Source organism: Plectonema cf. radiosum LEGE 06105, assembly GCF_015207665.1.
Classification (GTDB): Bacteria; Cyanobacteriota; Cyanobacteriia; order Cyanobacteriales; family Nostocaceae; genus Rivularia; species Rivularia radiosa_A.
On the sequence record NZ_JADEWL010000032.1, the window covers coordinates 1 to 53277 of the forward strand.

The window sequence follows — 53277 nt, forward strand, 5'->3', positions numbered from 1 at the left end:
GGATGGGGGGATGGGGGGATGGGGAGAAATAAATATCAACCAACAACCATCAACTAACAACTGTCAACTGTCAACTCACTCCCTTTTCACACAAAAATACATGAACAATAGTAGCCATAAAAAATTACCATGGTGTTGTATAGTTTTAAATTTTTGATTTTACTACATGAGCTACTATATTTCTCCGCGTTTTGAAGATAAACTTGCCGTTCACATTACTAAAAATTATCTTGACCTTCCGAATGTACGAGTACCTTTGATTTTGGGTATTCACGGACGTAAGGGTGAAGGAAAATCTTTTCAATGTGAATTAGTTTTTGAAAAAATGGGTGTTGAGGTTACTCATATTTCTGGTGGTGAATTAGAAAGTCCGGATGCAGGAGATCCAGCACGTTTGATTCGGTTGCGCTATCGGGAAACTGCGGAATTAATCAAGGTGCGCGGTAAAATGTGTGTGTTGATGATTAACGATTTGGATGCGGGTGCTGGACGTTTTGATGAAGGTACTCAGTACACGGTCAATACTCAATTGGTTAATGCTACCTTGATGAATATTGCTGATAATCCTACCGATGTACAGTTACCCGGTAGTTATGATTCTACTCCTTTGCATCGCGTTCCCATTATTGTTACAGGGAACGATTTTTCTACTTTATATGCCCCATTGATTCGTGATGGAAGGATGGATAAGTTTTATTGGGAACCCAATAGAGATGACAAAATTGGGATTGTGGGGGGAATTTTTAGCGAAGATGGTTTATCACAGCGAGATGTAGAACAACTGGTAGATAATTTCCCCTTTGCTGCTGTTGATTTTTATAGTGCATTGCGATCGCGAATTTACGATCAACAAATTCAGCAGTTTATCCACAATGCTGGAATAGACAAGGTATCTTCACGGGTAGTGAACAGCAACGATGTTCCATCATTCAAAAAACCCAATTTCGGTTTATCAGATTTGATGGAAATGGCTAATTTAATGGTTAACGAACAAAAATGGGTCGATGATTCGCGGTTGGTTGAAGAATATAATCGCGGTGCATTAAGGCATCAAAAGCATTTTATCCCAACTGCTGCACAAACACCCGTCTATGAAGCCAGACCAACTGCAAATTTTGATGGGGAACCAATATCTACTTATCATGCCAGACCGACTGCTAATTTTGATGGGGAACCAATCCCAACTTATCAAGCCAGAGTAAGTTATCAAGCACAAGCAGAAGCAGTTAAAATTCCCCAACTTCCATCTTCTCATCAATCTGTAAATCAAGGTACAAACCCTATGATTAAAGATACATCAACTGCAACAACCCATGTTGGACCTGAAATACTCAGTTATATGCAGAAAATTTTGGCATCGGGTAACCATTTGAGCATAGAATATGCAGATAAAGACAGCTTTAGCAAGGGTGATTGGCAAAGATTTTCAAATCACGAAATAGATGATATGGCTGATGCGATTGGAGATTTGGAACGATGTCTAGTTAGTCATAATGAAGATTATGTAAGGGTTGCTGGAATCGACTACAAAACCAAGCTGCCAGTCATGGAAACCATAATTCAAAATCCTAATGAAAAAAATAGCGGTTCGACTTTCCGTTATCCACCTACTCAACATCAGAAACAATTAAGTAGCGATTCCACTTTCCGTTATCCATCTACAACTCAACATCAACAGCAATTAAGTAGCGATTCGAGCTTCCATTATCCACCTACAACTACTCAACACGAGAGCAAACAAAGTAGCGATTCAACTTTTCGTTATCCAGCTACAACTCAACATCAACAGCAATTAAGTAGCGATTCGAGTTTCCATTATCCACCTACAACTACTCAACACGAGAGTAAACAAAGTAGCGATTCCACTTTCCGTTATCCAGCTACAACTCAACATCAACAGCAATTAAGTAGCGATTCGAGTTTCCATTATCCACCTACAACTACTCAACACGAGAGTAAACAAAGTAGCGATTCCACTTTCCGTTATCCACCTACTACTACAGTGTCTCCCTTCCCTGCTCCCCATACAGCTTTCCAATCTGGAGAAAACCGTACCTTAAAAGATGCGAATCAATATAATCCAGGGATATCTACAGCCCATGTAGAGCTAGAAATTTTAGAACAAATGCGGGAAATTTTGGCATCAGGAAACCATATTGGTATAGAATACGTAGACCAACGTCGATTCTACACAGGTTCATGGAAGAGTTTTGCCGGACATCAAATAGAAGATATGGCAGACGCGATCGCAACATTGGAAGCTTGTTTAGTCGAACATAACAATGATTATGTGCGTATTTTCGGAATTGAACCCCAAGCCAAGCGACGGTTAAGAGAAATCATCGTTCAGCGTCCAAATGGTAAACTTGTTCACAAGTAGTCAAATAACAACAATGTAGAGACGTAGCAGTGCTACGTCTCCAAAATGTGTGTAGAATTCCTACAACAAACCACTATTGGGGATTTGATCAACTTTTGTATAAACTATTAATTAAACCAATCCAAAAACGTTGTTAAGAACAATTTGTTCGGGTGAATAGTCAAAGGTAAGTATTCCAGACAAATTATCCCAAGTTTTACGACCTACAATTCCATCAGCCGTAATCTTTTCATAATTTTGATATTTAACCACAGCAGCTTTTGTTTTTGCTCCAAAATCACCATCAATTGCACCAATATCTAACTTTATTGGCTTTTCTAATTGCGGTGAAATTTCTTCAGTTTTTTGTAATAAACTCTGTAATCTTTTAACTTCTTCACCTTTGGAACCTTGTTTTAAAATAGGTCTTTGTGATACCCAGATACCCCGTTGTATAGCTGATTCTGTTTCCATTCCGACAACACCATCAACAGCAACAGCATTGTTCTTTTGAAAAGCAATTACAGCAGCTTCAGTTTTTGCACCAAAATCACCATCAATGCTAGCAGAATAATAACCGAGAGTTTTTAAGCGTTGTTGTAATCTGGTAACAGCAGCACCTTTGGAGCCTTTTTTTAGTGTTACGAAATTAGAATTTGTCATGATATTTACCTATTTTTGATAGTTGATAGTTGATAGTTGTTGGTTGTTGGTTGATATTTATTTCTCCCCATCACCCCATCACTCAACCCTACTTTTGGGAAAAATTAATCGGGTAACTTAATCTTTCCCGGGCCAGTTTCTTCGGAAACCCTTTCAATATTAAAATTCTCAATATTGCTTTCAAAGCGATTGAAAACAACTCTAATTTCGCTATAACCAATTGCACTCGAAGCACCTCTAGGAGTTTTACATTTCACCCGCATTAAAGTTTGAAAACCACCATAAGGTTCGTTAATATAAAAGCTGCGATTACAATCAAAACCAATAAAACCTTCTAATGCTAACTGGTTGAGAGCAGCTACACCCATACGACTATCAATCAGCGATTTTATTTGATCGATTTCGTCTTTTTGACTCATTCGCAGCCATTTATCTTTTGGTTGTCTATTCTGAGAATAAGTAGATTCGGGAATCGTGTTTTTGGGGGTTGCCAAGACTTGATTATTCAACAACCATAATAATGGAGTTGCTATCACAATCGATGCAATCGCTAACTTTTTCATAGAATGATTCATAGTACTTTTTTCATAAAATAGGACTCAATATTGAAAATTGAAATTTTGCAGTACACTTAATTATTCCCTACTCCCTAAGTAGTTAGGCGTAATTAAATGTAAGATCAAACCTCAGCCCTTCCCCTCTCCTTGCCAAGGGGGGGTGAGGTTTTATATTTAATTTCACCTACTTACTTATTCCCTATTCCCTACTTTCTACTCCCTTGATTAGAGAAAAGTTTTTCCTATTAACAACCAACTATCGATTCTACCTTTAATTGATAGGTAGTATTACCGCGAGTTGCACTTACATTAATAGAATATTTACCAGCTTCCAGGAAAACCTGAGAATTGCTAGCTTCAGTTAGATAAACTTTACCATCTCCAACTCGAATTAATTCAAATACTGCATTACTTTCTACAGAAGTAATTATAATAAGAAAATTTTGTTCTGGTTCTACTTCAAGTCTGTGAATAACTGTTTCACCTCTTATGGCTGCATCTTCTACAACTTCAAATTCTTTGCCTTGAGTAAAATTCAATAATTTACCATAACGGTAACTTAAAAGTTCATCTATTAACTGCTGATTTAAACCTTGAGAAATCATAACTTGATAAGTTTTCATTCCCACAACTCCATCAATCACTAAACCTTGACGTTGCTGAAAGTTTTTGACAGTTTGTTCAGTTGCTTGTCCGAAATTGCCATCTTCTAAAATACCACTTGTACTACCAGAAACATAATTGAGGAATTTTTGTAAAATTAAAACATCTCGTCCTTCATCACCCTTTTTCAGTGGTAACTTAATCAATATTTCTGTTTCTAACTCACCAAAAAAAGCTTTGATTCTATCTTCGTCAGGTATATCATGCCGAGCTAAAGTATATAAAGAACTCCAAGTTTTTTGTCCGACAATACCATCAGCTTTAAGTGCTCTGGCTTTTTGAAAATCGATTACAGTTGTTTTGGTTTTCGCACCAAAAACACCATCTACAATCAGCGAGCCAAAATTACTATACTCCAACATACCTTGTAATAACTCAACTTCATCACCTCTAGAACCTTCTCGGAGAGTTTCTCTTTGTGATAACCATACAGCTTCATCCAACTGTAAAATAGTTTCTGCATCAACAATTCCATTATTAGGAAGATGACTGTAAAGCTGTTGAAACTTAATTACTGCTGCTTTTGTTTTACCACCAAAAATGCCATCAATTGCACCCAAATATAAATTGAGTTGTTTTAAAGCTTGTTGTAACTTTGTTACTTTTAATCCAGTTACACCTGATTCGAGAACAATAAAGCTAGTAGTCATGGTATTCTCCACTGTTGTATCTTTTTTGCTCCTATAACTACATATCTCCTTTGAAAGTTCCGGAAATATACATTGCTTTAAAATACATAGGGAACACAGAAGAATCAAATCTTACTCCCAACACCCTCTACAATTACGATTCACCCGTAGTGTGCGGTTCATTTCTATGAAAGCTCTTTCCAAGCAGCTTCTTTGTGTCTAATAGTCTATCTCATTAAATTTAAATATTTCTAGTAAATGTTTGTAGTTGGGATGCACGCCCTTGTTTTGAGCGATAAAAGCTGCTACGCAGCCGCTTCGCTAACGCAACTGGGAACACATCAAAATTAATCACATGAACCATCAGTGATTATCTAATTATGTTATTTAAAAGACGAAATCAAACTCTTTCCTTACATTCCATCTTTGATTTTCATGCCTTAACAACGTTAAATTTCTCGCAGTAAACTCAAAATGCAATTCCCGGTTTTTAAAATCCATCCAAGCTGTTTTAAAATGTTTTAACTTTAAATCTTTAAAAGCGACTGTCATGTGAGGAGTAAAACCGCGAGATTTACCAATTTTGTTAACTATCCCCAAATGCTTCTCCAAATAAGTCATTAAATCGACTTGTAAATTTATTAATTCTGGAGTTTGAACAACATCAATATATATTACGCGAGGAACAAACGCATTATAACCCTCAAGAGTAACTGATATCGAATTTCTTCCCATAACAAACTGCTGTAAACATTCTTCTAAATCAGTTAATTTATCGCCATCCCATTCAAAAGGAGGTTGTAAAGTAATGTGTGGTGGCGATTTTTGAGCGTGCTTGCTGTCGTAGTTATCCGCAAAATACTGCTTCACTTTGTTAGCGTAATCTTGAATTGATTGCGGTGGTAATAAAGCAATGAAGTAAAGGCTCATGAAATGAAGAAATAGAGGAGACTGAATTTAATATTTTCTTTATCTTGTCATTTCTGTGTCACATTTATTTGTCATACTCTACACTGAATATCGCTGATTATATGTACAATTTGCCCAAGTTGTACTGGTATTAGTTAGAGTCAAAAATGACTTGAAAATTCTTCAAAAAAAATTGCGAAGTTAAGGTCAAAGGTTAAAGGTTAAAGGTCAAAGTAATTATTTTGTAATTAAAAACTCTTTCTTTCCTCATTCCCTCTCCGCGTACTTTGCGTAAACCTCCGCGTACCTTTGCGTTTCAAAACATCGAGAGATAAAGCGCTTCAGGATATGAATGATTATTAATCCCCAATGCCCTATTCCCAATAATTAATTATGAGTTTAATCAAAACAGCCGTCCGTTGGCGACATGGAACTTTTGTATTATTTTGTATTCTGGCTTTATTCGGTGTTTTATCATTATTAAGTTTACCTTTGGAATTGCGACCGGGGGGAGATAGACCGGAAATTACAATTAGTACTACTTATTCTGGTGCTAGTCCTTCGGAAGTTGAGGAATTAATTACTCGTCCGATTGAGGAAAGATTGGAGGAAGTTCAGGGAATCCAGGAAGTTACTAGTAGCAGTGCTTCTGGTATCAGTACTATAAATTTAGAATTTAACTGGGATAGCGATATAGATCGACGGTTGGTGGATGTTTTAAATAAACTCCAGCAGGTAGAAGCATTACCACCGGAAGCAGGGGAATCTAATGTAGAAATTGTCAGCGGTAGCAGCAGTCCGATGATGTGGACAATACTGGTTGCTAAGGAAGGATTTACACCCGATGACGAACAACCCGAAATCATGCGGAGTCTTTTAGGAGCATTAATAGACCAAACACAACAGCAAATTATCGCACCGCTACGGCAAACATTACCAACAGGTTTCCGCGTAGAATTAGCTGGCTCTGCCGATGTGCTATCGGAAACATTATTACAATTGGCTTCAAGTTTCGTTTTATCTTTAATAATTACCTATTTACTCTTAGTTGCTTTATATCGTTCCTTCTCCTTCCCTCTATTAATCATGGCAACAGTACCAATGGGAATATCGGGAGCATTATTAAGCTTAATTCTGGCAAATTCAATTCCCGGTGTATTGGTTCCCCTGGATATGATTACCGGATTAGGATTTGTAATTTTAACCGGAGTAGTAGTTAATAACGCAATTTTACTTGTAGATCGGTCGCTACAACTACAAAACGAAGGTAAAAGCTACGACGATTCCCTTTATTTAGCAGTAAAAGATAGATTGCGTCCCATATTCATGTCAGCAGGAACCAGCGTCTTAGGTATGCTACCTTTAGCAGTAATTCCGGGAAAAGGAGCGGAATTATATCAAGGATTGGGGATTGTTTTGACCGGAGGTTTAGCATTTTCTACAATTCTTACACCAACTGTAGTCCCTGCATTAATGGGATTATTGCAGGATTATTCTGGTAAGAACAACGTTGAAACAAAACAATTACAACAAATCGATAAAATACCCACAGCAAGGACATGAAAATCTAAGCTATATGTAAATAAATATCATAAAGTAACTGACAAATTCTCAACTATCAAGCCGTTTTTTTATCTTCTATTTTGATCAAAATTAATAGGTAAAAAGCTTTGTAGTCAAGCACTCAGCGTTCTACACACTCGACGATGCTATCAATTCTCCGCTCTGTCTTGTAGTCCGCAATCTTTCTGAGCATTAACTGTCAATGTCTAACTTAATTACTATTGTAACTGAAGGAATCTTCAGAAATTTTACGCAGCGTTAGGGCTATAACCGCCGCAAAAGATTGATTTATCCCCAAAAATATCGAGTCGAATCCTCTACTACATACTTCTTCCTAACAGCTCTTAACCGTGAGAATACTGCTGAACAACAGACTCAAAGAACTTGCAGTAAAGATTGAGGGAGTAGTCTTTTCAATTCATATTCGGGTTGTTTAGAGTGTGTACATAAGAGAAAAACACGCCGCTGAGTTTAGAAACAAACATCGATAAGCGGTTAAGACAAAAGTATTTTAAAGGGAATTAAAAAAATGAAGTTTAAAGAGATTGGTTTGGTTTTGACTTCCTTAACAGTCACCATGATTGGAATGGGTATCAACAGTTCTTCTGCTCAAGCAGCCTCATTTTTTGGTGAAGACCTTCAGCATTTCAACGTCAAAACGGTTACAGACGCACCTGACCTTTCAACATTACAAAATAGCTACGCTGCTGAGCAGTTATTTTTGAAAGCCCTTGTTGGCAGAACGGTTGGAAGTGTTAATTTTGAGCACTCAGAAGGCTTTACCCAACTCAACCAAACAAACAAAGCATTCAATTATAACTATGACCTGAAAAAAGCTGACGGCAATATTGTCACGATGAATATTTCCGACCCTAACAAAAAAAACAATCAAGGGTTGTACACAACAATACAAAGAACCGGCGGAACTAGCGGCGGCAGTAATACAAACGTTGCTGGTGGTCGTTACGGCATCAGCGATGCTGGTTTAACCAAGCAAGAGCGTTTGGATAACCAATTCCTCAATACCAATGCAGGAAAAGATAGCAATCTGGTATTTAGCTTCTCTGAAGCAATATCTGCCTTTGGTTTTTATGGTACAGACTTTGAACGTGGTGCTTTGATGGGTGTTGAGTTTACTCGCGTCGATGGCAGCACAAAGTACGTCAATCTGAATCTGACCGATGCTCAAGCTTATAAGGATAGAGGAGAAACTATTCGAGGAACAGCTTTTTATTCCGGTTATGTAGCTGATTCTAAAGAAGATTATTTCACCAAAGTTCGGTTCGATATCAAGGATGCTCAAAAGGGAACCAATGATATAGTTGCCTTCGACCGCATGACTTTTGCCTCTGCACCAATGACGAATCGTTTCTCTCAAGCTCAGGCAGTACCCGAACCTAGCCTAGGATTTCTTGCTCTAGGTGCTGTTGTATCCGGTGCTGCTTTCAAGCGACGCAAAAAAGCTTAATTGAATTACTGCTGACAAGCAAAGTTGTTTGTCAGCAAATTCAATATTTACCGATTGTCTCCGATAAGTTACTATCAAAATGGTCTATGGTGCGTGACGCTATAAGTCCTATTACTACGTTCAAATTATCTCTAAACTACACACCCTACAGTCTCAACTACAAATAAGTTTTTATTTTTTATATTTATTTTTTATCTCAACTGGTAATCGAAGAATTGAAAAAAGGTTCGAGTCTGAAAAAATTGCTGATTTAATCAAAAATTAAGTCAAAAAAACTAAAATAAGTCCAAACAGATTATATCTAAATTTTATTTTACACTAAAATGTGACCTATATCACGTCCAACAAACAACGTAATTTCGTTATGTAAATGATTCTATTCTCAATAATCATAAAATTGTTCTTAGAATAAGCGATTTTTGTATATTTTTATCACAAAATCCTGGAAAAAGATGTATTTGAGTATAGATATTTTGATTTTTGTTAAGCCAAACAATTATTTTTTACAGTTTTATAATTGCAAAAACAGTATTTAGACGTATATAAATTTATTTTATATAAAAAATATAGATTGATAGATTGTGAAATTAATAGTAGATAAAAGTATTTAATATCACGATAAAAAACAGAAAGCCGTATTTTAACTGAGAAAAAGCGGGTGTTATATAAACGTTGCTAGTAAAAATGGCAACAAACAGCATATAAATTGGGTTTAATGCAGCAAAACCCCAGAATATAATTGATATCAGAGTCGTGAAAGTATTTAATTGCTGTAGGAAATTGAAGTCTAATTGAATCTCCCTGCTTAAAATCCAATAATTAAATTAGAGATAGGAGGAAATAGAAATAAATGCCGTGGTTTGTAAAGATAGAAGAAGGTAAAGTCGATAAATCTATTTTTGATCAATATGTCCCCGCTCATAAAGCTTATGTGAAAGAGTTGAAAAACAAAGGACATCAAGCAAAAACAGGTTATTGGGCGCAATTCGGTGGCGGAATGTTGCTGTTTGAAGCCGCTTCCATGGATGAAGCACAAACCATTGTCGATCGCGACCCTTTGGTTGAAAATGGGTGTGTGAACTATAAGTTATATGAATGGCGAATTGTGGTTGAATAGTTAAAAAATCCCAATTGCCCATTACGCATTTAAACAATTTAGTGCTATCCTATGAATGGACTCGGATCTATGCAACTGCAACGCCCAAACCTTGTCAGGACCGGAAGGTAGCAGCAATACGGGATGCTTACAGTAGGCGTAGTCTCCGGGTCTGCCCTGTTTTTAGGAGTATCCCCGCGTAATGCCTGGCTTTGGAGATATTGTAAAAAAAGCTTTTTACCTCGGTGTTGGGTTAGCTTCTTACGCTAGCGAAAGAGCAGGTGGAACTTTATCCGAATTGCGATCGCAAGTGCAAAAACTGGCAGATGAAATGGTCGCAAAGGGCGAAATGACAACTGATGAAGCCCGTCGGTTTGTAGAAGATATGATGAATCAAGCCCAATCCCAAGCGAGCGATGCAAGCGGTGAAGCCACAGTTCGGACAGAACCCCGTCGCATAGAAATTTTAAGCGATGATGAGCAACCAACTTCTAAAGATTCTCCACCTGAAGATGTTGATCAATTACGCGACCAAGTTAGACGGATGCAAGAGGAATTGCGTCGCTTACAGCGCGATCAATAGTTAACGAGTCTTTCGAGGTAATGCCTAGAAGTTGTTAACAAATATTCACATATGATTTTTATCAAATATCCTAAAGGGGTGTAATTTTAGTATTTGAAACCATTTAGCATCAAGTATTCACTGAAATGCTTGCTCTAAAGCTAAATTGTTGCGATGGTTAATTGCCACCCTCCGGAATACGCAGTCAAAGCGTTGAAATAAATGTCCTATTATTGAGAAAGTGAGGACTATTTTTTATGGATGAGTGGCAAAAAGATTTTTCGGATGCAATAAAATCAGTATCAGAAGAAGTAGAACGCTTTTTTATCGGTATGACAGAAGTAGTAGATACTTTTATCGAACTGACTGAAGAAATTAGCGAACAAGTTCAAAGTACGTTACTTTCTGAAGTTGACCAGTATTTGCAAGATTTAGCTGAACCATTTTTGGAAGTTTACTGGGATTTTGAGGATGTTTTGGGAGATGATTTAAATAGTCATTTTCCTTATCCTGTTGAACCAACAGCACAAACAAATCCTGCTTGCATCGGTTGTCGTAACTACCACGGACAAGTTTACAACGGTAATTTATTAGTTTGCGGGATACATCCTCATGGATGGGAAGATGAAAGCTGTCCTGATTGGGAACAAGAGTGAGGAGTTAAGAGTTAAGAGTTAAGAGTTAAGAGTTAAGAATTAGATATTGTCAATCAATATCCAATTACCTATTACCTATTACCTATTACCTATTAATAAATGACTAACAATAATACTGAAATTAAATATGGCGAGCGCGAGATAACGGAAGGAAACTTAATTACTTTTCCTAATCCGCGTATAGGAAGAAAATATAATATTAATATTACGTTGCCGGAATTTACCTGTAAGTGTCCGTTTTCTGGTTATCCTGACTTCGCGACAATTTATGTAACTTATGTTCCCGATGAGAAGGTTGTAGAACTCAAGGCAATCAAGCTGTACATTAATAGCTATAGGGATAGATATATTTCCCATGAAGAATCAGCCAATCAAATTTTAGACGATATCGTTGCAGCTTGCGACCCTTTAGAAATTACCGTCAAAGCTGACTTTACACCACGGGGTAACGTACATACCGTTGTTGAAGTGAAGCATCAGAAGTAAAGTTAATATTATCGCTCTGCAACGTTTCGCTCGCAATGACGTACCTTGATTTTTCTACGCTAAGCTACTTAATAACTTTGAAACGCAGAGGAATGCGGAGGTAAGCGCAAAGTTACGCTGAGGTAAAAGTATAGCTGTTAGCCGTTTTCTGTATACCTAAATCTTGATATTATAAATTCTGCCAAACGACTCAAAAAATTTCTAGGGAAAATGGCAAGATATAGTGATTATGCAATTAATATTCCCTGAGATACCAGCCTTTCCTGTATAAAAATATCGCGGTTTTGCACAGAGGTTGGACAATGTATTATATCTTCTCCCCTTGCTTTGGAATTATTAAATACAAAAGTAAAAAAACTCTGCGCTCCTCTGCGCTTAACCTTGCGCTCCTCTGCGTTCTAAAATATATAATCCCGATACCAACGGATTTGATATTACTCAAAATTTTCTAATGCAGAAAAAATTGTCCTAACTCAATTTGTAAAGTGCTATGTTTTCCCTGTGGCATAGGTTTTTGGTAGATTCTCCCATCAATATATTCACTTGCTGGTTTTGTTTCTGGTAATTCTAAAAACTCTTTTAGGGTGAGTACTGAAGGCTGAATAGATAATGTCATAAGCTATATTTCCTTAAAGATTTGGGTTCTTTTGCATTATAAAATCAGCATCAAAAATAGTTTACCAATCCCCCATGTCCAACTTACAAACTCGAAACCAAAGACTTCGTAGCTTCACCCGTCGATTGAGAATTTATCTGCTCAAATATCTCGATCATTTCTCCTTCAAAAGCAACTTGAGCGCGATTGGTTTTACCACCAATGTACAAATTACCTTCCTCCTGCAATACCCATACTTGGGAGTGAGAAAAATAACTCATGACTACTGCTATCATTAATATGGCAAAACCTGTGTAAACTACTGGTATACCTGGGTCTGCTTTGATTTGTAAACCAGTAGAACCAACTACTTGCAAAATCTTTAAGGTAACGCCGTTAACCTCTGCGGACATTCCTTCGCGGACAGTATTTACTAATTTACCTTGAGCATCGTAAATGATTACGGTTCCTTGTAAATCTTTAGCTAGTAAAGAAACTCCTTCACTTAAATCTGGTTTGGTGGGAATCCAAGTTCCCCACAGTCGTCCTTTTCCTTTCGTGTCAAGTTGAGCCATGGGTAGTTTAAAAATCGGGCTTTTGTTGACTCGAACTTTTACTGCTGCAATTCCCCAATCTGTTTGATAAAGGGTAACTCCTTTGTGTCGTAAGGGATGGTTGACGTAAATCGTGTCTTTGTCTATTTCTTTGCCTTCTTGATCTAATACCGACATATCCGAGTAAAATTGGTCGATATCCCCACTTGATGTGTAGTCAATCCAGAAACGATTTACTTTTACAGCCCAATCTTTAGTCACTTGCGGCGTTGCCCAAGGTCCAGCATCTATGATATTTTTAATTTGGAATGTTTCGCCGCTGGGAACCATTTCTTGAGCCGTAAATCCCGTCATTGCACCCAAAATTGAGCCAAGTAAAATAACTACGATACCGATGTGAACTATTATCGGACCAATTCTACCAATAATTCCTTTACGAGCGTAGAGTTTGTTGGTATCTTCTTGAAAAACTTTGTAACGACGCTGTTGGAGAATTTGGGTAAGATTTTCAATAGAGGTTAAATTGTCTGCTTGAACATCAAATTCTGCACTTAAGGCTAACTTTTGAAATCGCTGGGGTTTATCGTAGAATTTCCAACGACGTGCAGCTTTGAGCGCTGGAAGTTGTCGGGTGAAGGTACAAGCGATTAAACTAGTTCCGAAAAATATTAGTAAAGCTAGAAACCACCAAGTACGATAAACATGGTCTAAACCCAAAATTATTATAACTTTCCAGGTAAGAAAGCCGAATAAAGCCGGACTTTCGGGATAATTTTCTTGATAGAAAGCAATAGATTGCCCTTGTTCAATCACCGTACCAGCGATACTAAATAAGGCGATCGCCAACAGCAGAATAATCGCTAACCTTAAATCTGTGAGTACGGGTAGAAATTCTTTACGGATAAAACCCGTAAATGCTGTTAATGGTGTTTTTAATGATTTTTCTAAAGCCATTAGATTTTAGATTTTAGATTTTAGATTTTAGATTTTGGATTAACCCCATATCTCAAGGTAAGGGTTTGAAATAATCATACAACTTTGTATTTTTGTATCTACGATAAATTCTGGGATTTATATCCAGCTTATTTTGAGTAATTTTTTAGAAGTTTCCCAAGGGAATCCGAGAAATCAATGAAAATACCCCAAATCCGACTAATAAAGCACCACTTACCGGGTTAACCCAGCCAGAAAACCGCCGTATTTCGATTATCTTTTTAATTGAAGCAGTAAAAGTACCGGCTAAAATTAACGGTGTAACGTAACCAGCGGTGTAGGAAAGCAGCAAAGCAGCACCTAAGATTAAATCTTTGGTATTGGCTACCCATCCCAGTAAACTTGCTAAAACAGGAGTACTGCAAGGAGAAGCTACCAAACCGAAACTTAAACCTATACAATATGCTCTCACACCTTGGGGTAGCTCTTGAGAAATCCATTCTGTACCACCCCAAGAAGGAAGTTGTAATGGTAAAGCTTCAAGTAGATTTAATCCCATCAAAATTGCGATGATGCTGACAATAATCGGTAAACCTATACCAATTTGACCGTAGACTTTTCCTACCGTTGCTGCTATAATACCAAATCCTGCCAAAGTAGTCGCTAATCCGAAAGCAAACCAAGTAGATTGTGCAGCAGCTTGGATACGACTTTTGGTTTCATAACCGCCAATATAACCAATAGTAATGGGTAGCATGGAAAGCATACAAGGAGTAAGACTAGTTAGCAATCCAGCCAGAAAAATAATGCCGATGCTTAGTAAACTGAGGTGAGTTAATTGGTTAGAAACAAGCGTGTTAGCGAATTGCTCTAATTGATAAAGTTGAGTTTGCAGGGTTTCGAGCATGATTCAGATAAAAAGTAAGACGGGGAATGCTTGCACTGCTTCAATTTTAACGCAACAACAGGTATCAGTTATCAGTTAACAGTTATCAGTTATCAGTTAACAGTTATCAACTATCCACCATCAACCATCAACTAACCACTATCAACTAACAACTAACAACCATCCACTGTCCACCATCAACTGATTTTCGATAAGGTTATAACAACAACTCCAATAATCATAATTATTGAACCAGCGATTCTTTCTTTAATACCAAGTTCTTTAAAAATTAACCAACCCCATAATACATTAAATAAAGCGCTGGTACGTTTGACTGCAATTACATAAGATACAAGAGTGAGTTTTAATGCAGTCATTTGACATAATATCGCAAAGGTATTGATTAAACCAATTAAAATTAAGTTTCGACCATTAGATGTAATATTTTGAATATTCGGTTTAGATTTGAGAAATAGTATTGGTAAGCTAAATACAGCTACACTCAAATGTCCGGCAATTGTCCAGATAATCGGAGAGGAATTTTGTACACCGATTTTATCAACATTGGCGGTAATACTCCAGACTAATACCACCAAAAACATTAATCTTGAAGCAGTTTCTTTGAATAATGATTTAAAAGGAACTAGATATCCTCTACTTTTATCTTGAAATTTTAATACATAAGCTCCAATTACAATAATAAATATTCCCAAAATGCCGATGGGGTTGGGAAATTCACCGACAATAAACGGAGATGTAATTAAAAGTAAGAGTGGACTAAATGTAGTGATTGGAGCAACTAGTGATAAATCAGAAGCTCTGATGGCTTTGAAAAAAAGTAAGAAGGCGATGGTGTTGAAAAAACCGATAACAATTACAGCATACCAAAAATTATTTCCTAAACTTGGAATATCGTTAAATAATAATAGCGGTAGGGAAAACAATGCTGTTAATAAGTTTAAAGAAAAAGTAATCAGGTATTCGTCTATCCTGGAAATTGTCTTTTTATTGAAAATATCTCTGACTGATTCTAGAAAAGCTGTAGAAATTGCGAATAAAAACCAAGACATATCAGGGAACAGTTGACAGTTGACAGTGGACAGTTATCGATAAAGATAAATAAAATGTTTGTGCTAGCTACTTTTTACTCTAAAATTTGTTTTTATGTAAAAACCGGGATTCGCGTCGAGTTTTTGTCGGCTGTCTTCGTAATGGAACTACTTCAGCTTCATTACTTTCTCTAGCAACTCGAATTAATAAAGCTGTAGCAACTAATGTAGCTATTATCGAACTTCCACCGTAACTAAAAAATGGTAAAGGTAAACCAGTGGTGGGTAATACTCCAGTGGCAACACCGATATTTATGAATGATTGTCCTGTAAGTAAAGTTGTAATACCAATTGCCGATAATCTGTGTATGCTATTTTTCGCTTTGAGAGCTACCATTAATCCTAAAGTTGCAAATACAGCTAACATTACCAACAGTGCCACACTACCAACAAAGCCAAATTCTTCAGCAAATACAGCAAAAATAAAGTCGCTATCTTGAATTGGTAACCAACCAAGCTTTTGTTGAGAAAATGTAAATCCTGAACCCCAAGTATTACCAGAACCTACTGCTAATAAACTTTGAATTAATTGATAACCTGTAGTTTGAGCTTTATCCTTAGCCCATGGATTCAAAAAAGAGGTAATACGCAAGAGTTGATATTTATTAATCGTAACACTCAACAGCGCTAATACTACCCCAGCAGCAGCAGTTCCTCCCAAATATGTGTAAGGTAAACCACTAGCAAGCGCAATTAACCAAATAGTCATACCACAAAGGGCGGTGGTACTCAAGTTGGGTTGTGCCAGAATTCCTAATAATACGAAACCAAAAACCACTAACCAAGCAATACGAATTCCCCAACTGAGTTTTTCCCAATGTCCAAAAACTCGCGCACTTTGCAATACTAAAAAGGGTTTAATCAGTTCTGAAGGTTGAATGGGGAATCCTCCAATCGATAACCAACGACTTGTACCGTAAACTCCCCTAGTTCCCAAACCTGGAACTAAAGTTATGAAAATGAACCCCAAAAACAATATTAGCAACCAATGGGATACCCCGATTATTTTACGGAATGGTAAATTAACAATGATGTTAAAGAGTATTAAGCCTAAGAATACAGTTATCAGTTGACGTTTGAAAAAGTAAAGCCCATCACCGTACTTCATGTCAGCGGCTGAGTAAGAAGCCGAAAACAACACCGCTAAACCTACAAATAACCAGATTAACGTTAACCAGCGTAACAGACGTGCTTCCAATGCCCAACTGGATACAGTTTCATCGAATAATGGAATTAGATTTTTTAATTTAAATTTCACAGCGATTCGTTAAGTTAATGGTTTTTGTTTTGGAACTTTTTAGTTTATACCCCAACCTTGATAGATTTTAATGGGTAATGAGTAGTTTCGCATAGATGTATCGGCTTCATTTATCTTAAGATTTTGATATCAAATAGACTTGCATGGATAGAAAGGACGCTCAGTAGTTGCTCAAACTGATAATAATTAATAATAGTTAAAAATTCTTGAGTTCCCAATTACCACTCACCGTAAATGGGAGTATCCCAATTACCAATTACCAATTACCAATTACCAATTCCCTATCTTTTGACAGAAGCCAAATCTATCTTGTTAGAGAGGTGAGGATAAATTGAATTGTTCACCATATATGTAAGAGTTCAAAAAAACGATTTTTGTTTTTAGGTAGAGATTATGTTAGGAATATTTTTAACCACCTTAGCAACAGCATTAAGTTTGCTAATTGTAGATATAGTAGTACCAGGTGTGAACATTGCTAATTTTCCATCAGCTTTAATTGCTGGGTTGGTAATTGGTTTAATAAATGGTTCAATAAAACCTGTGATATCTACACTTTCGTTACCAGTAAATTTGGTGACATTGGGAGCTTTTTCCCTTGTAGTTAACGGACTTTGTTTCTGGTTAGCGGCTGTTTTAACTCCTGGATTTGCAGTCAAAGGAATTATTGCTTTCTTCATCGGGCCAGTAATTCTGTCTTTTGCTAATACCTTCATCAGTAACTACTTCGTGGAAAGGAATCTTCTCAAAGGTACTGAAACAAACAGTAAAGCAGAATTACCTTCTAATTAGTAGTTAATCAATCTTTAAATCAAAATCTATCTTTAGATAGAGTCGTAAATTTTGGTTTATCTCGAATCAAATCAATCAATTGTAATTCAAAGAATAACGAAAAATATGAAACTTTTACTTGGTATACTTTTACCTCCCGTTGGTATTTTCTTAACTTATGGAGTTGGTCCCACTTTATTTATTAATATAGGATTGACTTTATTAGGTTGGATTCCCGGAAGCATTCATGCTGTATGGGCAATTTCCAAACGTAACGAAATGAATCGAGAAGGAACTTTATAGTTTGCTGTCTTAAGTGAGTGAACATTTTGTGTTGAAGAAAGGGGGGTGGATGATGTCCACCCTTTGTCCAATTTTTATAGAAGTCGAGTTTTTTTAGAAACCCGACTTGTTAATTATTGCTAGAGCATATTTCATCTTTATGAGGCACATTTGGATGGGGGAGAATGCCTATCTCATAAGAGCTTCATCATATAATGCTGTATATTTGTGGAGAATTGCAAAATATAAAAAACATAAAAAACATAAAAAAACGTAAATTAAAAAGACGTAGCAATGCTACGCCTCTACATTAATATTCATCCTAAAAGAGTAATTAATTTTTTAGCTATTTTTCTTTTAACCATTCAGCAGTTGTTAAAAGTAACTCTCTTAATTTTTGTTTTAGCTGACGTTCTTTCTTAGCAAAGGATGTACCGGCTTCACCAAGTTTAGTTTCCATATCAGAATGCTTTTCTTTGACTTGAGAAACCATCTCTGTTGCTTGGGGACGAGCTTTTTCGTACCAGGTTTTAGCATCATTCAAATAAGTTTGTACATCAACGGAATCTCCACCATATCGTGCAGCTAAATTAGCTTTGACAACAGCGATTTGCGCTTGTAATTGAGCATAACGTTTCTTTAATAAAGAGACTTCTTCGCTATTTTTTATATTCTCAACCGCAGATTGAATTGCACTTTGAGCTTCTGTTGATTTTTCTTGAGTTGTGTCTTGAATTTCTGTCAAAATCCCTTCAACTTCTTGCTGAATTTTATCTTCTTCATCATCCAATTGAGCTTGTAATTGCTTAACTTCTGTCTGAGTTTTATTTAAAGCTTCCCGTCGCTTACTATTAATAGCTTCCACAGCACCTTCAATAGATGCTGTCACTTCTTCTTTAATTTCACTACCTTTACCTTGTACATTTTCAACTACAGCAGAAACAGCATCTTTGACAAGTACCCGAAGTTCAACAGAACCTTCTTTAAATTCCGAAACAACTCCACCAACGGCAAGTCGAACAATTTCTCTAATTCGATCAATTCTTTGTTGTCCAGTTTCTTTGACTTGCTGTAAATCTGTTTTAATTTGCTCTTTGATATTGTTAGCCATATTCTATACCTATGCAAAATAATTTAGAAGTTTTTGTTGACATCATGTCTCTTCTATATAGTGACTTACTATTTTATCTAGTGGTACATCCTTTAGATAGAAAATGGTTGTCAAAATTAAATATTTATTTCATAAAAGATATCTTTAGTAGTTGTAAAGTGGTAATTGATGAATCACACCCTTTGAGTGATAAAGTTAAATATGACTTAAGCTTAAAGTTAATTTTGAGAAAAATGATAACTGCGATCAAGTTTTTATTGTTAACGTATTTATTATTGATAATCGCTTTGCAACAACCAGCTTTCGCGGATACAACTGATGGAGCAAAAATATTTGCAGCAAATTGCGCTGGTTGTCATATTAATGGTGGTAATATTATCCGACGCGGCAAAAATTTGCAAATGAAGGCTTTAAAAAAATATAATATGGATTCTATAGAGGCTATTTCTGATATTGTGACCTACGGTAAAAACAATATGTCAGCCTACAAAGACCGTTTGAGCGAATCAGAAATCCAAACTGTAGCCACCTATGTTTTAAACCAAGCTGAAAATAATTGGCGAAAGTAAGAAGGAATTAGTGGACAGTTGACAGTGGACAGTTAACCTTCGACCTTTGACCTTTGACCTTCGACCTTTGACCTTTGACCTTCGACCTTTGACCTTTGACCTTTAACCTATTTAAATGGCTACTACTGTTAATCTACCAAAATTAAATGTACCCGGACCGGCTGTAAATCCAATTTTAGGTCGTTTACCCCTAGTTTTACGCTTTGGTAAAGATTCTATCGGATATACGCGCCGTTTATTTGAAACTTATGGTTCCATTGTCTCTATGACGGCAGGAGGTGGTACTAATATATACTCACCCCTTGCAGAATGTCCCGGTACGGTTTTTACTTGTGGTGCGGAAAATGTACGTACTGTCACTAGTCAGCACGAAATTTATTATAAATATCCGTTATCTGCAAAAATGTACAGGAAGCGGAATGACTCACCGCGAACAGAACCTTTAAAGCATTTTGGTGTGGGTTTATTCGGTGTAAATGGTGCAACTCATCGCCAACACCGTCAACTTTTAATGCCAGCTTTTCACAAGCAACGTATTGATTCTTACCGCGATGATATGATTGCTATTACTCAATCGGTACTTGAGAAATTAATTATTGATAACCCAATTGATATTGCTCAAGTAATGCGACTTCTTACCCTACGAGTAGCGACTAAAACCTTATTTGGTAGCGATGTTGGTGAACAAGGAGCAAAAAGTGGTGAAATTTTACAACAAGCATTGGGGCTGAATGGAAACTTGGCGATCGCTCTTTTACCTTTTGATATTCCAGGGCTACCTTATCATAAATTACTCAACTTATTCGCGCAACTTGATGAAGAAATGCGTCAGCTAATTCGCCGCAAACGTGCTAATAATAAAGATGATGGAGATGTGATTTCGATGTTAATTCGAGCGCGAGATGCGGAAACAGGATTGACATTAAACGAAGATGAACTTTTAGGACACGCAGGGGTTATATTTGCAGCAGGACATGAAACTAGTGCAAATGCACTGACTTGGACGCTATTTCTTTTATCACAACATCCAAAAATAGCCCAAGATGTAGTTGATGAACTGCAAAGCGTATTAAAAGGAGAAGCCCCAACCGTAGAACAATTACAAAAATTGCCTTTATTAGAAAGAGTGATTAAAGAAAGTATGCGGGTGTTGACACCAGTACCTTGGAATGGTAGGGTTACTTCCCAAACAACAGAACTCGGAGGTTATGAATTACCAAAAGGAACAGAAGTTTTTGTGAGTATTTACCAAACCCATCATATGCCTGAAATTTATTCCCAACCGGAGAAATTTGCTCCCCAAAGATGGGAAAAATTTGAACCAACAATGTTTGAGTATAACCCTTTCAGCGCCGGAAGTCGTATCTGTATAGGGGCAGGTTTTGCCATGATGGAAATCAAAATTGTATTATCAATATTATTGCAAAAATACCGTTTAGAATACATACCCAGTCAAACAATAGACCGTTTTGGAGTAATTGTCATGTCACCTAAAAACGGTCTTCAAATGATTGTTCGCAAACAAGACCGTAATTTTACTCAAGGAGTCGGTGGAGTAAAAGGAAACGTGCGTGAAATGGTGGAAGTTAGTTGACAGTGGACAGTTGACAGTTAACCTTTAACCTTTAACCTTAAACCTTTGACCTTTATTTGACCTTTAACCTAATAATATCCATAAGGCTTAGTCGCTTTATCTCCATTAATCACCATACCCAAAACATTGGTTCGAGCCATTTCTAAATGTTCTATGGCTTGCATCATTGCTGAACGGTCTGTTTGATGTATTCTAGCTACAAGTACAACACCATTCGTATGAGGTGCAAGTAAATTAGCATCAGCTAAACCTACTAAAGGAGGAGTATCATAAATCACTAAATCAAAGGTGGAGTGTAAATCTTCCATGATTTGCTTCATTTTTTGCGAAGAAAGCAATTTGGTGGGGTCAGGAGGAATGGGACCTGCGGTGATTACAGATAATCCACCTAATGAAGATATTTCTCGAATAGCCGTTTCTCTCGGTATATTCCCGGAAATTAAATTACTTAATCCCCAGAGATTGTTTAAATTAGCTAAATCATGAATTTGAGGTCGTCGCATATCTGCATCTACTAATAATACACGTCTTCCCATTGCACAAGCGGTTTGTGCTAAATTAAATGCAACTGTAGACTTACCGTCTCCGGACATCGCAGAACTAATAACTAAAGAATTAATCGCTTCATCGGAACTGAGTAATTGAAGGTTAGTATGCAGAACTCGAAATGCTTCTGAAAATCTGGATGATTCAACATATTGCTGAATAACTGTCTCACGACGGGGAACAATTTTCGCAAAATCCGAGTTGCTTTGAGGAAGTACATTTAGTGTTTTTTCAACAAAATTTTCTTCTGAAGCAAGTTGTTTTTGACTATATGGTAATTGTTTTTCAAAAGGAATATTTGCGAGCAGTGGTAGTCTAATTTTTTCTCTAAAAGCTTCTATGGAATGGTATCGATTATCTAGCTTTTCAATCAATAGTCCGCTACCAATTCCTAAGAGAGTACTCGCAACAAATCCTAAAATTAAATTACGTGGAATGCTCGGAGATATAGGAATTTCTGGCTGAATTGGTGCTTGAATTAATTGCCAAGGAACTTGTGTTTGTGCTGCTTCAATTTGCAGTTTTTCACGAGTAGCTAAAAACCGACTTAAACTATCAGTCGCTGCTTGTAATTCCGTATTTAGTTCAGTATATTTTCGATTAATATAGGGGGATTGCTCAATTTTTTTATTAAGTTGTTGTTCTTTTGCGCTAAGTGCTTGACTTTGCTGTTGTAAATTTTGTAATTCGGAAGCCGCTTGAGCGCGTTTTATATATAAAACTCGTTGTGCTTCTTGATTTAGTAAAGGTAATAATTTTTGCCGTTTCTCTTGTAGATTTTGAATGGGAATGCTTTCCTCACGGAAACGTGTAGATTCATCAGCAATCTGAGTTTCTAATTGACGCAACTGGATAATCAATTGTTGATATACTGGTGCATCATTCAGTACTGCTAATGCTCCTTGTTGAGTTTGTAAGCTATTAAAATATGAGTAGGCTTTTGCTAATTCTTGGTCAGCTACTACTCGTTTTTCTGATAATATTTTAAGTTGGTTAGCAATCTGTTCCGATTGAGTTTCCGGCTGTAAAAAATCGTTTTTTTCTCTAAATATTTGTAATTCTTCCTGAATTTTATTTACACGTTTTTGGATAGGTGGTAATTGAGTTTCTACAAAATTAATACCCTGACGTAAGTTAGTTTGACGGTGTTCTAAACTGTATTTTAAATAAGCTTGAGCTAGTTTATCTAATACAAATTTTATTTTAACTTTGTCGTTATCTTGGTAAACTACTTCTATAATTTTTGTTTCACCCAATCGAATAATACGAAGAGATTCGAGTAAAGTTTTATAGTCAATATCTCCATAAGAGGTTCGTAAATCCTCAACAATTTCTGTCATCAATTCAGGACTTTTAAGTACCTGAATTTGAGTTTCATAATCTAACCCTGGCTTAGTTAAACTTCCTTCAAGAAGTGTAGGAACTTTATTTTCTTCGCTGTTTACAGGTTCGGCTAAAATTTGAAACTTAGCTTCATATTGTGGTTCTTGATTGAGAGTGAAAGTCACAACACCAGCCATTACCAGACAAGAAATCCCAAGGATTGCAAAACTTCGCCGCTTGAGAATAGTGAAGAATTGACGCAAATCCCAATCTTCTCCCTCAGCTTCCATCCAAGGTATAGATTGAGCTTGTAGCAACTGAGGTGCATAGTCTGTATCTCGATTACCAGATGAGGGCTTAAAAGAATATGTCTCCATTGCTTCTTCACACTTACTAAAAATCTAAACCATACATGAGCATAAACACTGCTATTCCAAGTGCTTTAAAGCAAAATATTAACCTTATCTGTAACATAATGACTTCCTTGAATTTACGTAGATTTTTAATTTTTTTATAGTAGGGAATAGAGAGTAGGGAATAGTATCCGGCGGTTCAAACCGCAGCTATACAAACGAAACCCGTCTGCACGGGTTTAAAATTCATTAATGTTTAATAACTTGTTCCAAGACTCTGGCTTGGAATAAAGGATTGGAAGCGGAGCCTCGAAAATTTCTTCCCCAGGCTCTTCCTAGGGATGAGAACAATGCTGATATTTTTTTAACTCTGTTTAACGAAAATTAACGAATATCAAAAATATCAGTTTTTGAACCGTAGAATCTCAGAAAATATTTCTGTTTTTTTTGAAAAATTAGTATATTTACTGAAGTATTATTCATAACCAATCTCTATAAATAGTTAAAGAAAAATCTAATACTTGCGAATTTTTACACAGTTATCTTATCTACTATTTATAAAAGCAATTTGTTTTTACAGTTATTACTCAGGTGTTACGGGATTCTTTAAAATTATGTGAATTTTACAGAAACAAAGATATGTAAACTTTTCGTAATTTTGTGATAAATTATGTTTTTTTGGGCAAATTAAAATTAAGTTCCCAATAATTTTTGGTAAAAAAAATAAGATGACTAAATCTTTTGAAAGATTAAAAACACCTATTCTAAGTAAATATGATCAACTCCAAGATGTCACTCCGGATTTTCTAAAAATTGGACAGTTAATTAAATTATCTGTGATTACCCAGTTTTTTCCACCAGACTACGCTCCAACGGGACAGTTAATTGAGGAGTTAGTGACTCATTTAGGTAAACAGGGTGTAGATATCGAAGTTTTTACCGGACAACCTGGTTATGCTTTCGAGAATAATAATGCTCCTGTTGTTGAAGTTTGTGGAAAAGTCAAAATCAAACGCTCCCGTACCACACAACTTTGGTCTAAAAGAATTCGCGGTAAAGCTGTAAATGGAGTGTTATTTACCCTGCGCTCAGCTTTGTATTTGGTTTCTGCTGCTCGCGATCGCAATACAATTTTGCTAACTACAGCCCCTCCATTTTTGCCTGTTTTAGGTTATTTAGCTCATATCCTATTCGGACTCAGTTATATTTGCATACTTTATGATTTGTATCCAGATATTGCTGTTGCTCTCGATGTAGTACCAAAACAACATTGGTTAACTCAACTATGGAAAGCTGTTAATAGAAGGGTATTGCGAAAAGCGTCCGGAATCATAGTTCTTAGCCCTGCAATGAAACGACAGGTGGTAGCAAATTATCCGGAGGTAGCCGATAAAATATCCGTGATTCACAGTTGGGCAAATACCCAAAAGATTGTACCAATTGCCAAAGAAGATAATTGGTTTGCTCAAAGACACGCACTGGTAAATAAATTTACAGTCCTGTACTCAGGCAACATGGGTCGATGTCATGATATACAAACTATGTTAGAGGCTGCTAAATATTTGCAAGATGAGCCTATTCAGTTTGTATGTATAGGTGGTGGAGCAAAACGCGAACGGCTGATTAAACAGGTAAAACGATTAGGATTAAAAAACTTTTTATTCCTTCCCTATCAACAACGACAGGATTTACCTTACTCGTTGACAGCTTGTGATTTATCCTTAGTAAGCGTGGATGCGGGTATGGAGAGTTTAGTTGCTCCCAGTAAACTTTATCCAGCTTTAGCCACAGGAAGACCAGTAGCAGTTATCTGTCCAGAGCATTCGTACTTAAAACAGTTGATTGCAGATGGAGATTGCGGTGAAACTTTTGAAAATGGAGATAGTCACGGTTTAGCAGAGTATATCCGTCAGTTGAGTCAGGATAGTATTTTAGCACATAAAACTGGAAAAGCTGCGCGTAAATACGTAGAGTCATATTTTACTTCTGAAGTGATTTCTCAGCAATATTATGATGTATTATTGCAAGCGATAACCTGATAGATATTCTGTAAAGGAAAAGTGCATCTGCCATAATAGATACCATTTAGTAGTTGTGATGAATTTAGTTTTAATTGGTTAGTTTCTCTTGCAAAATATATTTATAGTACTCCACCACATCAGTTATGACAGGTTCGTAGTTGCGATTTATCGCTCAAATCAAGGGCGCGCATTCTAACTACAAACATTTAAATTTAATGACACAGACCACTAGTAAGTTTAGTAGTAAATTTAGAGTTTGTTAATCGGAGTTAAATCATGAACAATAAAGGTGTAACAGTTTGGCTGACAGGTTTGAGTGGTGCGGGTAAAACGACAATTGCTAGACGTATCGAAGCAGAACTCAAAGCTCGAAATTATCAAGTTGAGGTTTTAGATGGTGACTTAATCAGAACTTGGTTGTCTCAGGGATTGGGTTTTAGTAAAAAAGACCGCGACATCAATGTGCGTCGGGTAGGATTTGTAGCTAATTTACTTAGTCGTAATGGAGTTGTCGTAATTGCTGCAATGATTAGTCCTTATCAGGAAATTAGAGATGAAATCCGAGCTATTAACAAAGATTTTGTTGAAGTTCACGTGAATGCACCTTTAGAATTGTGTGAAGCGCGAGATGTCAAGGGGTTGTATGCTAAAGCGAGAAGCGGAGAAATCAAGGGTTTTACGGGTATAGATGACCCTTATGAAGTTCCTTTGCATCCAGAGGTTGTTTGTGAGAGTGGGGAGGAAACTGTGGAGGAAAGTGCTAAGAAGGTGATTGGTACTTTGGAAGAGTTGGGTTATGTTCGGGTTGCAGTTGAGTATCAGATATAGGTGGTTAGTTAGGGTTTTCTTTACAGTGGGAGTGTGATGAGTTTAGGTTCAAGATTTTTCAGAAAAAAACACCCCATAGGTTCAGATGATGACAATAGATCGAATTTTTCTAGTTCTCATAAGGGGGGATTGCAAAGATTTCTGATCCGAGGAGCCGGATGGTCGGTATTCGCTCGTATAACAACAACCGGACTCAGCTTTCTGATTAGCATTTTACTCGCTCGACTATTAAGCGTTAAAGATTACGGAGGATATCAATATATTATGGGCTGGAGTGCCTTGTTAAACGTTCCAGCAGGGCTAGGTCTAGCAGAAGTGATTACACGCGAAGTCGCCAGTTCATCTGGAGACAACCGATTAGATCGAGTAGAGGGAATAGTCAGATTCTCTTACATATCGGTTCTTGTTTCTTCATTTACTATTACTGCAATAGTCGCATTAATTATAACAGCATATCCAGGACGAGAATGGGAACTATTTCCCTATTTTCTACTATCGTTATTGTTCCTACCTATTCAATCTTGTTTGGGTGTATCCGGTGCTATTCAAACTGGTCAAAAGAAAATTGTTTTAGGCTCTCTTCCTCTCCTACTCAACTTCTTATTATTTGCTGGTACTTTAGGTACGATTTGGGCTTTCATTCCAGTAAATGATTTGGAAATTGATTCTATTATTAGAATCAAGATTATCTGTGCTATCGTCGCTCTAGCACTAGCATTAGTTTTAGCCTACCGTTCTCTGAGAATGAAGGAGATAACTGGTTACAAACCAACTATTGAAGCGGTAACATGGCTTAAAGGAGGATTATCGCTTGTTTTGATGGCTGAAATGCACACAATCAATAATCAAGCAGATATTTTAATGTTGGGGATTTCGGCAGGTTCAGAGAATGTAGCAATTTATCATGCTGCTACACGCTTAGCCTTTCTTTTGAACTTTGCACTTGGAGCCGTTCTCGTTCCAATGAAACCTTTAATATCTGAATTTTTTGCTTGTGGGCAAATGGAGAGATTGCAGACACTGGTTACGCGCACAACCAGGTTGGTTTTCACAATCACATTGCTAATTGCCCTTGTCTACATTCTTTTCGGCAATAAATTGCTGACTTTACTTTACAATCCACAGTATGCTTCGGGTGCAACGGCTTTAAGTATGCTAACTGTGGCTCAGCTTTTCAATGTCGGTATGGGACCAGTTGCCGCTATTTTAGTAATGACTGGAAATGAAAAGGTCGCAGCCCTTGGAGTCATGATTAGTACAGGAATCAATGTTTCCCTTAATGCATTACTAATTCCTCGATTTGGCATTGAAGGAGCAGCTTTTGCTACGGGTACAAGTTTTGTGATATGGAATACTTTGTTAATGTGGGAGACTCGTCGCCGACTTAAGCTACATCCAACAATTTTTGGAAAGCTGTTTTAGAGATATGGTACAAAAGATTCTCAGCTGTGAAGGCTGATCTAAAAAGGATACTAACGAAATGGTAGAATCATCACTCAATCGAAGTTTGACAAGCTTAAGAATTCGCAAAGCTCTGAGCAATCCCGTATTTGCCTTGCGAAATCTGAAATTTAACTGGGTTCGCAAAACGTCAACAGCTAACCATGTATTTGTGGTTGGTCCTCCCCGCAGTGGTACAACTTTAATGGTTTCTATGTTAAAGGCACATTCTAATCTGGCAGGGATTGACGGAGAAACTTGCTTCTTTTTCAGAAGAAATTTTACAGATATTAAATATCCAGAAATTGATGATCAGACAATGAAGAAGCTTATTGCTTCAGCTACTGATATGGTGGATTTATTTGATATGATTGCGTCTGAAGTCGTTACTGCTCAGAATGCTTCCCGTTTTGTCGAGAAAACCCCTGAACATGCGTTGCGATTAAATTTTTTATTAAAAAGATTCCCGAAAGCAAAAATTGTCTTTATGATTCGTGATGTTAGAGATGGCTATCTATCTGCTCTGCGGAATCCAAAGGTCAAGGTAAATACTGTCTCTCTTTATGGAGAGATTTGGAAGCTATCTGTGAGAGCTTATTTGAAAGCGACTCAAAAAGAGCGTGTGAAACTTATTAGATACGAGGAGTTATGTTCTAATCCTGAAATCGTAATGACAGAAGTTATGTCATTTCTGGATGAATCTCTGCAAATAACTCAACTAGCTTCTAATAGTTACTCAAAAACTAAAATGCGCTCTGTGATTGGACATCAACGGCTTAATGAGAAGATTTCTAATCAAACAGTTGGTCAATGGCGAGAAAAAATGAGTAATCAAGATGTGGAAATTTTCAACACCATAGCAGGTGAAGAATTACAAAAAATGGGCTACTCATTAGTTTAAACATCGTGAAGTTCAATCATATATGAAAATAGCTTATTGCGGAATACCTCACACAGGAGGAACATATACAGTTTATCGCTTACTCCGCAAAGGATTGACCGAACAAGGTATTGACTTGAGATGGGTCGGTTTAGTCCCTCCTGGATATCAATTAAATAATGAATTCCAACCAGAAACTAACTTTGGTGAATTTGTTCAGTCAATCCCAGATTGCTCCCGTCAATCCGCTGAGGATTTCATCAAGCATATAGAAACAAATTATCGAGGAATAATTATCAACGTATTGGCTAATTCTATTCAAACTAATGCTGCAAGATATATATCAAATAAAATTATTAAACTACAAATAGTTCATAGCATTACACCAGCTACATATCGAGCAGCAAAATCTATAAATGATTATGTACACGCTACAGTTTGTCCAACTCCTCGCATTGCTAAGGATTTAGTTCATCGGATGAATTTGTCATCGGACAAAGTTTTTACTATTCCCCACGCAGTTAATCTAAGTACCTTTAAAGAAGTTACTTCGATTTTTTCTAAAGATTCGCCATTAAAACTACTGTATCTCGGTCGTATAGAGGAAAATGCGAAAGGAATATTGTGGTTGCCTGAGATTGTAAGAGAATGCCAAAAAAATGGATTAAATGTTTCACTTACCGTTGTAGGAGACGGTCAAGACTTATCTAAATTAAAGTTGAAAATAAGTCAAATGGGTTTAGAGCAAAACATTCATTTTTATGGAAAAGTAAACCATTCAGAAGTACCTAAATTATTCGCCGAACATCATATATTTGTAATGACATCTCGTTATGAAGGTTTCGGATACACTTTAGTAGAAGCTATGGCAAGCGGATGTGTTCCAGTTTGTTCACGTATTTCTGGCGTTACTGACTTCATCGTTTCCCATGGTAAAGATGGATTTATTTTTGATGTAGGAAACACAAAACAAGCTGCTAACTTTATTAGCCAGTTGGTCAATGAAAATATATGGCAGGAATTTTCAGATAATGCAAAACTTGCAAGCCAATCTCGTTTCGGTTTAAAACAACAAGCAAAATCTTATGGGGATTTGATTAAAGATTTGAGTCAAAATCCGCCCATAATTGCTCCTCCTCTACCTCTTGATAACTGGCAATTGCCACCCGGACTAAAGCCTCGCTTCGCTACCTATTTACCCGATTCAGTCAAGAATATCTTACGAGTTTGGCGGGAACGTTTAGTTGCTATCAATACAACTTTTTAGTATAAAAAAATAATTTTATTAAGCAATTAGTAAGTAAATGTCGCAACCTAAAATTTTAGTAGCACAACTGGGTGCTAGAAGACACTATCAGCAACCTTTGCTTTTTCAAGAATGGGGTATTTTAGATAAGTTTTACACTGACTTCTACGCCGACAATAATCTAATTACTAATGTATTAAGACAACCAATAATTTATAATCAACTACCGAATTTATTCAAAAAAAGTCTGGATAGATATGACCCATTACTTGATAAGCTAAAAATTGTTCACTTTCCTAGATTTGGATATCAATTCATTAAGCTGAGGAAAAAATCACCAATACAAAACCGAGCCAGTATTCTTATTTGGGCTGGAAAAGAGTTTGGCAAGCGGATTATTCAAAATGGTTTGGGAGATGCTAATACTGTTTATGGATTTAATGGTGAATCGTTAGAATTATTTGAATATGCTTCATCACAAGGTATTCGTTGTATTCTTGACCAAACTATTGCTGAAAGGTCATTTTTAAATAAGCTCTTACTAGAAGAAGAAAAAGCTTGGGTAAACTGGTCAAAATCACCTTTTATGGTTCATGATACTGACTTGGAACTATTAGAAAGAGAACAACGAGAGCAAAGCTTAGCTAATCATATTATTTGTGGTTCTAATTTTGTTAAAGACTCTCTAGTAGACAGAGGAATTAATGCATCTCAAATTTCTGTAGTAGCATTAGGTCGTCAAAAAGAAAGTCAATTTAAAACTTCTTTTCCTGAACGCAAAACTCCTCAACAAAGAGGAGATGGACTAAGAATATTATTTGCCGGAACAGTTAATCTCCGCAAAGGAATCCCTTATTTATTAAAAGCTTTACGACAGATACAAGGAGAAATCCCTTTTATTTGTAAAATTGCAGGTTCTATTGAAATTAAATCTCAACGTGTTGCTGAATATAATGATTTATGTGACTTTTTAGGACGAGTTCCTCGCTCTCAAATGGCAGAACTTTATGCTTGGGCAGATGTATTTGTTCTTCCTTCAATTTGTGAAGGTTCCGCAATGGTTACTTATGAAGCCTTGAGTTGGGAATTACCTGTAATTACTACTCCCAATTCAGGTTCGATTGTTAGAAATGGAATCCATGGATTTATTGTGCCAATTAGAGATTCAGAAGCGATTGCAGAGAAGTTAATCAATATATATGAGCAAAAAATTTATCAAAATTATTCTAGAGATTATCAAACGTATCTTAGCGAAATTTTTGATAATTATATAAATACACTAATGAAAGTTATCTGTAATAGAGCGGGAGCTTAAAAATATGTACAATAAATTAATTGATGACTGTCTTTTATATGTTTTAATTATTATGAGTATAGGATTAATAATATGGGGACTTCGTTATAGAAAAAGATTTTGTCAGTACCCATTTTTAATGGGTTTTACATTTATTACTTTTTTATTACCTCAAGCGATTGGATTAATCAATAATCCTGAAGTTGTTCCTCAAAGAGCAGTTCAGCAGACATTGATTATGTCTTGTCTTTGTGCATTGATGTGTTGGTTAGGTTATCAAATTAAAATACCTAAGAAATGCTTACAAAAGCCAAGTTTACAAGTAGATAAAAATAAGCTGAAAATAGGAGCATTTATTTATGCTTGTATTGGTTATATCTTCTGGATACTGGTTTATAGTAGACCTGAAGCAGCTTCCTTAAATCAGTATTGGACAGGGATAATTACTGTTTATGTTTTTTTTGCTAACTTGCTAAACATAGGTTTCACAATTCTTTTACTTGAAACTATCAAACAACCAAAAATATCCAATTTATTACTATTGTTCATTCCTAGCTCTATATTAATGTATCGAGTTATTTTCGCTGGAAGACGAACCACAATGGTATTTATAGCTTTTAGTATTGTCTGTGCTTTCTATTTTATTAAAAACCAAACTACACCCCGTAAAATTATTATTTTAGGTCTATTAATTGGGACATTAATAATTTCTAGCATTCATGATTATCGGATGTTAGTTCGTGTCGGAGAATGGAATAAAATTACAGAGATAAATCCCATTCAAAATTTACAAGCAGTGGTGAAGCAAGAAAATCAAGGTATGACATTAGAACTGCGTAATGCAGCTTTAGTTATAGATACTGTTACCCAAACTGGGCGCTATGAATGGGGAAGCCGATACTGGAATACACTAGTATTCAAATGGATACCAGCTCAGTTTCTCGGTTCAGAATTTAAAAAGCAATTACAATTAAATCTTGATTTAGATTATTTTGATATTTGGCATCAATATTATGGATATAAGCATCCGAAAGGCTCAACTTCAACAGGTATAGGAGATTCTTTTAGTCAGTTTGATTACTTTGGTTGTCTAATATTTGGCATATTTGCATACTTCTTCAAATATCTTTGGTACAGGTCTTGTAATGGAGACTACATATTACAAATTTTATATATTTTACTCATTCCAACAGCCATGACTTCGCTGACTCACAATACCGCCAATTTTTTACCAGAATTACTCTACTACATGATTTTTTCTTCACCTCTAATAATATTTTCAATCAAAAAGAATCATTATATTCTTAATGCTAAAAAATATACGAGTTAGTTGTTTTAAATAATGACATATTAATGAAAACATTACATATTTATCAATATGCTGTATACTTTATTCTCCAAAATTTTCAAATTATTTGATTTTGTAAAAGGCTATTTAATTGCTTATAGTTATTTCTTAATTCCACATATTTGGTTTCGGTCTTTAGGTGGACAATGTTGCTTTCAAAGTTTCCCTCGTTTTGGGTATGCCTTTCGTGATATAAGGATTGGACACAACTGTTCCCTTGGAGTAGGAATATTTTTTAATTGTGGTCCTAATGGATATATACATATTGGAAAACATATTAGTCTAAATGACCATACTTATATTTCTTCTTTATATGGAGTTGAAATTGGAGATAATACAAGAATTGGAGAATTCGTATCTATTCGTGATAACAATCACTGTTTTTCAAACCCAGAAATACCTATTCGCCTCCAAGGATTTTATGGTGATAAGATAAAAATAGGGTCTGATGTTTGGATAGGTAGAGGGGTATTCATTGGTAAAGGTGTTGAAATTGGAAATGGCGCAGTTATTGGAGCAAATAGCGTAGTTACTAAGTCTATCCCCGCTTTTGCTGTTGCAGTTGGTTCACCAGCAAAGGTGATTAAATATCGTACCAATAGAAATCAAAATCACTGTATTCTTTCAAAATGAATATTTTAATAGTTACACCTTATCTCGGTTCTAATTACGGTGGTCCAGCAAAAAGTGTAATAGAGTTAGTACGAGAAACAGGGAATCAAGGAGTTTTTGTTGATGTTGTTACAACAAATGCTAACACTTATGAAAATCTATCCGTTCCTCTAAACGAATGGATTTATGAAAAAAACTATCGGATACGTTATTTTGCTTGTTGGAATAAAAACGACTTAATCATTAGTCAGTCTTTAAATATCTGGTTATTTAATCATGTAATTCAATATGATTTAGTTCATACCAATACAATTTTTGCACCCCTCATTTCATTCACTCACTGGTCATGCCAATTTCATCAGATTCCTTATATAATAACTCCTCGTGGAATGTTGGAACCCTGGGCATTATCTTACAAAGCCCATAAAAAATACTTGTATTACAACCTATTTGAAAAATTAGCTTTGCAACAAGCCAGTGCAATTCAAGTTTTAGCATCTTCAGAAGCAGAACAGGTTAAATCCCTTGGTTTTCAACATTCTATTGTTGTTCCCAATGGGATTCACCGTCATGAATTTGAAGTCTTAACAAACCCAGAGATGTTTTATCAAAAGTTTCCTACAACACGGAATAAAAACTTGATTCTATTTCTTGGTCGCATCGATCCTAAAAAAGGTCTAGACTTACTTGCTACTGCTTTTGCAAAAGTCCACAATCAGTTTCCTCAAACCCATTTAATTGTTGCTGGACCAGATAGTATCGACTTTCTTCCTACAGTTCAAAACTACTTTAAACAAGCAGGATGCTTAAACGCAGTTACTTTCACAGGTATGCTTACAGGCTCAATTAAACAGGCTGCTCTTGCTGCTGCAAGTTTATATGTAGCTCCTTCCTACTCTGAAGGCTTCAGTATGTCTGTTTTGGAAGGTATGGCTTCAGGATTACCCTGTGTAATCACCACAGGTTGTAATTTTCCTGAAGCTTCCACAGCTTCTTCTGCTCATGTCGTAGATATCAATGCTGATGCAATTGCGAATGCTTTGATTAACTGTTTAAAAAATCCTCAAGAAGCCCAAATAATGGGTATGAAGGCTCGTCAATTTATTTTTCAAAATTATACCTGGGAGCAAGCAGCAAAAAAACTGTTAAAGACTTATACGGAACTTACTCACAAAAAATCTATTCAAAATAATGTTAGTCGCGGCATGACCTGACACATATCCTCGCGCTTGCGACTTCATCACCGTATCCAATGCTCGTGCTGAAGAGGTAACAAATGGTTGGCGATGTGCTAATACATCTAGCAAAACATCACTGTCAAATAAAACCTGCTTCAACGATACTTTTGCTCCAAATAATCTACGTAAGTTTCTGTGGAATTTTCTGCTTGCAGCTGAATCACACCCAGCAAACCTTGAGTCCAAGGATCGAGGTCAGTCAAAGGTTCTAAGGTCACACTTGGAGAAAAAGACACCTGTGTTTCTTGCTGAATTGATGTTAGCACAGACTGAACGAGCTGCCAGCGTTCATTAATTGGTAATCCTAGGACTTGTCTGTATATCTCTTGTAACGTCATGAATATTGTCCTTTACAAAACAATATCATAATTAGAAATACCTAAAACTGAATTAACACAGAAGCTGCGATATGTAAAGCAGTTATGTTGAGTTCCTTAGAACTGGGATTTTCCGTGGTGCTAGAAGTCGGGTTTTTACAATGATTGTCTTGTTTTACCGATATTTATGTTAAAAAACCTAAATTCTTTGGAAACTTAGATTTGTGGTTGTAGTCTACTCACACATAAGGGTATTCACCTTATTTTAACTATTTAATTACCAAATTGTTTGACAATCGTAAGCCTTAAAAACATGATCTCGACTGACTAGCACTGCATTTTCACACCGGGATTGAGCGATTAGTAAACGATCAAATGGATCTTTGTGATACCAAGGAAGACTATCTAGTTCCAAAATATGAGTCAGCAAGATAGACAATAAACTCACCCCATTTTCGGCTTGCTGTCGCAAAATAATTTCTGAAAGAGAAGCTTGTAAATCTAACTTCCCAAGGTGAGTTTTGATCTGAATTTCCCAAACGCTAACTAAACTCACAAATATTTGGTTATTTGTTTGCGTCAGCAGAGAAAGTGTCTGTTCAGGAATTTGATTTGGAGAACTATTCCACCACATGAATGTATGAGTATCAAGCAAAAGTTTCATTCTTCACCTAGCCAAAAAGCATCGGGTAATGGCTGGTCAAAATCATCATGAACTACGAAAGCACCAGGATAAAGTCCAGGTTTGCGCTCTTGTACAATTTTAACTCCGGATACCTGTTCATTAGAAATATCTTCTGGGAACCGATTAGGTTCAGATTCTTGAATATCACTCGAAGGTGGACGAAATTGAAATGCCCGATACTGCTTTCTGGCTGATTCTACCAGATACTCTGCAAGCCTTAACTGTTCATCTGGCGAAAGTTGCTCTGCTTGTCGAATTAATTCATCAATGTTCATGATTCCTCCCTAAACAAGCAATTAACAGCTATTTTACAATGATTTTTTTGTTTTACCGATATTTATCCTAAAAACCCGACTTCTTTATTCAAGTAGCACTCCTATTCTGATTGCAATATACCCCATTCACTTCAACAAAACTGGCAATCAAGCGATAACTGATCTACTATCAAAAAAACTTTGCTCTGACAACATTAATGAAATGGCTCTACCCCATCCTTAAATACGGATCGATCGCCCTATTCACATTTCTCCTAATTCTCCTCGCAACAATTCCGATCAAATTAGCCATTGCATCTTACCAAGCACCCAAACCCCAAGCTATTCTCATGCTTGGTGGTGGTTCAGAAAGAGAAAAATTTACCGCGCAATTCGCTCAAAATTACCCAACTCTTGATATTTGGGTTTCTAGCGGTGTTTCCTGCAAGAAAGCAAACAAGATTTTCGGCGCTGCGGGTATTGCGAAAGAACGAATTCACCTCGATTACCGTGCTGTAGATACGGTCACAAATTTTACTTCCTTAGTCAAGGATTTTGAAAGACTTAATATCAAACATTTATATATAATCACATCTGAATTTCATCTGCCCAGAGCAATCGCGATCGCCACTATAGTTTTAGGCAATCACGGCATAACATATACTCCTGTTGCAGTTCCTTCGCAAGTACCAAAAGAATCATTTCTACACATTTCTCGCGACGTATTTCGTTCTATATTTTGGATAATTACAGGTCATACCGGCGCAAGTCTCAATCCCAACCTTCCTTCTAGTGATGGTAGAAAATGCAATAATTAGAAGATAACCTCTTGATAACTGTTAACTCTCACCCATCAAAAACTAATCAAAAGCAATACTACCCTTGCTAGAAACTCCAAAAACCCAATAGATATTAGTTAAGATGATACACAGTCCCCTACGGTTTGCTGTATCTTCTCATATCATAATAAGAACTGCAATAACTAGTTTAAGATAACGCTCCTCAATCAAAAGGTAACTTATGCAAACAAGTACTCTACTTCTTTCCCAAGAACTTCCCAATTTACAATACTCTTCCACAAAAGAGCATTTTGATGAAACTTGGGCAGCACCTTTATCTACTTTATTAGGTTTGGGACGTGCTGCTGGCGCTGATTTTATTGAATTCTTCTTGGAGCGCGTCAGCTATATCAGTTGCTTAGCGGAAGAAGACACTATTACTAGTATTACACCCCGTCTTTCTACAGGTGCGGGAGTGAGAGTATTTCGTGGTAAGGCTGATTGCTACGTCAGCACCAATGATATTTCTTTTACTGGTTTAAAATTAGCTTTGGAAAAAGCTTTGGCGATTGTTGGGTTAGAATTACCCGTACCGAAGGCTTTTATCCCAGAGATTAATCTGGAATTACTCAGAGATTACGCAACAAAAAGAACCAAAGATGCATGGCTGCCTTTGTGTGCTTCCATGCGGGAAATGGGAGAAGTGTTACTTGATAGTACTGCTCAACTAAATAAAAAAGCGAGTCACATTCAATCCCGTCGTGCTTCTTATTTCCGCGATTGGCAAGAAATTTTAGTTGCAGCTAGTGATGGAACTTTTGCTCGTGATATCCGCTTAACTCAATCAGTAGCATTAAGCTTACTCTGTGCTGATGGAGCGAATCGCAGTTCTATAGCCGAACGTGCCGGTAATACCAGTGACCCCAATTTTCTCAAAACTTGGGATTTTCAGCAAGCGGCGGAGCAAATCGGTGAATCTGCTGGTAAAATGCTTTATGCTGACTATGTAGAATCGGGTGATTATCCGATTATCATGGCGAATCACTTTGGTGGAGTTATCTTTCACGAAGCTTGCGGACATTTACTCGAAACTACTCAAATTGAACGCAATACCACACCTTTTGCTAACAAGAAAGGTGAAAAAATTGCCCATGAAGCCTTAACTGCTTGGGACGAAGGACGTACTGATAATGCCTTTGGCACCATTGATATGGACGATGAAGGGATGCCAGCCCAAAGAACATTATTAATTGAAAAAGGCGTTCTCAAAAACTTCTTGGCAGATAGAGCCGGTTCAACACGTACTGGACATCCTCGAACAGGTAGTGGCAGACGGCAGAATTTTACATATGCTGCGGCTAGTCGGATGCGAAATACTTACATTGCTACTGGTGAATATTCTACAGATGATTTATTCGCTTCCATTGATAAAGGCATTTACTGTAAGAAAATGGGCGGTGGTAGCGTTGGGACTACGGGTGAATTTAATTTTGGCGTAGAAGAAGCTTACTTAATTGAAAACGGTAAGATGACTAAGCCTCTAAAAGGAGCTATTCTAATAGGTGAAGCCCAGGAAATTATGACTAAAATTTCCATGTGTTCCCAAGATTTGTCTTTAGCTCCGGGTTTCTGCGGCTCGGTTAGTGGTAGCATTTATACTACCGTAGGACAGCCACATATCAAAGTAGATTCAATTACTGTTGGCGGACGTTAGGGAGTTTTCGATTTTAATTTTTGGATTGTCAAAAAAAAATGATTTTTTGTTGGGTAACATTTATGCTTGACCCAGCAAAAAATCCGCAATCCAAATTGATCAATTTAATTTATAATTTATATTTTATAATTAAGAATTTAAATTTCAAATTTAAAAAAATTTCAAATTTAAAATTTATAGTTATAAATCTAAAATTATAAATCCAATTGTAAATTTAAAATCGTTTTCCTTCCTCCGCAGAAATCCCTCTATCCAAAATTAACTATGCCCAACATACAAGAAATTGCAGCTTCTGCTAAGGAAAGTGCCGAACAACTTGGTATCAAAAAATTTGATATTTACGGTTCTATAGTAGATTCAACTAGTGTTCAAGTAGATCAAGGAGAGCCGAAGCAAGTTAAAGCCACTAATCTTTCTGGTGTTACCGTCCGAGTCTGGAATGAAGATAATACAATGGGTGTGACTAGCACTACGGATGTAGACTCCAAAGGATTAGAATTGGCTTTAAAAACTGCATTTGAAGCAAGTATATTTGGTGTAAAAGAAAATACACCTGATTTTAGTCCAGAAGCTAAAGCTGAGATAAACAACGGTAAAACCGATCAGAAAGCAACTCCAGCACCTGTTTCCTCTTTAATAGATAGTTTATTAACAGCAGAAAAAGAAGTACTCGCAGGTCATCAAGCGATTAAAGGTGTACCATATAATTCTCTATCCCAAAGAGATTTTGAGCGGTTTTATCTTAACAGTGATGGTGCAATGAGGGCCCAATCCCATTCTTTAGCATCAATTTATCTATACAGTAAAACAGAGGAAGAAGGTAGAAAACCTCGTAGTGCTGGTGCTTTTAGAATTAGCCATGGAGTAGAAAAATTAGATGTTAACGGCTGTATCAAAGAAACTATAGAGAAAACTATCAGCCACTTGAATTATCGAAAAATTCCCACTGGCAAGTACATGGTTGTATTCTCTCCGGATGCTTTTTTAAGTTTACTGAGTGCTTTTTCTAACTTATTTAACGCTCAAAGTATTCTTGACAAGCAAAGTTTATCTACTCCAGATGATTTGGGTAAACAAATTGCTTCTCCTTTGCTTTCGTTATACGATGATGCACTACATCCAGCAAATATTGGTGCAGAAACCTTCGATGGGGAAGGAACACCCACTCGTCAGGTATCATTAATTGAAAACGGAGTTTTGAAAAATTTTCTCCACAGTGCGGGTACCGCCAAACGGATGAATGCTAAACCAACGGGTAATGCTAATATTGGGGCAAAAGTTACCGTTAGTCCTAATTTTTATCACGTTTTTGCGAGTGCAGCACCCGAACAACAATTCAGTTTAGAAACTGCTGAAAATGTAGTTTTAATTGATGATTTACAAGCACTTCATGCAGGAGTTAAATCTTTACAAGGTTCATTTTCTTTACCTTTTGATGGTTGGTTGATCAATAAAGGAGAAAAAACCAGTATTGATTCAGCAACTGTTGCTGGTGATTTTCTAGAACTTCTTAAATCAATTGTTTTTGTAGAGAAGGAAGTAGAATTAACTCCGGGAGGAGTTTGTCCCCGTATTTGGGTTGAGGGTTTGTCAATTACCGGAGAATAAAACACAATTATATTTCGTAAACTATAGAAGTCGAGTTTTTAGCTTTAATATCTGTAACAACAGATAATTTTTGTAAAAACCCGACTTCTTTTTTAACCAAAAGACGTTGCATTGCAACGTCTCTACATAAATGTTATTCGTAGTAATTTAAAACTTTATTCTTCTTCTACTGATTCTCCACCAACACCAATTGAAGTATCAAATATGTCCGCACCACTCAAATTTGCACCAATTAATGTAGCGTCTTCTAATTGAGCGCTATAAAGTTGGGAATCACTCAAATTCGCATTTGTCAAATCAGCTTTATTCAATGTCGTACTATTAATAAAAGCACCAGATAAATTTGCACCTTGCAAATCAGCACCTGTTAAATCAGCACCTTCTAAATTAGCTTCTTCAAGATTTGCACCTGTTAAATTGGCGTTTCTTAAATCAACACCAATTAAATGAGCGCCTCTGAGATTAGCACCTCTTAAATCGCAAGCAAAACATTCTCCTGTTCGACTTAATCGTAATACTTGTCGTAATACCTGTGTAGAGACAGGTGCTTCGGCTTTAGCTGGAGCGCTTAAAAACATTGTAGTTAAAGCTGCTGCCGCTGCAATTATTTTAGTTTTCATATTAGTTTTCATACTTTAATTCCTCCACCACTCAGCAATTATTTTCGATTTTCAGTTATATCTACAAAACATATTTGGATTTTCCTGAAATCATCAATAATTGTTGCCAAACTCTTTGTTTAATCAACTGTTTACATCATCACTCAAATGAATCGTAATGTCTTCATCCTAACGATTGAAATCTCAGGGATGAATACTTGGTTTTGCCTTTTTTATATTTATTAAATAAAAAATTAAATCATAAATTAAACAATAAAAACCCTTTCCACCTGCATCAATAAAATGGAGCATCAAGACGAATTAACCGCAAAAATCCCAAATTACTCACAAAATCCTCATTTATCGCTGATTACTGCTAAATTTGACCTCACTGCTGTTCTTACAATCCGAAACTCTATCCCTAGGTATAAAAAGAACTTCTTAAGATGCTCAACGCCATCAAAGTTTTGTAAAGTTTTGTAAAAGTTACACAATACCCTTGAAAAAGAAAATTTTGTCAGAAGCAAAAGTCACTATTAGATACCAAATACGACAAAAATACTGACGTTTTATGAAAATGCGTCGAAGATAACATCAAATAAAGTTAAATTATTGTAAGTCTAAAGATAGATAGATCGTAATTCCGTGCTTGAGAACTTAAACTATTAAATTGGAACTATTTTTATTTAAAATGCGTATTTTAGATATAACCAAGTCGGATTTTATGGCTGGAGGTATAAATCAACGCTTAATTGTCAAGTATTAGAGATTTAGTATGGAAGTCAAAAACTGGTACCGTCATATCAGTTGTTGCTGATCAAAGAGCAGTTTTCCGAATACTAATTGAATTTTCTTGCCTATAGACTTAACTCAATGTATACAGTAGAGGGTTCAAAGCTTAATCATAGTCTTCGGAGGCTGTTCTAGTTTCGGATTGCACAAACATTTATTTCGGTGGTAGTTAAAAGAGTAACGAAAATTGAAAATGAGATAACCGCAATTAATCTCTAAAAATGATGTATAGTTTACTCTACTTACCTGCGTACAATCGCGATTCCGCTAAAATAACTAGGACATATCCGTCAAAACTCAACACAGCTTGAAAAGCGTTTAAATAAACGACACTCATGAATCAACTTAGCAATGGTTTCACCATATTCCTTAGCCTATTAGTAGAGGCAATACCTTTTTTATTGCTAGGAGTTTTGTTCTCTAGTATGCTGCTATTTTTCGTCGATGAGCGTACATTGCTGGAAAAAGCTCCCAAAAATCCCCTACTTGGAGCTTTGGCTGGTAGTATGATCGGCTTTTTGTTTCCAGTGTGCGAATGCGGTAACGTACCTGTAGCGCGACGATTATTAGTGCAGGGAGCGCCGACATCTATGGCAATTGGTTTTTTGCTCGCAGCACCGACAATTAACCCGATTGTCATTTGGGCAACATGGATTGCATTTCGCGATCAGCCAGAAATCGTTGTATTAAGGGTAGTCTTATCTTTACTAATCGCTGTAATTATTGGCTACGTTTTTAGCTTTCAAAAAGACTTAAGCCCCATTGTTCAACCAACAATTGCTCGTTATTTAAAATTTAATCAACCCCGAAAAGCCGAACCTAAAGAAGTTTTGCAACTTTCTGGCTTAGAAACACAAACAGCGATACCAACTTTGCTCAAACCGGGTACTTATTTACTCGGTGGAAAACTCGGTCAAACCAGGCGGATGGAAACTATGGGGATGTCCGCTGCGATCGCAACTTCTGCACCAACTAAACCTCTAGCCGATAAAATGCGACTAGTTGTAGATAATACAATACAAGAATTACGAGAATTGAGTGCCATACTCGTTCTAGGAAGTGCGATCGCCGCTGCGATTCAAGTATTAGCACCCCGCGACTTGATTCTGAGTTTGGGTGCAGGTCCAGTTAGCTCCGTAATTACAATGCTCATACTTGCTGCGGTTGTGTCGATTTGTTCCACAGTCGATTCCTTCTTTGCTTTATCTTTTGCTTCGGCTTTTACTAGCGGTTCGCTATTAGCATTTTTAGTTTTTGGTCCAATGATTGACCTCAAAGGTATTGGTTTAATGCTAACAATTTTTAAACCAAAAGCAGTTTTTTATCTGTTTGCACTAGCAGCACAATTAGCGTTTCTGTTCTGCTTAATAATCAATCTACATTTTATTTAAAAAAATAAATATTCATCGCTTTGATTAATTAATGGAGTATTAAAAAAGTCCAATGTAATTTATTTACAGCATTTCGATATTAGGGTAGCTTTCGAGTAAATTTGTTCCCATTGATGTTCCGAGCGCAACAGTCTTCGCCTCTTCACACCCATAAATAACAAGCAATGAGTTCAAGAAAACAACGCCGATCAAAAATCTTAAATAATTTACTTCCTTGGCTAGATGTAATCGCCATTGTAGCCTGGGGATTTTTAATGTTGAAATATTGGCTAACCCAAGAATTGTATTTACTTATTCATCCCAACTATTTCGCATTAGTTGTTGTAGCCGGTATCGTATTAGTAATTATTGGAATTGCCAAAGGAGTAGAGCTTTTACGACGACCTGGGGTTGCTGCAAACGTTCAGCACATGAACTTAATACCTCCTCGTTTGGGCAGTATTTTATTAATAGCAGTAGCAATTGTCGGTTTTGTTGTTGCACCCCCAGTTTTTGCCAGCGACAAAGCATTACAAAAAGGTGTAACCGACTTATCAACAGGAAATTCTCGTCTTCAGCCCCAGTCATTTCGTGCTTCCATTCGTCCTGAAGAACGTTCCTTAGTAGATTGGTCACGAACACTAAGCGTTTATCCCGAACCTGATGCATATACTGGACAAAAAGCAAAGGTGACAGGATTTGTCATATATCCACCAGATTTAAGTAATGAATATTTATTTTTAGCAAGATTCGTGCTAACTTGCTGTGCCGCAGATGCTTATCCAGTAGGTTTACCCATCAAACTACCACAAGGTCAAACAAGAGAACAATTTAAAAAAGATAGTTGGCTAGAAATTGAAGGGAAAATGGCCACAGAAACTCTTTCTGGAAAACGCCAATTAACAGTTATTTCTAATTCTGTAAAACCAATTTCTCGTCCGAAAAATCCTTACAGTTATTAAATAGTAGTTCATAGTTAGTAGTAATTTTAACAACTGTCAACTGTCCCCTGTCAACTATCAACTATCCACCAATGACAACAAATAAGACATTTATTCAACCATTAGACCGAGTTGCTCTAGGGCTAATATTAGCGTTAACCGTATTAATTGGATTGATCATATTGCAAGGTGATGGGGTTAAACCAAGCGTCCGCAACTTTAGCTGGGAAAATTCCAAAATTGGAGCGGATGATATATCTTTTAACCTTAATTTTAGCCGTCCCATGGACATTCAAAGCGTAGAAAAAAATTTGAAAATCCAACCACCTTTAGCGGGAAAAATCAGCTGGTCAGGACGAAGAATGGCTTATACGCTTTTGACACCAGCTCCCTATGGAGAACGGTATACAGTAGAATTACAGGGTGCTAAAGATAAATTTTCTGCTGCGAGGGGAGAAGAAAAATTTATCCAGCCATTTGTAGGTACTTTTCGCTCTCGCGATCGCGTTATCCTTTATCTTGGTATTGAGAAAGAAGAAACAGGAAGATTAGTTCTCTACAACTTAACCCAAGAACAAAAAACATTACTCACTCCTAAAGACTTGGTGGTATTGGATTTTGAAGCATTTCCGGATGGAGAAAGAGTTTTATTCTCTGCTCATAGTGCAAATAACCAAGATATTTTATCGGCTCAACTATATACAGTCACTACGGGTATTTCTGGAGAAACAGAACAAAACACAAAACCACCAGCTAAGGTTGATTTAGTTTTAGATAGTAAAGAATATCAAATTCTCAAATTTGACTTATCTCCTGACGGTAAAACTATAGTTTTACAAAGAGCGCATAAAAACAATCCGAGTGATTTTGGACTGTGGTTTTTCCCAATGGGGGATAAGGGAAAACAAGATCAACCCAAACTCATTAAAAACGAACAACCAGCAGGAGATTTTTTAATTACTCCAGATAGTCAAGCTGTAGCAGTTGCTCAAGGTCAAGGAACAGCCATATTACCGATACAAACAGACGCTAGCAAACCCCTAGATTTTCTTCCACAATTTGGTTTACTGCAAGCTTTTTCAAAAGATGGCTCTCAAGCGGTTTTAGTCAAATTCAACACCGATTACACGCGAGATTTGTTTTTAGTCACCAATCAAGGTACCCAAAAACAATTAATCAAAACTACAGGTTCCATTATTAAATGCGAATTTGACCCAGCTTCACCTAATCTTTATTGTTTGTTAACCCAGTTATTACCGGGAGAAAGCTATGAAGAACAACCATACTTGGTAGCAATTAATCTGAAAACCGGACAGCAGAAGCCATTATTAGTATTGCCTCCCGACAAACGAGAATTACAAATGAGTTTATCTGCCGATGGTTTGGGGTTATTATTCGACCAAGTAGTATCAATCACAGATACCAGTAGTTCAGTACGAGGCAAAGTTTTAAAAACACAAGACGGACAGGAAATTAGTACAAGCAGCTTATGGTTAATGCCCTTATTACCCGTTGGCGAGAATAATGTTAATGCACAACCAGAAGAACTTCCTTTAATCGGTTTTCATCCCCGCTGGCTTCCTTGAATCAGTTAACAGTTAACAGTTAACAGTTAACAGTTATCAGTTGCCTCTTGCCTTTTACCTCTTACCTCTTGCCTATCCCCCATCCCACCAAATCTTTCCTTGTTACGATTATTACTTGCTGAGAGGGGGGAGTCATTTGCTACATTAGGAGACAGCGCGCGGTCTTAACAGCTACTCTCGTGGGTTCCGATCAGAAACTGCTGTTAGTGCTGTATCTTCGGGAGGGTGAATTCATTAAAAATCGCTGTCGTGTAAAATTGCTTGGGGTTGTATGGAGTTTATTAAATTTTTTCAAATGGTATTTTTTGCGCTGAAACCCGGAAAAACGACAAATTACTGTTACTGAATAACTTATATCGGGGAAAGTATCTCTTGCCTTAAAGGGAAGATTTTGTTAAGACAGCATACATAAATGAATAATTATACCGTAGTGTCTGCTTTTAATCGAAGCTGGTGGGTGAAGAGTAATGCATGAAACCCAAACCCCAGATGATGGGGCTTATATTGAAAAATTAAATTCTGTTGATTCGCTGCAATCGTCTGAAAGAGCTGCTAATCCTTTTCATGGGATTTTAGCTGGTGAAAATAAAGCAATTGAAGTATTGTTATTAGCACCAGCCTCTGAGCAAGCGTCGCTAAATCAAACTGCGAGTTCCTCAGAAGATATTGATACAGCAGTAGAAATAATTATTGATTCTCAATTGAGTCAGTCACCTCAATTTGATCAAGAAACCAACTCAGAACACCCTCTAAAGGATGACTGGGTTGCTGAACCCAACGCTCAACAACAAGCGATGGTAAATGCAGAATTTGACAAACTGCTGCAATTGAATGAAGAATTACGTTCTGCGAACAATCAACTCTACGAGCAAGTGGAAGAACTAACCACGGCTTTGGGTGAGTCGCAAGCAGCTTTGCAACGACAAAAAAAGCGTTCAACCGTTGCAGAATCAATGTTTAAACAGCAAAGTCAAGAATTAAATGCTGCTCAAGCACAAATACAATCTTTGTTCGAGCAGTTAGAAAATACCCTAAAAAATGCTCAACGTCAAGAAAGTTTGGCTGAGTCTTATAAAGGACAGATCGAACTCAACCAACAACGTCTTGCTCAGATTGAACGCGAATCTGCCTTGATACAGACGAAATACAACGAACAATCTCAGCTTTTATCCCAGTCAGAAAATGATTGTCGGGAGTTGCGTACTAGACTCAAACGTCAACAGCGTCAAACTTTACAATTTAAAGCTGCTTTGGAAAAAAGTCTAGAAACAACAATTCCTGGTTACGATACCCTTGATGATACCGACAGTAGTTTTTCCGATACAACAATTAATTCAAAATTAAGTAAATTTAAGCAAATTCAAACCATAAAGAGTATACAATCAATTCAACCTTGGTCGGCTCCGCCGGAATCATACGAAATACAAAATGACCTTTGGCAAGAAATTCTGACAACATCCGCAGCTAATGATAGTGAAAATTCAATTCCAGAAGAATCTTCTACTTGGGAATTTTCAGCTAATCCAGATATAGTGCCAAAAGAAGATTTAGCAAATGATGCAGCAGCCGAGAAAACAACCGAACAGCAAATAGTTTCCCCCTCAGATTCATCGGAATTAGAAGAAAAGTTAGATAGCGTTATCCAAACATTTTTTTCTCAAACGGAATCTGGATTGCAAAAATCTCCCCCAAAAGAAGATGTAGAAAACTCATCCGCCATAATCCCTAATTGGAAAGCTGTTATCGAACCCCGTGGAACAAATAACGATGATAATAATCTCATAAATAATCTTGAAACCAATCAAAATTATTCTACAAACAACGAGCAGACGATAAGTTTTACCTCATCGATGAAGATGAATGAGAATAGTGACAGCGAAACTCAAGATTATTGGGAAGAAATTTCTCATTTTCCAGCTTTTGACTTATCCGAAAATGCCGCATCTTTCGAGTTCATCAACAATGATGAGTATCATACTAATTCTCCTTCCCCATTGATTTATCCCAAACGTCCACCTAAAGGACGAAAATCATTGTCATCCGTAGAATTGCCCAAATTTACCGAAAAAAAGGACACTCATGAATAATTGGGAGATGGGGGAGATGGGGAGTATTATACTTGTATCTGAACTCCATGAGCTATACCCCATTACCCATTACCCATTACCCATTACCCATTACCCATTACCTGATTGCTTTCAACTGTTAATTGATAATTTTGGTTTTGGGGAAGTGGTTTACCCGCGCTAAGTGCATAATTTATAGCCAAAAGTCGTAACCATAACCCTGGAAAGCGAGATTCTAACTTTGGCTGTATTGAGCGGATAAATCCCTCAAACCATCTACCAAATACAGCACTAACTATGCTGTGACGGGCAAAGTCAACATAGTTACCAACCCATCTCAGTAAATCTTTTGCTCCTGCAAGTTGCCAAATCCACAGCAGCAATGCGGGATTTTTCTTAGCTGCTTTCAATGCGAGTCGGTTAAAAGTTGATAAATCGAATCTATCTTTGATAAAGTTATCCGCTACTTCTAATGGTTCATCTGCCAATAACCCAAAGAAGTTATTTAGCATAGCATTGATGCGCTCTGGTGGGATAAATTTTCCGGTAGGAACCATCATACCTTTGGAAAACATCCAAGTTACGGCAATGTTACTTTGAAAAGCGCGAATTTGATTTAAATGTCTGGCAGATAGTAAATCATGCTTGAGCGCAGTATCTAAAAGTTCCGTTAACCTGCCGAGATTGCGTACTAAGGAACCGAAGCCGGTAAACACTAGGGGAGATTGAAGCGATGCAGCATCACCGATCGCGATTAAACGATTAACAGCAACAGTGCGATCGCGACTACCAACACTGAAATGTCCGGGTATATATCCAAACGTAGGTTTCTTCCACACTAGTTTATCGATGTCGCAGCGGCGATATTCTGGCAAAATGGTGAAAAAGTCTTCGTACATTTCCATTAAGGAGCCAGGATTTTCAGGGTTTACTTGATGATAATGAAATAAGTAAATTGTCAGTTCTTTGTTTTCTCCAGGGAATAATTCCCAAATCAACTGTCTTCCCCGTGAAATATCCCCGTGACTGTTGAGAACATCACCGTATTGAGAATCCCAAACTTGGGGTTCAAATCCACTTTCGACGACTGCTCCGACTGTCGGACATACGCTGTCAAAAGCCCGTTTGGGGTTGAGTTGCCATGCAATCGGTGACGCTGTTCCCATGGCATCTACCAGCAATCTGCCACTCACAAGATGTTGACTTTGTGATGATAAATCCTTGAGTGTCAAAACAACTTGAGATGCATCAATATCTGCTTTGATAAACTCCGTTTCATCCCAAATTTCACCACCTGCCGATCGCAGTTTATCGCCACATAAAGCCAGTAATTTTTCTGAATCTAAAGCTATATTTAGTACGGTTGGTGTGTGAAGAATCGGCGATTTGAGTTGATCGGGAATATAAGCATCAAAAAATTTATTAAATCCGTCTTTATACTCGCGGGCAATAATTGATTCTACTTCAGCAGCAGTCAGCAAACCCAAATTTACCAAATTTTGAATTTCCGAGCGGGAAATATTCCATTCCCGATTCATCTTGCCAAAAGGTAAGCGTTCCACCAACAGTACTTTATAGCCTAATTTAGCCATTAATGCCGCATGAATCACCCCTAAAGCACCGCCGATATAGATTAGGTCGTAACTAGAAGAGGACAAGGGAAATCCGCTTGTAGCCGCTTCATGGTGCGAAAATATAACTTGCTTTGGCTGCTGGGGATTTCTTACACCTTCGCGCCAACGTTGTTCCCACCAGTAGGCACGGTTTAAATCGTATTCTCCGTTAGGCATTTTCTGGAAATACTTAACGGTAAGGGGATAATGAGCAGCTAGCGCTGCAAAAATTGATTGTTTGGACAAATCAATTGCTGGTGGTTCAGGATAATTATGAGGAAAGCGATCGCGTAGCTGCTCCGTGAGCTTTCGTAAAATTTGTATCTCTTGGGGAAATTTATCCCCCCATCGAAACACCTTTAAATACGTGGTTCGCTGCACATTCCACACAAATACAGATAATTCGTTTGGTAACTTTTCCGTAATATCTGAAACAACAGATGTAGTATCAGACGACTTCAAGCGAATGCCATCAGACGTTAATATCTTGTCACAAGTTCCCGGCTCAAAGGAATTTTGCAACCAGTCTCTTACCCCTGCTGTGTCTGGAGTTGGGATTTCTAAATAAATAATTTCTTTCATTTTTGGTGGCAATATACCCAAAATCTACTCATTAAGACAGATTTAAGAAAGTTGTAAATCGCGGTAAACTCCGCCCTATCAGTTGAATAAATATTCTGTAAAGAAAGTTTAAGAGTTCGCAAGTTTTTTTTGTTCCTTTAATTATTCACACACACGCCATGAATTATCCCATCCCAGATAACCCCCAACAAATCTTTGCGATGAGACAGCAGCCAGTTAACGAAGAACTAGTTGCTGTTGCCATCGCAGGCGTAATAAAATTAGTCCGTTCTCAAGGTCAATCATTAGAAGAATTGACTTCACAACTTTTAGCAGAAGATGCCGTACTTGATAAACAGCAACGTCGTTGGCTAAGCCAAGTCGTAGCCCAAGCTTGGGAAAGTTTAGCTTAAATCCTCAATCCTAAAAATTGGGAGAAATAATACCCCAATTAAGCAAATAATCGGTTTTAAGCCTGCTAAGCCAATCATAAATTAGGTGTGAGAGTGTTTTTAATATTTTGCCTGAAATTTGGTAATTGGTAACTGGTAATTGGTAATTGGTAATTGGTAATGGGTAATTGGTAATTGGTAATGGGTAATTGGTAATTGTGAACAGGGTTTGGGGGTTCGGGGGAGATCGGGGAAAATGAATAATAACTATCAACTAACCACCAACCACCATCAACTAACCACCATCAACTAACCACCAACCACCAACCACCATCAACTAACCACCATCAACTAACCATTTAATTGCGAGTGTTTCATTAAACCGTATTCCAATCCTTGTACTACTGCTTGATAAGAAGCTTCTAATATATTGTTAGAAACTCCTATGGTTGTCCAGCGCTGCTGTCCGTTGCCGATTTCAACCATTGCGCGGGTTGTGGCTGAGGTGCCGCTATGTCCGTTGAGAATCCTGACTTTATAATCTGTAAGTTCAAATGTATTGATTTGCGGATAAAATTTGACTAAAGCTTTGCGTAAAGCCGCGTCCATTGCTGCAACTGGTCCGTTACCTTCGGCTGCTTCCCAAATATCTTCACCAATGACTGCGACTTTAACTGTTGCGAGGGCTTTGGTTGTTTCCAAAGATGAACCTAAATCGCAATGAATTTGAAAACCTTTAACTTGGAAAAAAGAGGGACGAGTTTGTAAAACGGAACGCATCAACAATTCAAAACTAGCTTCGGCTGCTTCAAACTGATATCCTTGACTTTCTAATTCTTTGAGACGCTGTAATATTTGCCGCGTTGCTGGATGATTTTTCTCAAGTTTGATCCCAAATCCACTGGCTTTAGCTAAAACATTGCTGATTCCTGCTTGTTCGGAAATTACTATACGACGAGAATTTCCGACTTTTTCCGGTTCGATGTGTTCGTAGGTGAGGGGATTTCTTTGTACTGCTGATACATGAATACCACCTTTGTGAGCAAAAGCCGAACGTCCCACAAAAGGAGCGTGTTCGTCAGAAGCCAGGTTAACTACTTCACTGACAAAATGGCTGGTTTGTGCGAGATTCGATAGCCGATCGGGAGAAATGCACTTGTACCCCAGCTTTAACTGTAAATTTGGAATTAAAGAACAAAGATTGGCATTACCGCAGCGTTCCCCATAGCCATTAATTGTACCTTGTACCATTGTTACCCCCGCCATTACTCCAGCCAGAGCATTGGCGATCGCCGTATCCGAATCATTGTGAGTATGAATTCCTAGTTGAATATGTTCGGGAAAGTTTTTCTTGACATCGGTAACAATTTGTGAAATTTCGTGAGGTAAAGTACCACCATTTGTATCGCATAAAACTAACCATTCCGCACCGGCAGCGACAGCAGTCTTTAAAGTTTGTAGAGCATAATCTCGATTGTGCTTGTAACCATCAAACCAGTGTTCAGCATCGTATATAACACGACGACCATGCCCGTGAAGATACGTAATCGTATCGCGAATCATTTCTAAATTTTCTGCTAAACTGGTTTTAATACCTTCGGTGACGTGTAAATCCCAGGACTTACCAAAAATAGTTACCCAATTAGTACCCGCAGCAAGAATAGCTTGCAGCATTGGTTCGCAACTTGCTTGTTTATTGGGTCTTCGAGTCGAACAAAAGGGAACAATTTGGGCTTGCTTGAGTGGTTGTTCTTTCAACTGCCAAAAAAGCTCTACGTCTTTAGGGTTAGCTCCGGGCCAACCACCTTCAATAAAAGGAATTCCCAGTTCATCTAATCTCCTAGCGATACGTAATTTATCTTCCAGGGAAACTGATAAACCTTCACGCTGAGTACCATCTCGTAGCGTGGTATCGTATATCCAAAGTTGATGTGAGGAATTTACGGTCATAATTATAGAAGAGTAGAACAACAACCAGAGAAGGCAATATGTGAATGTATAAGAATAAAAAGCCAGTTTGGTAATGAAAGATGCCTGTTTTTTAAGCTCAACCTAAGACAGTCAACAACCCAGGTCTAAAGATACGCTCGCTTCTAGCTTATAGATTTAGACATTAGTTGACCAGACTAAGGATTAAATTCCTACGTTACTGGCAAGAGTTAAAGACCTACCAGTGGATGCGAAGCTAGTCTACTGCTCTAGAATCAAACAATTAAACATCTTTATAGGGTTAAGGAAGTGTTGTTTGAAAAGTACGGACCAGTAACATTGTCGAAGCTAACATCACCCCGAAAGGGAGGCTCCTCGGAGCAAAACCATTATGTGTACAGGGTTGTAAGGTTTGAAACAGTAATTGTCCTGTTGAAAGTACATTACAAAAGTACACCGAATCAAACAACTCCAAGGCAGTAATGGAACAAAGTGGTTAAAACCACACACGGCGTTTTTCCTCTCAGCTTTAAAAAGACTGAGTTTCCAAACTACCGAGATTTTTTTATGATTATATATGCAATTCCGGCGTTGCTGTTCCCAGGCACAAGCTGATATTTTTATTATTTGTTTTGCAACAAAATGCCATTGACCTTTATAAGAACAGTGAATACAGTAATTAACGATTAGCTGTTAGTAATATTGGTAAGTCTACCGATACAACCGTTATATTGTTCAAATGCGAAAAGACGCACATTTTCCATTTACTTCGCTGAATAGTTTTTGACAAAAGTCAAAGCTTTAGTTTTAAGTAAGAAAATGGAAATATCGAAAGTTAGAAAAGATACCATTCAGTTTGAAAAGGAGATAAAACAAAAATGGGTAGATGGACACCGTTAATTTTGATGGCAGGAGGCTTGGCGATTTTGCTAGGTACATTGTTGGGGATCAATTTTCCTATGGACGGACGCAATGCTGAAGTTCCGGCAAGGAGAAGAGAATCCCAAGTTCTTCCAGCGAATATTAATGTTAATAGTACTGCCACTGGGTCTTCAGGAGAAAGCAGCGTTGCCCAAAATAATAACAATAACCCAAGAACTGTTCGGAGTGCGCCCACAACAACCGCTCAAGGTAGTACAACAGAATCTACTACACCATCAACTAGTGTAGGTCAAAGAAGAAGTACATCTGGCAATAACGCACCAATTCGGGCTTTATGGTAAAAAATGCTGGTTCTTAGCAGTCGATTATCAGTTGGGAGTTATAAGATATAAGTTAGTAGTTATTTGTTACTAGTTAATAATAACTAACGACTAATGACCGGCTGACTAATGACTAGTGACATTTTAATTATTGGTGGCGGTGTTATCGGCTTAGCAACAGCCATTGAGCTCAAACTACGCGGTGCAAAAGTCACCGCGATAAGCCGAAATCACAAAGCAGCAGCAGCAACAGCCGCAGCGGGAATGTTGGCACCTTCTGCCGAACGAATTTCCCATCGGGCTATGCTGGAATTATGTAATCGTTCCCTATATTTATATCCAGATTGGACGAGAAAATTAGCTGAAATAACGGGTTTAGATACTGGTTATTGGGCTTGTGGTATTTTAGCCCCGGTTTATGAGGGACAAGGGGACAGGGAGACAAGGGGACAGGGAGACAAGGGGACAAG

The 53277-nt window shown here is 37.2% G+C and carries 47 protein-coding genes, 1 other RNA gene and 1 pseudogene; 31 read left to right on the plus strand and 18 right to left on the minus strand.

What is annotated here, in order from left to right:
* Window positions 1–166 precede the first annotated feature (166 nt).
* Window positions 167–2380, plus strand: a complete 2214-nt coding sequence (locus tag IQ247_RS33590; protein WP_375341225.1) for a RuBisCO small subunit-like domain-containing protein — start codon at window positions 167–169, stop codon at window positions 2378–2380.
* Between the two features lie 111 nt (window positions 2381–2491).
* Here IQ247_RS33590 and IQ247_RS12100 read toward each other — a convergent pair whose 3' ends face one another.
* The 4 genes from IQ247_RS12100 to IQ247_RS12115 all read right to left on the minus strand — a co-directional run bounded on the left by IQ247_RS12100 (window position 2492) and on the right by IQ247_RS12115 (window position 5801).
* On the minus strand, window positions 2492–3022 hold the full coding sequence (locus tag IQ247_RS12100; protein WP_193920256.1) for a peptidoglycan-binding domain-containing protein: 531 nt from the start codon (window positions 3020–3022) through the stop codon (window positions 2492–2494).
* A gap of 104 nt (window positions 3023–3126) precedes the next feature.
* Window positions 3127–3585 (minus strand): hypothetical protein, encoded by a 459-nt coding sequence (locus IQ247_RS12105; RefSeq protein ID WP_228059685.1) that lies wholly within the window; start codon window positions 3583–3585, stop codon window positions 3127–3129.
* Window positions 3586–3824: 239 nt separating this feature from the next.
* A complete protein-coding gene (locus IQ247_RS12110; protein ID WP_193920260.1) occupies window positions 3825–4892 on the minus strand; it encodes a peptidoglycan-binding domain-containing protein in 1068 nt (355 codons plus the stop codon).
* 366 nt (window positions 4893–5258) lie between these two features.
* Entirely contained in the window at window positions 5259–5801 is a 543-nt protein-coding gene (locus IQ247_RS12115; RefSeq protein ID WP_193920262.1) for a 2'-5' RNA ligase family protein, read from the minus strand.
* Between the two features lie 372 nt (window positions 5802–6173).
* On the opposite strand from IQ247_RS12115, the gene IQ247_RS12120 reads away from it, so the two are divergent.
* From IQ247_RS12120 to queF, 7 genes are all read left to right on the plus strand, one after another.
* Window positions 6174–7343 carry an efflux RND transporter permease subunit gene (locus IQ247_RS12120; RefSeq protein WP_193920264.1) on the plus strand — a complete coding sequence of 390 codons (1170 nt, stop codon included), beginning with the start codon at window positions 6174–6176 and terminating at the stop codon, window positions 7341–7343.
* A gap of 550 nt (window positions 7344–7893) precedes the next feature.
* Window positions 7894–8811 carry a hypothetical protein gene (locus IQ247_RS12125; protein WP_228059686.1) on the plus strand — a complete coding sequence of 306 codons (918 nt, stop codon included), beginning with the start codon at window positions 7894–7896 and terminating at the stop codon, window positions 8809–8811.
* Between the two features lie 850 nt (window positions 8812–9661).
* A complete protein-coding gene (locus tag IQ247_RS12130; RefSeq protein WP_193920268.1) occupies window positions 9662–9928 on the plus strand; it encodes a YciI family protein in 267 nt (88 codons plus the stop codon).
* A gap of 58 nt (window positions 9929–9986) precedes the next feature.
* Window positions 9987–10083: signal recognition particle sRNA small type (ffs, locus tag IQ247_RS12135), an RNA gene on the plus strand.
* Window positions 10084–10109: 26 nt separating this feature from the next.
* Window positions 10110–10490, plus strand: a complete 381-nt coding sequence (locus tag IQ247_RS12140; protein ID WP_193920270.1) for a phasin family protein — start codon at window positions 10110–10112, stop codon at window positions 10488–10490.
* 236 nt (window positions 10491–10726) lie between these two features.
* Window positions 10727–11125 carry a hypothetical protein gene (locus tag IQ247_RS12145; protein WP_193920272.1) on the plus strand — a complete coding sequence of 133 codons (399 nt, stop codon included), beginning with the start codon at window positions 10727–10729 and terminating at the stop codon, window positions 11123–11125.
* Between the two features lie 99 nt (window positions 11126–11224).
* On the plus strand, window positions 11225–11611 hold the full coding sequence (queF, locus tag IQ247_RS12150; RefSeq protein ID WP_193920273.1) for a preQ(1) synthase: 387 nt from the start codon (window positions 11225–11227) through the stop codon (window positions 11609–11611).
* A gap of 469 nt (window positions 11612–12080) precedes the next feature.
* Here queF and IQ247_RS12155 read toward each other — a convergent pair.
* The 5 genes and pseudogenes from IQ247_RS12155 to IQ247_RS12175 form a co-directional block, all read right to left on the minus strand.
* Window positions 12081–12227: pseudogene (locus IQ247_RS12155) on the minus strand (Uma2 family endonuclease); the annotation flags it as partial.
* 83 nt (window positions 12228–12310) lie between these two features.
* Window positions 12311–13714, minus strand: coding sequence for a cytochrome c biogenesis protein (locus IQ247_RS12160; RefSeq protein WP_193920275.1), 1404 nt, complete (start codon window positions 13712–13714; stop codon window positions 12311–12313).
* Window positions 13715–13859: 145 nt separating this feature from the next.
* Complete coding sequence (locus IQ247_RS12165) at window positions 13860–14600, minus strand: cytochrome c biogenesis protein CcdA (protein ID WP_193920277.1); 741 nt, start codon at window positions 14598–14600, stop codon at window positions 13860–13862.
* A gap of 176 nt (window positions 14601–14776) precedes the next feature.
* Complete coding sequence (locus tag IQ247_RS12170; RefSeq protein ID WP_193920279.1) at window positions 14777–15649, minus strand: EamA family transporter; 873 nt, start codon at window positions 15647–15649, stop codon at window positions 14777–14779.
* Between the two features lie 79 nt (window positions 15650–15728).
* Entirely contained in the window at window positions 15729–16946 is a 1218-nt protein-coding gene (locus IQ247_RS12175; RefSeq protein WP_193920281.1) for an FtsW/RodA/SpoVE family cell cycle protein, read from the minus strand.
* 393 nt (window positions 16947–17339) lie between these two features.
* Between IQ247_RS12175 and IQ247_RS12180 the strand changes: the two genes are divergently transcribed.
* Window positions 17340–17735 carry a phage holin family protein gene (locus tag IQ247_RS12180; protein WP_193920283.1) on the plus strand — a complete coding sequence of 132 codons (396 nt, stop codon included), beginning with the start codon at window positions 17340–17342 and terminating at the stop codon, window positions 17733–17735.
* Window positions 17736–17840: 105 nt separating this feature from the next.
* Entirely contained in the window at window positions 17841–18017 is a 177-nt protein-coding gene (locus tag IQ247_RS12185) for a YqaE/Pmp3 family membrane protein (protein ID WP_193920285.1), read from the plus strand.
* Between the two features lie 325 nt (window positions 18018–18342).
* Here IQ247_RS12185 and IQ247_RS12190 read toward each other — a convergent pair whose 3' ends face one another.
* Window positions 18343–19107, minus strand: a complete 765-nt coding sequence (locus IQ247_RS12190; protein ID WP_193920287.1) for a histidine kinase — start codon at window positions 19105–19107, stop codon at window positions 18343–18345.
* An 11-nt stretch (window positions 19108–19118) separates the two neighbouring features.
* Here IQ247_RS12190 and petJ point away from each other — a divergent pair, with 11 nt between their 5' ends.
* Window positions 19119–19676, plus strand: a complete 558-nt coding sequence (gene petJ, locus IQ247_RS33595) for a cytochrome c6 PetJ (RefSeq protein ID WP_375341226.1) — start codon at window positions 19119–19121, stop codon at window positions 19674–19676.
* A gap of 115 nt (window positions 19677–19791) precedes the next feature.
* Window positions 19792–21270 carry a cytochrome P450 gene (locus tag IQ247_RS12200; RefSeq protein ID WP_193920289.1) on the plus strand — a complete coding sequence of 493 codons (1479 nt, stop codon included), beginning with the start codon at window positions 19792–19794 and terminating at the stop codon, window positions 21268–21270.
* Window positions 21271–21338: 68 nt separating this feature from the next.
* Here the strand turns inward: IQ247_RS12200 and IQ247_RS12205 are convergent, their stop codons facing one another.
* On the minus strand, window positions 21339–23516 hold the full coding sequence (locus tag IQ247_RS12205) for a GumC family protein (protein ID WP_193920291.1): 2178 nt from the start codon (window positions 23514–23516) through the stop codon (window positions 21339–21341).
* Window positions 23517–24220: 704 nt separating this feature from the next.
* On the opposite strand from IQ247_RS12205, the gene IQ247_RS12210 reads away from it, so the two are divergent.
* From IQ247_RS12210 to IQ247_RS12250, 9 genes are all read left to right on the plus strand, one after another.
* A complete protein-coding gene (locus IQ247_RS12210) occupies window positions 24221–25531 on the plus strand; it encodes a glycosyltransferase family 4 protein (protein WP_193920293.1) in 1311 nt (436 codons plus the stop codon).
* Between the two features lie 258 nt (window positions 25532–25789).
* Complete coding sequence (cysC, locus tag IQ247_RS12215; protein WP_193920295.1) at window positions 25790–26341, plus strand: adenylyl-sulfate kinase; 552 nt, start codon at window positions 25790–25792, stop codon at window positions 26339–26341.
* Between the two features lie 129 nt (window positions 26342–26470).
* Complete coding sequence (locus IQ247_RS12220) at window positions 26471–27763, plus strand: flippase (protein ID WP_193920297.1); 1293 nt, start codon at window positions 26471–26473, stop codon at window positions 27761–27763.
* Window positions 27764–27821: 58 nt separating this feature from the next.
* Window positions 27822–28682, plus strand: a complete 861-nt coding sequence (locus IQ247_RS12225) for a sulfotransferase family protein (protein WP_193920299.1) — start codon at window positions 27822–27824, stop codon at window positions 28680–28682.
* Window positions 28683–28704: 22 nt separating this feature from the next.
* Window positions 28705–29928 (plus strand): glycosyltransferase family 4 protein, encoded by a 1224-nt coding sequence (locus tag IQ247_RS12230; protein WP_193920301.1) that lies wholly within the window; start codon window positions 28705–28707, stop codon window positions 29926–29928.
* 37 nt (window positions 29929–29965) lie between these two features.
* Entirely contained in the window at window positions 29966–31222 is a 1257-nt protein-coding gene (locus IQ247_RS12235; RefSeq protein WP_193920303.1) for a glycosyltransferase family 4 protein, read from the plus strand.
* Window positions 31223–31226: 4 nt separating this feature from the next.
* Window positions 31227–32531 carry a hypothetical protein gene (locus IQ247_RS12240; protein ID WP_193920305.1) on the plus strand — a complete coding sequence of 435 codons (1305 nt, stop codon included), beginning with the start codon at window positions 31227–31229 and terminating at the stop codon, window positions 32529–32531.
* 48 nt (window positions 32532–32579) lie between these two features.
* On the plus strand, window positions 32580–33182 hold the full coding sequence (locus IQ247_RS12245; protein WP_193920307.1) for an acyltransferase: 603 nt from the start codon (window positions 32580–32582) through the stop codon (window positions 33180–33182).
* Window positions 33179–34375 carry a glycosyltransferase gene (locus IQ247_RS12250; protein ID WP_193920309.1) on the plus strand — a complete coding sequence of 399 codons (1197 nt, stop codon included), beginning with the start codon at window positions 33179–33181 and terminating at the stop codon, window positions 34373–34375. The genes IQ247_RS12245 and IQ247_RS12250 overlap by 4 nt, the downstream gene beginning before the upstream one ends.
* Here the strand turns inward: IQ247_RS12250 and IQ247_RS33600 are convergent.
* The 4 genes from IQ247_RS33600 to IQ247_RS12265 form a co-directional block, all read right to left on the minus strand.
* The gene (locus IQ247_RS33600; RefSeq protein ID WP_375341227.1) at window positions 34307–34585 is read right to left on the minus strand and encodes a PIN domain-containing protein; all 279 of its coding nucleotides are present in this window, start codon (window positions 34583–34585) and stop codon (window positions 34307–34309) included. The genes IQ247_RS12250 and IQ247_RS33600 overlap by 69 nt on opposite strands.
* Complete coding sequence (locus IQ247_RS12255) at window positions 34495–34737, minus strand: hypothetical protein (protein WP_193920310.1); 243 nt, start codon at window positions 34735–34737, stop codon at window positions 34495–34497. The genes IQ247_RS33600 and IQ247_RS12255 overlap by 91 nt, the downstream gene beginning before the upstream one ends.
* Before the next feature lie 256 nt (window positions 34738–34993).
* On the minus strand, window positions 34994–35380 hold the full coding sequence (locus IQ247_RS12260) for a type II toxin-antitoxin system VapC family toxin (RefSeq protein WP_193920312.1): 387 nt from the start codon (window positions 35378–35380) through the stop codon (window positions 34994–34996).
* Entirely contained in the window at window positions 35377–35676 is a 300-nt protein-coding gene (locus IQ247_RS12265; RefSeq protein ID WP_193920314.1) for a hypothetical protein, read from the minus strand. Before IQ247_RS12265 ends, IQ247_RS12260 begins: the two co-directional genes overlap by 4 nt.
* Window positions 35677–35873: 197 nt before the next feature.
* On the opposite strand from IQ247_RS12265, the gene IQ247_RS12270 reads away from it, so the two are divergent.
* From IQ247_RS12270 to IQ247_RS12280, 3 genes are all read left to right on the plus strand, one after another.
* Window positions 35874–36473 carry a YdcF family protein gene (locus IQ247_RS12270; RefSeq protein WP_193920316.1) on the plus strand — a complete coding sequence of 200 codons (600 nt, stop codon included), beginning with the start codon at window positions 35874–35876 and terminating at the stop codon, window positions 36471–36473.
* Between the two features lie 202 nt (window positions 36474–36675).
* Window positions 36676–38148 (plus strand): TldD/PmbA family protein, encoded by a 1473-nt coding sequence (locus tag IQ247_RS12275; RefSeq protein ID WP_193920318.1) that lies wholly within the window; start codon window positions 36676–36678, stop codon window positions 38146–38148.
* Window positions 38149–38412: 264 nt separating this feature from the next.
* Window positions 38413–39756, plus strand: coding sequence for a TldD/PmbA family protein (locus tag IQ247_RS12280; RefSeq protein ID WP_193920320.1), 1344 nt, complete (start codon window positions 38413–38415; stop codon window positions 39754–39756).
* A gap of 155 nt (window positions 39757–39911) precedes the next feature.
* Here IQ247_RS12280 and IQ247_RS12285 read toward each other — a convergent pair whose 3' ends face one another.
* Entirely contained in the window at window positions 39912–40388 is a 477-nt protein-coding gene (locus IQ247_RS12285) for a pentapeptide repeat-containing protein (RefSeq protein WP_228059687.1), read from the minus strand.
* A gap of 1094 nt (window positions 40389–41482) precedes the next feature.
* Between IQ247_RS12285 and IQ247_RS12290 the strand changes: the two genes are divergently transcribed.
* The 4 genes from IQ247_RS12290 (at window position 41483) to IQ247_RS12305 (ending at window position 47131) form a co-directional block, all read left to right on the plus strand.
* Window positions 41483–42538 carry a permease gene (locus IQ247_RS12290; protein ID WP_193920321.1) on the plus strand — a complete coding sequence of 352 codons (1056 nt, stop codon included), beginning with the start codon at window positions 41483–41485 and terminating at the stop codon, window positions 42536–42538.
* 164 nt (window positions 42539–42702) lie between these two features.
* The gene (locus tag IQ247_RS12295) at window positions 42703–43479 is read left to right on the plus strand and encodes a TIGR03943 family putative permease subunit (RefSeq protein ID WP_193920323.1); all 777 of its coding nucleotides are present in this window, start codon (window positions 42703–42705) and stop codon (window positions 43477–43479) included.
* Window positions 43480–43550: 71 nt separating this feature from the next.
* Window positions 43551–45044 (plus strand): Ig-like domain-containing domain, encoded by a 1494-nt coding sequence (locus IQ247_RS12300; protein WP_193920325.1) that lies wholly within the window; start codon window positions 43551–43553, stop codon window positions 45042–45044.
* 467 nt (window positions 45045–45511) lie between these two features.
* The gene (locus IQ247_RS12305) at window positions 45512–47131 is read left to right on the plus strand and encodes an HlyD family secretion protein (protein WP_193920327.1); all 1620 of its coding nucleotides are present in this window, start codon (window positions 45512–45514) and stop codon (window positions 47129–47131) included.
* 83 nt (window positions 47132–47214) lie between these two features.
* On the opposite strand, the gene IQ247_RS12310 is transcribed toward IQ247_RS12305, so the two are convergent.
* Complete coding sequence (locus IQ247_RS12310) at window positions 47215–49305, minus strand: NAD(P)/FAD-dependent oxidoreductase (RefSeq protein WP_193920329.1); 2091 nt, start codon at window positions 49303–49305, stop codon at window positions 47215–47217.
* Between the two features lie 158 nt (window positions 49306–49463).
* Here IQ247_RS12310 and IQ247_RS12315 point away from each other — a divergent pair, with 158 nt between their 5' ends.
* Window positions 49464–49697, plus strand: a complete 234-nt coding sequence (locus IQ247_RS12315; protein ID WP_193920331.1) for a hypothetical protein — start codon at window positions 49464–49466, stop codon at window positions 49695–49697.
* A 330-nt stretch (window positions 49698–50027) separates the two neighbouring features.
* Here the strand turns inward: IQ247_RS12315 and cimA are convergent, their stop codons facing one another.
* Window positions 50028–51626 (minus strand): citramalate synthase, encoded by a 1599-nt coding sequence (gene cimA, locus IQ247_RS12320; protein WP_193920332.1) that lies wholly within the window; start codon window positions 51624–51626, stop codon window positions 50028–50030.
* Between the two features lie 857 nt (window positions 51627–52483).
* Here cimA and IQ247_RS12325 point away from each other — a divergent pair.
* Both IQ247_RS12325 and IQ247_RS12330 read left to right on the plus strand, forming a co-directional pair.
* Entirely contained in the window at window positions 52484–52828 is a 345-nt protein-coding gene (locus IQ247_RS12325; protein WP_193920333.1) for a hypothetical protein, read from the plus strand.
* A 108-nt stretch (window positions 52829–52936) separates the two neighbouring features.
* Window positions 52937–53277: FAD-dependent oxidoreductase (locus IQ247_RS12330; protein ID WP_193920334.1), on the plus strand; the 341-nt coding region annotated here is incomplete at its 3' end.

Coding starts and splice junctions, on each gene's coding strand:
- IQ247_RS33590 (WP_375341225.1), top strand. CDS start 167: ATGAGCTACTATATTTCTCCGCGTTTTGAAGATAAACTTGCCGTTCAC.
- IQ247_RS12100 (WP_193920256.1), bottom strand. CDS start 3,022: ATGACAAATTCTAATTTCGTAACACTAAAAAAAGGCTCCAAAGGTGCT.
- IQ247_RS12105 (WP_228059685.1), bottom strand. CDS start 3,585: ATGAAAAAGTTAGCGATTGCATCGATTGTGATAGCAACTCCATTATTA.
- IQ247_RS12110 (WP_193920260.1), bottom strand. CDS start 4,892: ATGACTACTAGCTTTATTGTTCTCGAATCAGGTGTAACTGGATTAAAA.
- IQ247_RS12115 (WP_193920262.1), bottom strand. CDS start 5,801: ATGAGCCTTTACTTCATTGCTTTATTACCACCGCAATCAATTCAAGAT.
- IQ247_RS12120 (WP_193920264.1), top strand. CDS start 6,174: ATGAGTTTAATCAAAACAGCCGTCCGTTGGCGACATGGAACTTTTGTA.
- IQ247_RS12130 (WP_193920268.1), top strand. CDS start 9,662: ATGCCGTGGTTTGTAAAGATAGAAGAAGGTAAAGTCGATAAATCTATT.
- IQ247_RS12140 (WP_193920270.1), top strand. CDS start 10,110: ATGCCTGGCTTTGGAGATATTGTAAAAAAAGCTTTTTACCTCGGTGTT.
- IQ247_RS12145 (WP_193920272.1), top strand. CDS start 10,727: ATGGATGAGTGGCAAAAAGATTTTTCGGATGCAATAAAATCAGTATCA.
- queF (WP_193920273.1), top strand. CDS start 11,225: ATGACTAACAATAATACTGAAATTAAATATGGCGAGCGCGAGATAACG.
- IQ247_RS12160 (WP_193920275.1), bottom strand. CDS start 13,714: ATGGCTTTAGAAAAATCATTAAAAACACCATTAACAGCATTTACGGGT.
- IQ247_RS12165 (WP_193920277.1), bottom strand. CDS start 14,600: ATGCTCGAAACCCTGCAAACTCAACTTTATCAATTAGAGCAATTCGCT.
- IQ247_RS12170 (WP_193920279.1), bottom strand. CDS start 15,649: ATGTCTTGGTTTTTATTCGCAATTTCTACAGCTTTTCTAGAATCAGTC.
- IQ247_RS12180 (WP_193920283.1), top strand. CDS start 17,340: ATGTTAGGAATATTTTTAACCACCTTAGCAACAGCATTAAGTTTGCTA.
- IQ247_RS12185 (WP_193920285.1), top strand. CDS start 17,841: ATGAAACTTTTACTTGGTATACTTTTACCTCCCGTTGGTATTTTCTTA.
- IQ247_RS12190 (WP_193920287.1), bottom strand. CDS start 19,107: ATGGCTAACAATATCAAAGAGCAAATTAAAACAGATTTACAGCAAGTC.
- petJ (WP_375341226.1), top strand. CDS start 19,119: ATGCAAAATAATTTAGAAGTTTTTGTTGACATCATGTCTCTTCTATAT.
- IQ247_RS12200 (WP_193920289.1), top strand. CDS start 19,792: ATGGCTACTACTGTTAATCTACCAAAATTAAATGTACCCGGACCGGCT.
- IQ247_RS12205 (WP_193920291.1), bottom strand. CDS start 23,516: ATGGAGACATATTCTTTTAAGCCCTCATCTGGTAATCGAGATACAGAC.
- IQ247_RS12210 (WP_193920293.1), top strand. CDS start 24,221: ATGACTAAATCTTTTGAAAGATTAAAAACACCTATTCTAAGTAAATAT.
- cysC (WP_193920295.1), top strand. CDS start 25,790: ATGAACAATAAAGGTGTAACAGTTTGGCTGACAGGTTTGAGTGGTGCG.
- IQ247_RS12225 (WP_193920299.1), top strand. CDS start 27,822: ATGGTAGAATCATCACTCAATCGAAGTTTGACAAGCTTAAGAATTCGC.
- IQ247_RS12230 (WP_193920301.1), top strand. CDS start 28,705: ATGAAAATAGCTTATTGCGGAATACCTCACACAGGAGGAACATATACA.
- IQ247_RS12235 (WP_193920303.1), top strand. CDS start 29,966: ATGTCGCAACCTAAAATTTTAGTAGCACAACTGGGTGCTAGAAGACAC.
- IQ247_RS12240 (WP_193920305.1), top strand. CDS start 31,227: ATGTACAATAAATTAATTGATGACTGTCTTTTATATGTTTTAATTATT.
- IQ247_RS12245 (WP_193920307.1), top strand. CDS start 32,580: ATGCTGTATACTTTATTCTCCAAAATTTTCAAATTATTTGATTTTGTA.
- IQ247_RS12250 (WP_193920309.1), top strand. CDS start 33,179: ATGAATATTTTAATAGTTACACCTTATCTCGGTTCTAATTACGGTGGT.
- IQ247_RS12255 (WP_193920310.1), bottom strand. CDS start 34,737: ATGACGTTACAAGAGATATACAGACAAGTCCTAGGATTACCAATTAAT.
- IQ247_RS12260 (WP_193920312.1), bottom strand. CDS start 35,380: ATGAAACTTTTGCTTGATACTCATACATTCATGTGGTGGAATAGTTCT.
- IQ247_RS12265 (WP_193920314.1), bottom strand. CDS start 35,676: ATGAACATTGATGAATTAATTCGACAAGCAGAGCAACTTTCGCCAGAT.
- IQ247_RS12270 (WP_193920316.1), top strand. CDS start 35,874: ATGAAATGGCTCTACCCCATCCTTAAATACGGATCGATCGCCCTATTC.
- IQ247_RS12275 (WP_193920318.1), top strand. CDS start 36,676: ATGCAAACAAGTACTCTACTTCTTTCCCAAGAACTTCCCAATTTACAA.
- IQ247_RS12280 (WP_193920320.1), top strand. CDS start 38,413: ATGCCCAACATACAAGAAATTGCAGCTTCTGCTAAGGAAAGTGCCGAA.
- IQ247_RS12285 (WP_228059687.1), bottom strand. CDS start 40,388: ATGAAAACTAATATGAAAACTAAAATAATTGCAGCGGCAGCAGCTTTA.
- IQ247_RS12290 (WP_193920321.1), top strand. CDS start 41,483: ATGAATCAACTTAGCAATGGTTTCACCATATTCCTTAGCCTATTAGTA.
- IQ247_RS12295 (WP_193920323.1), top strand. CDS start 42,703: ATGAGTTCAAGAAAACAACGCCGATCAAAAATCTTAAATAATTTACTT.
- IQ247_RS12300 (WP_193920325.1), top strand. CDS start 43,551: ATGACAACAAATAAGACATTTATTCAACCATTAGACCGAGTTGCTCTA.
- IQ247_RS12305 (WP_193920327.1), top strand. CDS start 45,512: ATGCATGAAACCCAAACCCCAGATGATGGGGCTTATATTGAAAAATTA.
- IQ247_RS12310 (WP_193920329.1), bottom strand. CDS start 49,305: ATGAAAGAAATTATTTATTTAGAAATCCCAACTCCAGACACAGCAGGG.
- IQ247_RS12315 (WP_193920331.1), top strand. CDS start 49,464: ATGAATTATCCCATCCCAGATAACCCCCAACAAATCTTTGCGATGAGA.
- cimA (WP_193920332.1), bottom strand. CDS start 51,626: ATGACCGTAAATTCCTCACATCAACTTTGGATATACGATACCACGCTA.
- IQ247_RS12325 (WP_193920333.1), top strand. CDS start 52,484: ATGGGTAGATGGACACCGTTAATTTTGATGGCAGGAGGCTTGGCGATT.